The 56,321-nt window shown below is 70.6% G+C and carries 51 protein-coding genes and 1 pseudogene (1 of these 52 running past the window's edge); 35 read left to right on the top strand and 17 right to left on the bottom strand.

Annotation, left to right across the window (positions count from 1 at the left end; translation table 11 throughout):
- Together parC and KV106_RS34105 are read left to right on the top strand one after the other, a co-directional pair.
- Nucleotides 1–378: the final stretch of a DNA topoisomerase IV subunit A gene (gene parC / locus KV106_RS34110; protein WP_261216068.1), read on the top strand. The gene continues 2,022 nt to the left of window position 1, outside the view; 378 of the gene's 2,400 nt are visible here — the last part of the coding sequence; the start codon falls outside the window, past its left edge; its stop codon occupies nt 376–378.
- Entirely contained in the window at nt 378–566 is a 189-nt protein-coding gene (locus KV106_RS34105; protein ID WP_057595386.1) for a hypothetical protein, read from the top strand. The genes parC and KV106_RS34105 overlap by 1 nt, the downstream gene beginning before the upstream one ends.
- A gap of 7 nt (nt 567–573) precedes the next feature.
- Here the strand turns inward: KV106_RS34105 and KV106_RS34100 are convergent, their stop codons facing one another.
- Nucleotides 574–1,689 (bottom strand): MBL fold metallo-hydrolase, encoded by a 1,116-nt coding sequence (locus KV106_RS34100; RefSeq protein ID WP_261216067.1) that lies wholly within the window; start codon nt 1,687–1,689, stop codon nt 574–576.
- Between the two features lie 152 nt (nt 1,690–1,841).
- Between KV106_RS34100 and KV106_RS34095 the strand changes: the two genes are divergently transcribed.
- On the top strand, nt 1,842–2,378 hold the full coding sequence (locus KV106_RS34095) for a cysteine hydrolase family protein (RefSeq protein WP_261216065.1): 537 nt from the start codon (nt 1,842–1,844) through the stop codon (nt 2,376–2,378).
- Nucleotides 2,379–2,514: 136 nt separating this feature from the next.
- On the opposite strand, the gene KV106_RS34090 is transcribed toward KV106_RS34095, so the two are convergent.
- Nucleotides 2,515–4,131 (bottom strand): hypothetical protein, encoded by a 1,617-nt coding sequence (locus tag KV106_RS34090; protein WP_409976588.1) that lies wholly within the window; start codon nt 4,129–4,131, stop codon nt 2,515–2,517.
- Between the two features lie 273 nt (nt 4,132–4,404).
- Between KV106_RS34090 and KV106_RS34085 the strand changes: the two genes are divergently transcribed.
- From KV106_RS34085 to KV106_RS34050, 8 genes are all read left to right on the top strand, one after another.
- The gene (locus tag KV106_RS34085) at nt 4,405–5,076 is read left to right on the top strand and encodes an amino acid ABC transporter permease (RefSeq protein ID WP_057595383.1); all 672 of its coding nucleotides are present in this window, start codon (nt 4,405–4,407) and stop codon (nt 5,074–5,076) included.
- A 27-nt stretch (nt 5,077–5,103) separates the two neighbouring features.
- Complete coding sequence (locus tag KV106_RS34080) at nt 5,104–5,757, top strand: amino acid ABC transporter permease (RefSeq protein WP_209543327.1); 654 nt, start codon at nt 5,104–5,106, stop codon at nt 5,755–5,757.
- A 74-nt stretch (nt 5,758–5,831) separates the two neighbouring features.
- On the top strand, nt 5,832–6,629 hold the full coding sequence (locus KV106_RS34075; protein WP_057595381.1) for a transporter substrate-binding domain-containing protein: 798 nt from the start codon (nt 5,832–5,834) through the stop codon (nt 6,627–6,629).
- A gap of 19 nt (nt 6,630–6,648) precedes the next feature.
- Entirely contained in the window at nt 6,649–7,401 is a 753-nt protein-coding gene (locus KV106_RS34070; RefSeq protein ID WP_057595380.1) for an amino acid ABC transporter ATP-binding protein, read from the top strand.
- The gene (locus KV106_RS34065) at nt 7,401–8,144 is read left to right on the top strand and encodes a sugar phosphate isomerase/epimerase family protein (protein WP_261216057.1); all 744 of its coding nucleotides are present in this window, start codon (nt 7,401–7,403) and stop codon (nt 8,142–8,144) included. Before KV106_RS34070 ends, KV106_RS34065 begins: the two co-directional genes overlap by 1 nt.
- A 17-nt stretch (nt 8,145–8,161) precedes the next feature.
- Nucleotides 8,162–9,115, top strand: coding sequence for a sugar kinase (locus KV106_RS34060; protein ID WP_261216055.1), 954 nt, complete (start codon nt 8,162–8,164; stop codon nt 9,113–9,115).
- A 5-nt stretch (nt 9,116–9,120) separates the two neighbouring features.
- Complete coding sequence (locus tag KV106_RS34055) at nt 9,121–10,119, top strand: 2-hydroxyacid dehydrogenase (RefSeq protein WP_261216053.1); 999 nt, start codon at nt 9,121–9,123, stop codon at nt 10,117–10,119.
- The gene (locus tag KV106_RS34050; protein ID WP_057595376.1) at nt 10,116–11,150 is read left to right on the top strand and encodes a LacI family DNA-binding transcriptional regulator; all 1,035 of its coding nucleotides are present in this window, start codon (nt 10,116–10,118) and stop codon (nt 11,148–11,150) included. Before KV106_RS34055 ends, KV106_RS34050 begins: the two co-directional genes overlap by 4 nt.
- Here the strand turns inward: KV106_RS34050 and KV106_RS34045 are convergent.
- The gene (locus tag KV106_RS34045; RefSeq protein WP_261216051.1) at nt 11,041–12,786 is read right to left on the bottom strand and encodes a GMC family oxidoreductase; all 1,746 of its coding nucleotides are present in this window, start codon (nt 12,784–12,786) and stop codon (nt 11,041–11,043) included. The genes KV106_RS34050 and KV106_RS34045 overlap by 110 nt on opposite strands.
- A gap of 238 nt (nt 12,787–13,024) precedes the next feature.
- Between KV106_RS34045 and KV106_RS34040 the strand changes: the two genes are divergently transcribed.
- Both KV106_RS34040 and KV106_RS34035 read left to right on the top strand, forming a co-directional pair.
- On the top strand, nt 13,025–14,596 hold the full coding sequence (locus KV106_RS34040; protein ID WP_261216043.1) for a serine hydrolase domain-containing protein: 1,572 nt from the start codon (nt 13,025–13,027) through the stop codon (nt 14,594–14,596).
- Between the two features lie 150 nt (nt 14,597–14,746).
- Nucleotides 14,747–14,929, top strand: coding sequence for a hypothetical protein (locus KV106_RS34035; RefSeq protein WP_057595373.1), 183 nt, complete (start codon nt 14,747–14,749; stop codon nt 14,927–14,929).
- Between the two features lie 29 nt (nt 14,930–14,958).
- Here the strand turns inward: KV106_RS34035 and KV106_RS34030 are convergent, their stop codons facing one another.
- From KV106_RS34030 to KV106_RS34000, 7 genes are all read right to left on the bottom strand, one after another.
- Complete coding sequence (locus KV106_RS34030; protein WP_057595372.1) at nt 14,959–15,288, bottom strand: Rieske (2Fe-2S) protein; 330 nt, start codon at nt 15,286–15,288, stop codon at nt 14,959–14,961.
- 14 nt (nt 15,289–15,302) lie between these two features.
- Nucleotides 15,303–15,512: a c-type cytochrome gene (locus tag KV106_RS34025; RefSeq protein ID WP_261216040.1), complete on the bottom strand. Its 210-nt coding sequence runs from the start codon at nt 15,510–15,512 to the stop codon at nt 15,303–15,305.
- A 131-nt stretch (nt 15,513–15,643) separates the two neighbouring features.
- The gene (locus tag KV106_RS34020) at nt 15,644–16,102 is read right to left on the bottom strand and encodes a RidA family protein (protein WP_261216038.1); all 459 of its coding nucleotides are present in this window, start codon (nt 16,100–16,102) and stop codon (nt 15,644–15,646) included.
- Nucleotides 16,099–17,154: a transglutaminase family protein gene (locus KV106_RS34015; RefSeq protein WP_261216036.1), complete on the bottom strand. Its 1,056-nt coding sequence runs from the start codon at nt 17,152–17,154 to the stop codon at nt 16,099–16,101. The genes KV106_RS34020 and KV106_RS34015 overlap by 4 nt, the downstream gene beginning before the upstream one ends.
- Before the next feature lie 15 nt (nt 17,155–17,169).
- Nucleotides 17,170–17,982 carry a basic amino acid ABC transporter substrate-binding protein gene (locus KV106_RS34010; protein ID WP_057595369.1) on the bottom strand — a complete coding sequence of 271 codons (813 nt, stop codon included), beginning with the start codon at nt 17,980–17,982 and terminating at the stop codon, nt 17,170–17,172.
- A gap of 68 nt (nt 17,983–18,050) precedes the next feature.
- Complete coding sequence (locus KV106_RS34005; RefSeq protein WP_261216033.1) at nt 18,051–20,828, bottom strand: circularly permuted type 2 ATP-grasp protein; 2,778 nt, start codon at nt 20,826–20,828, stop codon at nt 18,051–18,053.
- 145 nt (nt 20,829–20,973) lie between these two features.
- Nucleotides 20,974–24,495, bottom strand: coding sequence for a transglutaminase family protein (locus KV106_RS34000; RefSeq protein ID WP_261216031.1), 3,522 nt, complete (start codon nt 24,493–24,495; stop codon nt 20,974–20,976).
- 121 nt (nt 24,496–24,616) lie between these two features.
- On the opposite strand from KV106_RS34000, the gene KV106_RS33995 reads away from it, so the two are divergent.
- From KV106_RS33995 to KV106_RS33975, 5 genes are all read left to right on the top strand, one after another.
- Nucleotides 24,617–27,094, top strand: coding sequence for a DNA internalization-related competence protein ComEC/Rec2 (locus KV106_RS33995; protein WP_261216029.1), 2,478 nt, complete (start codon nt 24,617–24,619; stop codon nt 27,092–27,094).
- Between the two features lie 145 nt (nt 27,095–27,239).
- Nucleotides 27,240–28,097 carry an oxepin-CoA hydrolase, alternative type gene (locus KV106_RS33990; protein ID WP_261216027.1) on the top strand — a complete coding sequence of 286 codons (858 nt, stop codon included), beginning with the start codon at nt 27,240–27,242 and terminating at the stop codon, nt 28,095–28,097.
- A gap of 90 nt (nt 28,098–28,187) precedes the next feature.
- Nucleotides 28,188–29,684 carry a circularly permuted type 2 ATP-grasp protein gene (locus KV106_RS33985; protein ID WP_057592261.1) on the top strand — a complete coding sequence of 499 codons (1,497 nt, stop codon included), beginning with the start codon at nt 28,188–28,190 and terminating at the stop codon, nt 29,682–29,684.
- Between the two features lie 23 nt (nt 29,685–29,707).
- Nucleotides 29,708–30,664: an alpha-E domain-containing protein gene (locus KV106_RS33980; RefSeq protein ID WP_057592260.1), complete on the top strand. Its 957-nt coding sequence runs from the start codon at nt 29,708–29,710 to the stop codon at nt 30,662–30,664.
- A 29-nt stretch (nt 30,665–30,693) separates the two neighbouring features.
- Nucleotides 30,694–31,236: a prolyl hydroxylase family protein gene (locus KV106_RS33975; RefSeq protein ID WP_261216025.1), complete on the top strand. Its 543-nt coding sequence runs from the start codon at nt 30,694–30,696 to the stop codon at nt 31,234–31,236.
- A 13-nt stretch (nt 31,237–31,249) separates the two neighbouring features.
- Here the strand turns inward: KV106_RS33975 and KV106_RS33970 are convergent, their stop codons facing one another.
- Nucleotides 31,250–32,938 (bottom strand): phosphoethanolamine transferase, encoded by a 1,689-nt coding sequence (locus KV106_RS33970; protein WP_462982922.1) that lies wholly within the window; start codon nt 32,936–32,938, stop codon nt 31,250–31,252.
- Between the two features lie 107 nt (nt 32,939–33,045).
- Nucleotides 33,046–33,567 carry a hypothetical protein gene (locus KV106_RS33965; RefSeq protein ID WP_261216024.1) on the bottom strand — a complete coding sequence of 174 codons (522 nt, stop codon included), beginning with the start codon at nt 33,565–33,567 and terminating at the stop codon, nt 33,046–33,048.
- Nucleotides 33,568–33,695: 128 nt separating this feature from the next.
- Here KV106_RS33965 and KV106_RS33960 point away from each other — a divergent pair, with 128 nt between their 5' ends.
- Nucleotides 33,696–34,151 (top strand): SH3 domain-containing protein, encoded by a 456-nt coding sequence (locus KV106_RS33960; RefSeq protein WP_057592258.1) that lies wholly within the window; start codon nt 33,696–33,698, stop codon nt 34,149–34,151.
- A gap of 15 nt (nt 34,152–34,166) precedes the next feature.
- Here the strand turns inward: KV106_RS33960 and glpK are convergent, their stop codons facing one another.
- Together glpK and KV106_RS33950 are read right to left on the bottom strand one after the other, a co-directional pair.
- Nucleotides 34,167–35,666 (bottom strand): glycerol kinase GlpK, encoded by a 1,500-nt coding sequence (glpK, locus tag KV106_RS33955; RefSeq protein ID WP_057592257.1) that lies wholly within the window; start codon nt 35,664–35,666, stop codon nt 34,167–34,169.
- Nucleotides 35,667–35,673: 7 nt separating this feature from the next.
- Nucleotides 35,674–36,459 (bottom strand): DeoR/GlpR family DNA-binding transcription regulator, encoded by a 786-nt coding sequence (locus KV106_RS33950; RefSeq protein ID WP_057592256.1) that lies wholly within the window; start codon nt 36,457–36,459, stop codon nt 35,674–35,676.
- A 157-nt stretch (nt 36,460–36,616) separates the two neighbouring features.
- Here KV106_RS33950 and glpD point away from each other — a divergent pair, with 157 nt between their 5' ends.
- From glpD to KV106_RS33870, 16 genes are all read left to right on the top strand, one after another.
- Entirely contained in the window at nt 36,617–38,311 is a 1,695-nt protein-coding gene (gene glpD / locus KV106_RS33945; protein WP_261216021.1) for a glycerol-3-phosphate dehydrogenase, read from the top strand.
- Nucleotides 38,311–39,384, top strand: a complete 1,074-nt coding sequence (locus KV106_RS33940) for an ABC transporter ATP-binding protein (RefSeq protein ID WP_261216019.1) — start codon at nt 38,311–38,313, stop codon at nt 39,382–39,384. The genes glpD and KV106_RS33940 overlap by 1 nt, the downstream gene beginning before the upstream one ends.
- 1 nt (nt 39,385) lies before the next feature.
- On the top strand, nt 39,386–40,456 hold the full coding sequence (locus KV106_RS33935; protein WP_057592253.1) for an ABC transporter ATP-binding protein: 1,071 nt from the start codon (nt 39,386–39,388) through the stop codon (nt 40,454–40,456).
- Nucleotides 40,453–41,343, top strand: coding sequence for a carbohydrate ABC transporter permease (locus KV106_RS33930; RefSeq protein ID WP_057592252.1), 891 nt, complete (start codon nt 40,453–40,455; stop codon nt 41,341–41,343). The genes KV106_RS33935 and KV106_RS33930 overlap by 4 nt, the downstream gene beginning before the upstream one ends.
- On the top strand, nt 41,340–42,152 hold the full coding sequence (locus KV106_RS33925; RefSeq protein ID WP_019656045.1) for a carbohydrate ABC transporter permease: 813 nt from the start codon (nt 41,340–41,342) through the stop codon (nt 42,150–42,152). The genes KV106_RS33930 and KV106_RS33925 overlap by 4 nt, the downstream gene beginning before the upstream one ends.
- A 13-nt stretch (nt 42,153–42,165) precedes the next feature.
- Nucleotides 42,166–42,474, top strand: a complete 309-nt coding sequence (locus tag KV106_RS33920; RefSeq protein WP_057592251.1) for a DUF2160 domain-containing protein — start codon at nt 42,166–42,168, stop codon at nt 42,472–42,474.
- A 101-nt stretch (nt 42,475–42,575) separates the two neighbouring features.
- On the top strand, nt 42,576–44,306 hold the full coding sequence (locus KV106_RS33915; RefSeq protein ID WP_057592250.1) for an ABC transporter substrate-binding protein: 1,731 nt from the start codon (nt 42,576–42,578) through the stop codon (nt 44,304–44,306).
- Nucleotides 44,307–44,560: 254 nt separating this feature from the next.
- Nucleotides 44,561–45,556: a dialkylrecorsinol condensing enzyme gene (locus KV106_RS33910; RefSeq protein WP_261216008.1), complete on the top strand. Its 996-nt coding sequence runs from the start codon at nt 44,561–44,563 to the stop codon at nt 45,554–45,556.
- Nucleotides 45,546–46,688 carry a beta-ketoacyl-ACP synthase III gene (locus tag KV106_RS33905; RefSeq protein WP_261216006.1) on the top strand — a complete coding sequence of 381 codons (1,143 nt, stop codon included), beginning with the start codon at nt 45,546–45,548 and terminating at the stop codon, nt 46,686–46,688. The genes KV106_RS33910 and KV106_RS33905 overlap by 11 nt, the downstream gene beginning before the upstream one ends.
- Nucleotides 46,689–46,720: 32 nt before the next feature.
- Complete coding sequence (locus KV106_RS33900) at nt 46,721–47,116, top strand: DarG family dialkylresorcinol biosynthesis protein (protein ID WP_261216004.1); 396 nt, start codon at nt 46,721–46,723, stop codon at nt 47,114–47,116.
- On the top strand, nt 47,113–48,126 hold the full coding sequence (gene darH, locus KV106_RS33895) for a BtrH-related acyltransferase DarH (RefSeq protein WP_261216002.1): 1,014 nt from the start codon (nt 47,113–47,115) through the stop codon (nt 48,124–48,126). The genes KV106_RS33900 and darH overlap by 4 nt, the downstream gene beginning before the upstream one ends.
- Nucleotides 48,126–49,034, top strand: coding sequence for an ABC transporter ATP-binding protein (locus tag KV106_RS33890; RefSeq protein ID WP_261216000.1), 909 nt, complete (start codon nt 48,126–48,128; stop codon nt 49,032–49,034). The genes darH and KV106_RS33890 overlap by 1 nt, the downstream gene beginning before the upstream one ends.
- Nucleotides 49,035–49,040: 6 nt before the next feature.
- Nucleotides 49,041–50,198: an ABC transporter permease gene (locus tag KV106_RS33885; RefSeq protein ID WP_261215998.1), complete on the top strand. Its 1,158-nt coding sequence runs from the start codon at nt 49,041–49,043 to the stop codon at nt 50,196–50,198.
- Nucleotides 50,195–50,467, top strand: a complete 273-nt coding sequence (locus KV106_RS33880; protein ID WP_057592243.1) for an acyl carrier protein — start codon at nt 50,195–50,197, stop codon at nt 50,465–50,467. Before KV106_RS33885 ends, KV106_RS33880 begins: the two co-directional genes overlap by 4 nt.
- A 7-nt stretch (nt 50,468–50,474) precedes the next feature.
- Nucleotides 50,475–51,563 (top strand): beta-ketoacyl synthase N-terminal-like domain-containing protein, encoded by a 1,089-nt coding sequence (locus KV106_RS33875; RefSeq protein ID WP_261215996.1) that lies wholly within the window; start codon nt 50,475–50,477, stop codon nt 51,561–51,563.
- Nucleotides 51,560–52,051 carry a hypothetical protein gene (locus KV106_RS33870; RefSeq protein ID WP_261215994.1) on the top strand — a complete coding sequence of 164 codons (492 nt, stop codon included), beginning with the start codon at nt 51,560–51,562 and terminating at the stop codon, nt 52,049–52,051. The genes KV106_RS33875 and KV106_RS33870 overlap by 4 nt, the downstream gene beginning before the upstream one ends.
- 16 nt (nt 52,052–52,067) lie before the next feature.
- On the opposite strand, the gene KV106_RS33865 is transcribed toward KV106_RS33870, so the two are convergent.
- From KV106_RS33865 to KV106_RS33855, 3 genes and pseudogenes are all read right to left on the bottom strand, one after another.
- Nucleotides 52,068–52,709: an HD domain-containing protein gene (locus tag KV106_RS33865; RefSeq protein ID WP_261215992.1), complete on the bottom strand. Its 642-nt coding sequence runs from the start codon at nt 52,707–52,709 to the stop codon at nt 52,068–52,070.
- Between the two features lie 191 nt (nt 52,710–52,900).
- Nucleotides 52,901–53,986, bottom strand: a pseudogene (mltB, locus tag KV106_RS33860) (lytic murein transglycosylase B); the annotation flags it as partial.
- A gap of 57 nt (nt 53,987–54,043) precedes the next feature.
- Nucleotides 54,044–56,074, bottom strand: a complete 2,031-nt coding sequence (locus tag KV106_RS33855; protein WP_261215990.1) for a transglutaminase TgpA family protein — start codon at nt 56,072–56,074, stop codon at nt 54,044–54,046.
- Nucleotides 56,075–56,321 lie beyond the last annotated feature (247 nt).

Here is a 56,321-nt window from a genome sequence, read left to right as displayed (position 1 = left end):
GACGTGGGCGAGGGCGAGCAGCTGTGCCGGCCCTCGCTGGTGGGCGGTGCCGGCGGCGCCGAGCCCATGCCCGCGGCCACGCACGTGGCCTGCGCCTCCACGGGCGGGCGCATCCTGACCTTCGAGATCGCCGAGCTCAAGAGCCTGCCCAAAGGCGGCCGCGGCCTCACGCTGATCGACCTCGAACCCAAGGACACCCTCGCGGGTGCCGCGGCCTACACGCGCAGCGTGAGGATCGAAGGCATCGGCCGCGGCGGCAAGGAGCGCGACGAGACGCTCGAGATCCGCACCCTGAACAACGCGCGCGGCACCCGCGCGCGCAAGGGCAAGGCGGCCGACCTGGGCTTCAAGCCGGCCAGCATCGTGCGGGTGCTCTGATGGGCGGCCTCGACATCAGCACCATCGGCTTCGTCATCGCGGTCGTGACCGGCATCGGGAGCTTTCTCGTGGGCCGGCACTTCCGCGGCAAGCGCGCCGAGAAGAAGCGCGCGAAGGACCGCGTGGCGGCGCAGGCGCTCGAGACGCGTCAGCAGCGCCGCGCGCGCGAGCGGCGCGAGCGCGGCTAGGAAGTCGCTACTTCAGGCCTTCCCACCAGCGCACGTTGGTGCGCGCCTGGCCCACCGTCAGCACCTCGCCGATCACCGGCGTGGCCAGCTCGATCTTGCGCTCCCGCGTGAGCTTCGCGATGCGGTCCAGCGGGTCGTGCCAGGTATGGAAGGCGAGGTCGAAGGTGCTGTTGTGCACCGAGTACAGCACCTTGCCGCGCAGGTCCTCGAAGGCCTGCACGCTCTGCTCGGGCGTCATGTGGACCGCGGGCCAGTAGGCGTCGTAGGCGCCGTTCTCCATCAGCGCGAGGTCGAAGCCGCCGAAGCGCTCGCCGATCTGCCTGAAGCCCGGGAAGTAGCCCGAGTCGCCGCTGTAGAAGATGCGCTGCTCGCCGCTTTGCACCACCCACGAGGCCCACAGCGTGCGGCCGCGGTCGGTCAGCGAACGGCCCGAGAAGTGCTGCGCCGGCGTGGCCGTGAGCTTCACGCCGTCGTGCTCGCCGGCCTGCCACCAGTCGAACTCGCTGATGCGCTCGGGCGGCACGCCCATCGCCACCAGCCGCGCCTTCACGCCCAGCGGCACGAAGTAGCGTTGCACCCGTTTCGCGAGGTACTCGATGGTGTAGACGTCGAGGTGGTCGTAGTGGTCGTGCGAGAGGATGAGGCCCTCGATCGGCGGCAGGTCCTGCAGCGCGATCGGCGGCTGATGAAAGCGCTTGGGCCCCGCGAACGAGAACGGCGACACGCGCTCGCCGAACACCGGGTCGATCAGCCAGTACTTGCCGCGCAGCTTCAGCAGGTGCGAGGAATGGCCCAGGCGCACCACGTGGTTGGCCTGGGCGTCGAGCGCTTCGAGCGCGGCCGGCGTCAGCGGCTTCACGGGGATCGCGTCGGTGGGCACCGAGTCGGTCTTGGTCTCGAAGAAGAAGCGGGTCCAGATCTTCCAGCCGCTCTGGTTGGGCAGCACGTCGGGGTTGTCCATGTTCTGGAAGGTGCAGCCCTTGAACTGCGGCGAGGCGTCGTAGCGGGCCTCGCAGCCGCTGTTGCTGCTGCAGCCGGCCAGCAGCGCGCAGGCGGCCGCGAAGGCGGCGGCGGCGCGTCGGCGCAGGCGCTGCGGGAGAGAAGGAGCGATGGCGTCGGTCATGGCGGTGTTGTGTGGTTCTGCGGGCGGCGCGAGCTTAGCGGCGGGTGCGCGGGCAATGGTTTCAACGCCAGAAACATTCGCCGGGCAGGGGCATTGGCGGCGTCCTGTGCGATCCTTCGGCCTCACCGTCCGCGCACCAGAAAGGGTTCCCCATGACTCTCGCCGTCCTCGTCATCGACATGCAGCGCGGCCTCGTCGACGACGCCCCGCGTCCGCACGAAGCCGCCGCGGTGATCGAGCGCATCAACGCGCTCACCGCCCGCGCCCGCGCGGCCGGCGTGCCGGTGGCCTTCATCCAGCACGAGAACGAGATCGACCTCGCGTTCGACTCCGAGCGCTGGCAACTCGCCGGCGCGCTCGACACCGACACGCGCGACGCACGGCTGCGCAAGACCACGCCCGATTCCTTCCTGCGCACGCCGCTCGATGCCTGGCTCTCGGAGCGCGGCGTGAAGCGCGTGGTGGTCTGCGGCTATTCGTCGGAGTTCTGCGTCGACACCACGGTGCGCCGCGCGGCCGGGCTGGGCTACGAGGTGACGCTCGCGGCCGACGCCCACACCTCGCACGACAAGCCGCATGCCACGGGCGCGCGGATCCGCGCGCACCACAACGCCACGCTCGCGGACATCACGAGCTTCGGCGTGCCGATCCGCGCGGTCGACAGCGCCGATGTGTCCTTCGACGGCTGAAAGGAAAGCGGACAGCCGGACGCAGAGGACGCGAAGGGCGCGAAAGAATTCAAAAAGGTCTTCTGGTTTCCTTTCGCGTTCTTCGCGAATTCTTCGCGTCCTCTGCGTCCGGAAGTTCGGCTGTCCGATCCCGCTTTCAATCCGCCCCCGGCCGCCACACCCGCACCAGCGCCCCGAGCTTCTCCCGGAAGCTCATGCGGTCGTTCGACAGCACGTCGATGAAGTCCGACAGCCGCTGCGACTTGACCATGGTGTAGACCGTGAGCCAGGTCGTGAACACCAGCACCACGCCGAACCAGATCGCCTTGCGCCACAGCGGCGCCTCGGCCTCGGCCAGCAGGTTCATGCCGAGGAAGCCGGTGGTGATGGTGCCGATCAGCCCGAACAGCGTCACGACGGTGAGCCGCACCACGGTGTTGGCCTGGCGCCGCAGGCTGTCGGCGTCGAGGTAGGTGTTCATGTCGGCGATGCGCTCCTTGACCTCGTCGTAGAGCGGATCGAGCCCGAGGTGGGTGGCGCACAGGTGCGACAGCGCGCGCACCTGCGCCTGCTCGGAGATCTCGTGGAACCAGTAGCGGTGCGTGAAGCGCAGGAAGCGTTCGAAGCTGGCGCGGATCGCGCGCTTGAAGCGCTTCACGCTCGGCGTGCTGCGGATGTCCAGGCGCTTGAGCGCCTCCACCAGCTGGTCCGAGAACATCAGCAGCGAGGCCTTCTGGAAGTGCGCGATCAGGAACAGCAGGAAGTGCTGGTGGCGGAACTGCGCGAGCACGCCGCGGTCGCGGCAGCAGAAGAACTCGGAGCGCGCATCGCCCACCACGATCAGCGCATGGCCGTTGCACAGGTAGCGCGTGTTGGGGGCCGCGCCGGCATCGACCCAGAAGCGGTCGTAGCAGTAGCGGCTCTCGAAGTCGGCCAGATGGTGGTCGGCATAGGGGAGGTGAGCCTGGCGTCCCGCGAGCGCCGCCTCGGCCTCGCCCGCGCCCGTGACCAGGCCGAGGCGGACGAAGTCGTTGCGCGTGAGCCGCTTCGGATCGTCGAGCGACAGGTAGGCCATCACCGGCATGCGGTAGTACTCGATCTGCCGGTAGCGCAGCGCGCCCTGGTCCTCCGAATGGTCGCTCACCAGCGGCTGCATCAGGTAGGCCCAGTGGGCAGCGATGCGCGGCGCGCGGTGCTGCGCCACGTGCGAGATGAAGGCCTCGCTGTGCTGCGCGTCGGAGCTGGAGAGCACGCGGCCGTCGGCCGCCAGCCATTCGACGCTGGCCATGCAGTGCAGCGCGCCGCCCTCGGCATCCCAGCCCGCGGGATAGGCGCGGCCGAAGCGGTAGAGCAGCTCCTGCGCCTGCGCCAGGCTCAGGTCGTTCACGCCGACCTCGAGGTTCAGCAGCACCACGTCGACGTCGAAGAAGAAGTAGAGGTCGCAGTGCACCACCTCGAGCGTGATCGGTGCCTCGCCGGCGCGCGTGACCACGCGCACCGCGGCGATGTCGTGGCGGCGGAAGATGCGCATCGGCGAATCGCCGTCGCTGCTGGAGTCGGGTCCGCCGGCCTGCGCGCGCGAGCGGCCCTCGCCGTAGAGGAAGCGCTGCACATAGGGCAGGAAGCTCACGAACTCGTTGTAGTGGCGCTGGTGGAAGCGGCTGCTGTCGCCGGTGTATTCGTCGATCTCCTCGCGCCACGGCGAGGCCTCGCCCATCTCGCGCAGCAGGTGCCACGGCGCCTGCTGCGCGGACTTCGCATCGCGCGCCGGCATCAGCCGCACGGGCCACAGCAGGGCCTGGCGCAGGTGCTTCACGGCGGGGGCATGGGCGGAGGTCTCGGCGAGCCTGGCGCCGGGGTCTTCGGCCATGTCGTCCAGCTGCGCGGTCGTGGGGTCGGCCAGGGGTGTGAGCATCGCGGAAGTGTAGGCAGCGGCCCCCCGCAAAGACCGACTAGGGTAATCCCTTGGTCATCGTGAAACCGGTTTCATATAAGCTGCAAGCATTGCTTTTCCACTGTGCGCGTGCACCCGCGCCGCAGCCGGACCATGAACTACCAGTTTCAATTCGACGCCGTCTTCGCCGCCTGGCCGCTGCTGCTCAAGGGCACGTGGATCACCGTCCAGCTGTCGCTGGTCGCCACCGTGCTCGGGCTGGTGGTGGCCATCTTCTGCGCCTGGGGCAAGACCTCGGGGCCGGGCTGGCTGCGCTTCGTGATCAACGCCTACATCGAGGTGATCCGCAACACGCCGTTCCTGGTGCAGCTGTTCTTCTTCTTTTTCGCGCTGCCGGCCATCGGCCTGCGCTGGTCGCCGCAGACGGCCGCGCTGGTGGCGATGGTGGTGAACCTCGGCGCCTACGCCACCGAGATCATCCGCGCCGGCATCGAATCCATTCCCAAGGGCCAGATCGAGGCGGGCCGCGCGCTCAACCTCAAGTCCTGGGAGATCTTCCGCTTCATCATCATCAAGCCCGCGCTCAAGGCCATCTACCCGGCGCTCACCAGCCAGTTCATCCTGCTGATGCTGAGCTCGGCGGTGGTCTCGGTGATCTCGGCCGACGACCTGACCTCGGTGGCCGCCAACCTGCAGTCGCAGACCTTCCGCAGCTTCGAGATCTACATCGTGGTCGCGGCCATCTACCTCGCGCTGGCGCTCGCCTTCTCGGCGATGTTCAAGCTGATCTACAAGCGCACGCTCAACTACCCGGACCGCCGGTAAGCGTCGACCGACGGAGACCACCACACCATGCGCACCTTCGGCTTTCCCGAATTCCTGTTCATCCTCGAAGCGGCCCAATGGACGCTCGCGCTGTCGGCCATCGCCTTCGTGGGCGGCGCGATCCTGGGGCTCGCGATCGCGCTCATGCGCACGTCCGAATCGGCGTGGGCACGCGGCGTCTCGACCACCTTCATCCAGATCTTCCAGGGCACGCCGCTCTTGCTGCAGCTGTTCCTGGTGTTCTTCGGCGCGCCGGTGCTGGGGCTGGACATCAACCCCTGGGTCGCCGCGGGCGTGGCGCTGGTGCTCAACAGCGCGGCCTTCCTCGGCGAGATCTGGCGCGGCTGCATCGAGGCCATTCCGCGCGGCCAGTGGGAGGCGGCGCAGGCGCTGAGCCTGAGCTACAGCGCGCGCATGCGCGACGTGGTGCTGCCGCAGGCCTTCAGGATCGCGCTCGCGCCCACCGTGGGCTACCTGGTGCAGATCATCAAGGGCACGTCGCTTGCGGCCATCATCGGCTTCGTCGAGGTCACGCGCGCCGGCCAGATCGTCAACAACGCCACCTTCCAGCCGCTCATCGTGTTCTCGGTGGTGGCCGCCATCTACTTCGTCATCTGCTGGCCGCTGTCGCTGCTGGCCGCGCGCATGGAACGCAAGCGCGCACGCGCGCTGGCCCGCTGATTTCCCCGTTCGCCATCTTCCCCGTCGCTTTCGTTTTTTCCGTCGCTTCCTTTCTTTTTCAGGAGACACATCCCATGACCCGCACCACCACCCGCCGCGCAGCGATCGCAGCCCTCGGCCTCGGCGCCGCCCTCACCGTGTTCGCCCCCTTCGCCTCGGCGCAGAGCGTGGCCGACATCAAGAAGAAGGGCGAGATCACCATCGGCATGCTGGTCGACTTCCCGCCCTACGGCACCACCGACGCGAAGAACCAACCCGACGGCTACGACGCCGATGTGGCCAAGCTCTTGGCCAAGGACTGGGGCGTGAAGGCCAACATCGTGCCGGTGACCGGCCCGAACCGCATTCCCTTCCTGCTGACCAACAAGGTCGACCTGCTGGTCGCCTCGCTGGCCATCACGCCCGAGCGCGCGAAGCAGGTGCAGTTCTCGCAGCCCTACGCGGCCGCCACCATCGTGCTGTACGGCGCGACCAAGACCCCGATCAAGGCCGCCGGCGACCTCAAGGGCTTGCGCGTGGGCGTGGCCCGTGCCTCGACCCAGGACGTGGCCGTGACCAAGGCCGCGCCCGAAGGCACCGAGATCCGCCGCTTCGACGACGACGCCTCGGCCATGCAGGCGCTGATCTCGGGCCAGGTCGACGCCATCGGCTGCTCGGTGACCGTGGCCGCCCAGATCGCCAAGCGCGTGCCCGCCGGCACCTACGAAAACAAGTTCACGCTGGTGCAGCAGTCGATGGGCATCGCGATGCGCCCGGGCCAGGACGAGCTGACCAAGGCCGTCAACGACTTCGTGGCGAAGAACACCGCCAACGGCGAGCTCAACAAGCTCTACCAGAAGTGGCTGCAGGCCGACCTGCCGAAGATGCAGTAAGCCGGGAGCGGAACACCCCATGACCGACCCCATCATCCGCATGGAAGCCGTCAACAAGTGGTACGGCGACTTCCAGGTGCTGACCGGCATCGACCTCAGCGTGCGCGCGGGCGAGCGCATCGTGATCTGCGGGCCCTCGGGCTCGGGCAAGTCGACGCTGATCCGCTGCATCAACCGGCTCGAGACGGTGCAGAAGGGCCGCATCGAGGTCGACGGCATCGATCTCACGGCCGGCGGCAGGAACGTCGACGCGGTGCGGGCCGAGGTCGGCATGGTGTTCCAGCAGTTCAACCTGTTCCCGCACCTCACGATCCTGCAGAACTGCACGCTGGCGCCGATGCGCTCGCGCGGCATGACGCAGGCGCAGGCCGAGGAGGTGGCGATGAAGTACCTCACGCGCGTGCGCATTCCCGAGCAGGCCAACAAGTACCCGAGCCAGCTCTCGGGCGGCCAGCAGCAGCGCGTGGCGATCGCGCGCGCGCTGTGCATGACGCCCAAGATCATGCTGTTCGACGAGCCCACCTCCGCGCTCGACCCCGAGATGGTCAAGGAAGTGCTCGACACCATGATCGGCCTGGCCGAGGACGGCATGACCATGCTGTGCGTGACGCACGAGATGGGCTTCGCGCGCAGCGTGGCCGACCGCGTGATCTTCATGGCCGAGGGCAGGATCGTGGAGCAGGCGCCGCCCGAGGAATTCTTCGGCAATCCCCAGAACGAGAAGACCCGGCAGTTCCTGGGCCAGATCCTCAGCTCGCACCAGGCCCACTGATGTCCTTCGAGGTCCTGATTTCCCTGTCCTCCTTCGGCGCGGCCGAGGTGGGACGCCATGGCCAGCTCTGGTGCTCGCAGCTGTCGAAGCGCGCGGGCGCCGATTCGGTGGAGGTGCGCGGCGAGATGCTGCGCGACGCCGAGGCCGAACTGCCTGCGCTCAACGGCCTGGCCTCGGTCTACTCCAGTCCCGAGGGCCTGTGGGCCCAGGGCGGCTGGCTCGACAGCGCCGCGCTCAAGCGCGGCATCGCGGCCGCCACGCGCGTGGGTGCGAAGCGGCTGAAGATGTCGATCGGCGACTTCCAGCCGTCCTCGCACGGCTCGCTCTGGGGCCTCAAGGTCGAGCTGGCCGAAACCCGCGTCGAGCTCGTGATCGAGAACGACCAGAGCGTGCGCGCCGGCACCGTGCCCGCGCTGCAGGCCTTCTTCGAAGCCGCCGACCGCGCGGGCGTGTCGCTGGGCATGACCTTCGACATGGGCAACTGGCACTGGGTCGGCGAATGCCCGCTGCAGGCCGCGCAGGCGCTCGGCCAGCGCGTGCGCTACGTGCACTGCAAGGGCGCGCAGCGCCTGCCGCACAAGTGGGTGGCGGTGCCGCTCGGCGACTCGGTGGCACCCTGGCGCGCCGTGCTGCGCGCGCTGCCGGCCGACGTGCCGCATGCCATCGAATACCCGCTCGTGGGCGACGACCTCGAGGCCGTCGTCCGCACGCAGATCGACTTCATCCGCGCCGCGCGCGCGTAGCGAAACCACTCACACCGATGACAGAACCCACCGCCTTCGACGTCGCCCTGTTCGGCGAGGCCATGTTGCTGCTCGTGGCCGATCGGCCGGGGCCGATCGAGGATGCGCAGTCCTTCCACAAGCGCACCGCCGGCGCCGAGACCAACGTGGCCATCGGCCTGTCGCGCCTGGGCCTGAAGGTGGGCTGGGCCAGCCGGCTCGGCACCGACTCGATGGGCCGCGCGCTGCTCAACGCGATGCGCGCCGAGGGCATCGACTGCTCGCACGTGATCGCCGATGCCGCGCAGCGCACCGGCTTCCAGTTCAAGGGCCGCGTCACCGACGGCAGCGACCCGCCGATCGAATACCACCGCAAGGGCTCGGCCGCGAGCCACATGGGCCCGGCCGACATCGACGAGCCCTGGCTGCGCTCGGCGCGCCACCTGCACGCCACCGGCGTGTTCGCGGCCATCTCCGAGACCAGCCTGCAGGCCGCGCTGCGTTCGATGGACGTGATGCGCGCCGCGGGCCGCACCATCTCCTTCGACACCAACCTGCGCCCGACGCTGTGGTCCTCGAAGGAGACCATGCGCCACTGGATCAACGAGCTGGCCGCGCGCGCCGACTGGGTGCTGCCCGGCATCGAGGAGGGCCTGCTGCTCACCGGCCACGACCGGCCCGAGGACGTGGCGCGCTTCTACCGCGAGCGCGGCGCGAAGCTGGTGGTGGTCAAGCTCGGCGCCGAGGGCGCCTACTACGACAGCGACGTGGCCGGCACCGGCCGCGTCGCGGGCTTCCCCGTGAAGGAAGTGATCGACACCGTGGGCGCGGGCGACGGCTTCGCGGCCGGCGTGGTCAGCGCGCTGCTCGAGGGCCGCAGCGTGCCCGAGGCGGTGCGGCGCGGCGCCTGGATCGGCGCGCGCGCGGTGCAGGTGCTCGGCGACACCGAGGGCCTGCCGACGCGGGCCGAACTCGAAGCGGCGGGGCTGTGAACGCCATGGCTTCCTCTTCGTCTTCCACCCGCAAGAACGTCCTCGTCTTCCGCACCCTGCCCGAGGACCAGCTCGCGCGCCTGCAGGCCGCGCACGAGGTCGTCGTGGCCGACGCGCGCCAGTCGCCCGAGGCCTTCGCGGCCGCGCTGCCCGCGGCGCAGGGCCTGATCGGCTCGAGCGTCAACTTCAATGCCTCGATGCTCGACGCGGCGCCCCGGCTCGAGGTGATCTCGAGCGTCTCGGTCGGTGTCGACAACTACCCGCTGACCGAGCTGCGCCGCCGCAACATCGTGCTGTGCCACACGCCCGACGTGCTGACCGAGACCGTGGCCGACACCATGTTCGCGATCCTCATGGCCACGCAGCGCCGCGTGGTCGAGCTCTCGACCCTGGTGCGCGAGGGCCGCTGGACGAAGAACATCGGCGAGGACCTGTTCGGCACCGACGTGCACGGCAAGACGCTCGGCATCCTCGGCTTCGGCCGCATCGGCCAGGCCGTGGCGCGCCGCGCCGCCCTGGGCTTCGGCATGCCGGTGCTCTACCACGCGCGCCGCGCGGTCGACCTGGCCGCGCAGGCGCCCGAGCTGCAGGGCCGCGCCACGCACACGCCGCTCGACGAGCTGCTGGCGCGCGCCGACATCGTGCTCGCGATGCTGCCGCTGACCGAGGCCACGCGCGACATGGCCGACGCCGCCTTCTTCGCGCGCATGAAGCCCGGCGCCGCCTTCATCAACGGCGGCCGCGGCGCGACCGTGAACGAGCAGGCGCTGCTCGACGCGCTCGACAAGGGCACGCTGCGCGCGGCCGGCCTCGACGTGTTCGCCAAGGAGCCGCTGCCGGCCGATTCGCCGCTGCGCACCCATCCGCGCGTGACGCCGCTGCCGCACATCGGCTCGGCCACGCACGAGACCCGGCATGCGATGGCCGAGCTCGCGACCACCAACTTGCTGCAGGTGCTGGCCGGGGAGAGGCCGACCGCGCCCTACGACACGGCCAGCGCATGAAACCCACGGGCCGCGCCACCATCGCCGACGTGGCGCAGGCCGCGGGCGTCTCCAAGGCCACGGTCTCGCGCTTTCTCAACCACCGCGAGCGGCTGCTGAGCCCCGACATCGCCGCGCGCGTCGAGGCCGCGATCGCCCAGCTCGCCTATTCGCCGAGCCCGATGGCGCAGGCGCTGAGCCACGGCCGCTCGCGCCTCATCGGCCTGATCGTGGCCGACATCACCAACCCCTATTCGGTGGCGGTGCTGCGCGGCGCCGAGAAAGCCTGCCAGGACGCCGGCTACCTCGTGATGCTGTTCAACCTCGGCAACGAGAGCGAACGCGAGCGCGAGGCCATCGACGCGCTCGCGGGCTACCAGGTCGACGGCTTCATCCTCAACACCCTGGGCCGCGGCAGCGGCGTGTTCGACGCGGTCGCGCTGCACGGCAAGCCAGCGGTGCTGGTCGACCGGCGCCACGCGGGCATGCACACCGACTTCGTCTCGCTCGACAACGAGGCCGCGATGAAGGCCACCTGCGACCATCTGGTCGAAGGCGGCTTTCGCGAGCTGCTCTACGTGACCGAGCCGCTCGCGGGCGTGAGCTCGCGGCGCGAGCGGACCGCGGCCTTCGGCGCCTGCGTGACCGCGAACGGCCCGCGCATGGCCGGCGAGGTGTTCGAGAGCGTGGAGGGCGAACAGCAGGCGCTCGACGATGCGCTCGCGGCGCTGCGCAAGCGCGCCAGGCGCGGCCGGCGCGCCGCCGTGGTGGCGGGCAACGCGGTCGTCACCCTGCGCGTGGCGCAGGCGATGGCGCGGCTGGGCTGGCAGTTCGGCGCCGACCTCGGCTTCGTCGGCTTCGACGATCCCGAATGGGCCTCGCTGATCGGCCCGGGCCTCAGCACCGTCGCCCAGCCCACCGACGACATCGGCCGCGCCGCCGCTAGCTGCCTGATCGACCGGCTGCGGGGGCTCGAAAGCCCGCCGCGGCAGTTGCTGCTGCCGGGGCAGTTGCAGGTGCGGGGTTCGTCGAAGGCGCCTGTCCCCGCGTAGCCGGGTCGGCTTCAGCGGCGAAGCGCGCAGGCCCGCGCATCCAGTCGGCCGCGCGCTCGGCGATCATCACCGTGGGCGCGTTGGTGTTGCCGCCGATCAAGGTCGGCATCACCGAGGCATCGACCACGCGCAGGCCCTCGATGCCGCGCACGCGCAGCCGCGGATCGACCACCGCCCCCGCATCGTTGGGCGCGCCCATGCGGCAGGTGCCGACCGGGTGGTAGATGGTGTCGGCGCGCGCTCGGATCTGGCGCACCAGGTCCTCGTCGCCGCGCGCATCGGCCGTGTAGAGCTCGCGCTGGCGGTACTTCGCGAGCGGTGCCGCCGCCATGATCTCGCGCGTTTTCTTCACGCCCTGCAGCAGCAGCGCGAGGTCCTCGGGGTCGGACAGGAAGCGCGGGTCGATCAGTGGCGCCGAGGCCGGGTTGGCGTCGGCCAGCCGGACCTCGCCGCGGCTCTTCGGCCGCAGCACGCAGACATGGCACGAGAAGCCGTAGCCCGCATGCAGCTTGCGCGCATGGTCGTCGGTGATGGCGATCACGAAGTGCAGTTGCAGGTCGGGCCGACGCAGCTCGGGCGAGGACTTGACGAAGGCGCCGCCCTCGGCGAAGGGCGTGGCGACCAGGCCGGTGCCGGTCCTGCGCCACAGGAGCGCCTGGCGCAGCAGGGTCCAGCTCGCGCCGAGGCCGATGCCGAACAGGTCGCGGTGCTTCGAGCGGTAGGCGAGGATGAAGTCGAGGTGGTCCTGCAGGTTGCGCCCCACGCCGGGCAGCGCCTGCTGCACCGCGATGCCGTGCTGCTGCAGCTGCGCGGGATCGCCGATGCCCGAGAGCATCAGCAGCTGCGGCGAATGGAAGGCGCCGCCGCACAGCGCCACCTCGCGCCGCGCATGGATGCGCTCGACGTTGCCGCCGCGGCGCACCTCCACGCCCACGGCGCGGCCATGCTCGATCACCACGCGCAGCGCCTGCGTGTGCGTGAGCACCGCGAGGTTGGGGCGCGTCATCGCCGGATGCAGGTAGGCGGCCGCGGCCGAGCAGCGCTCGCCGTTCCTCGCGCCGCCATGGAACTGCGTGACCTGGTAGAGGCCCGCGCCTTCCTGCTCGATGCCGTTGAAGTCGTCGTTGAAGGGCACGCCCGACTGCACCGCGGCGCGCACGAAGTCCTCGCTGATGGCGCGCGGCGTCTGCTGGTCGGCCACCTGCAGCGGACCGTCGGCGCCGTGCAGCGGGCTCGCGCCGCGCTGGTTGCCCTCGGCGCGGCGGAACCAGGGCAGCACGTCGCCGAAGGACCAGCCGCCGCAGCCGGCGCGCTCCCAGTCGTCGTAGTCCTCGCGGTGGCCGCGCACGTAGAGCATGGCGTTGATCGCGCTCGAACCGCCGAGGCAGCGCCCGCGCGGCTGGTAGCCGCGGCGGCCGTCCAGGCCCGGCTGCGGCTCGGTGCGCAGCGCGTAGTTGTTGATCGGCGGGCGGCCCGGCAGCATCGCCACCGTGGCGGCCGGCGCGCGCACCAGGATGCCGCGGCCGTCGCCGCCGGCCTCGATCAGGCACACGCGCACGCGCGCATCCTCGCTGAGCCGCGCGGCGAGCGTGGCGCCTCCGGAGCCGCCTCCGACGATCACGTAGTCGAACTCCATCGCCCCGCGTCCTTTCCTGCTTCTTCTTCGATTGCGCCGATGCCGGCCCGTGGACTGTAGGAACGAAACGGGGCAGGGCGCCTAGCGTTTTCCCGTCGGACCAAAGTGGCACTGTCGCGTGCGCGACGCGTGTAATAGGAACCTCCGACGGGTTTCCCCTGGCGGAGCCGACAGGCGAATGACAGTTGCGCGGACCACACTCGGAAGAAGAACAACGACAGCATCCGAGACCACCGCCATGCCCGCACTTTCTTCCTCTTCTTCTCTCCCCGCGCTCTCGCGCCGCGGCGCGCTGCGCCTGTCGCTCGGCGGCATGGCGATGGGTTCGGTGCCCGGCCTCGGCTGGGCCGCCACCGGGCTGGCCGCGCCCGTGCCCGCCGATGGCCTGCCGCGCGGCGTGCCCGAGGCGCAGGGCGTGTCGTCGGCGGCGATCCTGGCCTTCCTCGACGAGGCCGAGCGCGGCGCCTTCGAGCTGCACGGTTTCATGCTGTGGCGCCGCGGCCAGGTGCTGGCCGAGGGCTGGTGGGAGCCCTACGGCCCGCAGCGGCGCCACATGACGCATTCGCTGACCAAGAGCGTGACCGTCTGCGCGGTCGGCATGGCGGTGGCCGAGGGGCGCTTCGGGCTCGACGACAAGGTGGTGTCCTTCTTCCCCGAGCACCTGCCGCCGGTGGTGAGCCCGAACCTCGCGGCGATGACGGTGCGCGACCTGCTGACCATGCGCACCGGCCACGCCGCCATGACCTCGGGCTCGGTGTGGCGGCAGATCCGCACCAGCTGGATCGCCGAGTTCTTCAAGATCCCGGTGGTGAATCCGCCCGGCACGCAGTTCGTCTACACCAGTGCCGCCACCTACATGCTGTCGGCCATCGTCACCAAGACCACGGGCCAGCCGGTGGCCGACTACCTGAAGCCGCGCTTCTTCGATCCGCTGGGCATCACGGGCTACGAATGGGAGGTCGGGCCCGAGGGCATCTCGCCGGGCGCCAACGGCCTGAGCTGGAAGACCGTCGATTCGCTCAAGCTCGGCATCCTGCATGCGCAGAACGGCCTGTGGAACGGCAGGCAGGTGCTCACGAAGGAATGGGTCGACGCGGTGCACCAGCCGCACACCAAGGACAAGTACGGCTACCAGTGGTGGCTGGGCCCGAACGGCGCCTACAACGCCGACGGGCTGTTCGGCCAGTACGCGGTGGTGTTTCCCGCGCACGACGCGGTGCTCGCGATCAACGCGGCGCTGCCGCCGAAGGCCGGCTTCAACGCGGGGCTGCTCTACAAGCACTTCCCGGCCGCGTTCGAGAGCGCGCCCGCCGATGGCGGCCAGGCCAGCGCCGCGCTGCGCCGGCGCATGGCGGGCCTGCGCCTGCTGCCGCCGGTGCGGCCGACCTCGTCGCCGGTGGCCGCGGCCGTGTCGGGCCAGCGCTACGAGTTTCCCGACAACCCCGACAGGATCAAGGCCGCGCGCCTGGACTTCGGCGCCGAGGCCTGCAGCTTCACGCTCGAGGACGAACGCGGCACGCACACGGTGCAGGTGGGATTGAAGAGGCCGATCGAGGGCGACACCACCATGACCGGCAACCGCCTGCACCACGAGTACCAGCCCGCGGTGATGCGCGTGGTGGCCAGCGGCGAATGGCTCGACGAGCGCACCTTCGTCATGAGCTGGACCTTCGTCGAGTCGGCCTTCCGCGACACGGTGACCTGCCGCTTCGCCTCGCGCTACCTGCGGCTCGACCGCAGCGTGAACGTGAACTCGAGCGCGACCGAGATGCCGACGCTGACCGGCGCGCGCGCGGTGAAGGCGGCCTGACAACTACGGAAGGTCGTAGGCCTTGCCAGCGCGGCACGGCGGCGGCGATGGCCTCTTGTCCTGCACGCGGCGGCGGCATCCGCAACCTTTGGCGACACGCTGCGACGGATTAAAACCTCCGGTATCGAAAACCAGATGGAGGCCCGATCCGTGAATGAAGAACATCACTACCTCGACCAGTTCGAAAGCTTTCTGAAGCGCCGCGAACAGGCGGCCGACATCTCGGTCAGCGTCACGGTCGAGATCGAGGAGCGGCAGCCGCGCGGCGTCCCGGACAACTTCTGGGCCGGCGCCGACGGGTCGGGGGGCGAACGCGGCGTGGCCGCGCATTAGATCCTCGATGCCGGGGCGCCCGCTCCGGCTCAGGCCGCGCGCAGCCAGACCTTGCCGTCGGCCGACTCTTCCACCGCCAGGGGAACCAGGCGCGCACCCTTGCAGGGGCCGCCCACGCACAAGCCCGTGTCGGGCTCGTAGATCGCGCCGTGCCGCGCGCACATCAGGTAGCGGCCCGAGCGCTCGAGCACCTGGCCCTCGAAATCGATCGGGCCGCCCACGTGCGCGCACTGGTTGAGGTAGCCATGGACCCGGCCCTGCCAGCGCACGACGAAGGCAGGCCCGCGGCCCGGCGCCTCGAACTTCACCGCGTCGCGGGATTCGGGCAGCGCGTCGCAGATCAGCAGTGCATCGGTCATGGTGGTGCGGACATTCAGGGCGGGGAGGGCTGTGACAGCACCCACTGCGCGAGCCGGCGCGATTCGTCGAGGCTCATGTGGGGCTGGCGCGGCATGATGACGCGGCCCCAGGCGCCGACGCTGCCGTCGCGCAGCTTGTCGGCCAGCCGGGCCGGTGCCTCGGGGTCGTGGCGGTAGCGCGCCGCGATCTGCGCGAAGCCCGGGCCCACCTGCTTGCGCACCATGCCGTGGCAACTGAGGCAGGCATAGCGCGCGACCGGCTCGCGCAGCGGCGCCGGTATCTCGTCGGCCGCGGCCGCCAGCGGCGCGATGGCCGCGAGCGGCAGTGCCAGACACAGGGACCGCGGCAGGCGAATCAGCCGATCTCCGCGATCAGCTCGATCTCGACGCAGGCGCCCATCGGGATCTGCGCCACGCCGAAGGCGCTGCGCGCATGCGCGCCCTTCTCGGGGCCGAACACTTCGGCGAACAGTTCGCTCGCGCCGTTGGTCACGAGGTGCTGCTCGGTGAAGCTGCCGACCGAGTTGACCAGGCTCATCACCTTGACGATGCGCTTGACCTTGTTCAGGTCGCCCACGGCCGCATGCAGCGTGCCCAGCAGGTCGACCGCGACCGCGCGCGCGGCCTGCTTGCCCTGCTCGGTGCTGACGTCGGCGCCGAGCTGGCCGGTCCAGACCTTGCCGTCCTTCTTGGCGATGTGGCCCGACAGGAACACGAGGTTGCCGGTCTGCACGAAAGGCACGTAGGCGGCGGCCGGAACCGAGACCGGCGGGAGGGTGATGCCGAGGCTGGAAAGCTTGTCGTAGACGCTCATGAAGAAGGCTCCTGGTGAGACGGTGGTGAAGGCGGCCGCGCGGAGGGCGGCTGCGGGGAATCGACCGGCGTTTGTACCGGCGAAGCCGCGATCGTAGGCGACGCCGCGGTCGAAGGCCCTGCGCCGCCGGGGGCTTGCGGCGGCTCGAGCTCGTCGACCGGCTGTACCGTCACGCCCACGTGCAGCGTGTGGCGCGCGCCGCCGTGCAGCACGCCGCGCATCGGCGAGACGTCGGAGTAATCGCGGCCGATCGCCAGCGTCACGTAGTCCTCGCCGGGCTGGCGGCCATTGGTGGGATCGAAGTCGGCCCAGTCGCCGGCGCTGCCGGGGCCGTCGCCTTCGCCGGGCAGGTAGACCGAGACCCAGGCGTGCGAGGCATCGGCGCCGATCAGCCGCGGCTGGCCCGGCGCCGGCTGCGTCAGCAGGTAGCCGCTGACGTAGCGCGCCGGCAGGCCCATCCCGCGGAAGCACGCGATCATGATGTGCGCGAAGTCCTGGCACACGCCCTTGCGCTGGGCCAGCGCCTCGGCCGCGGGCGTGTTGATCTCGGTGCTGTCGGCGTCGTAGTCGAAGTCGCGGTGGATGCGCTCGGTGAGGTCCATCGCCACGTCGAAGGCCGGGCGGCCCGGCGCGAAGCTCGCGCGCGCATAGGCGACGAAGTCGTCGTGGCGCGGCACGTAGGGCGAGGGGAAGACGAACTCCGAGGCCGGGTCGAACAGCGCGTCCTTGCGGAAGCGGAAGCGCTCGCGCACCGACTCCCACGGCAGCTCGCGCGCCACCGCGCTCGAGAGCACGGGCGCCGAGGTCTCGACCACGCTCTCGGCCGTGACCACCAGGCTGTCGTGCGTGGTGTCGAGCGCGAAGAAGGCGCGCACGTTGCCGTAGAGGTCGGCCTGCTCGACGCGCTGCGCGGGCGCGGGCTCGATCGCGAGCCGGTGGCTCAGCAGGCGCTGCGAGGGCGTGACCAGCGGCCGCAGGTGCGCGAGGTGCTGCGCGGTCTCGACCGGCGGCGAGTACTCGTAGCGGGTTTCGTGGGTGACGTGGAGTCGCATGGCGCGCGCCGTGGGTTACTTCGACGCGGCGCCGAAGTGCGAGGCGTAGATCCTGTCGTAGCTGCCGTCGGCCTTGATCTCGGCCAGGCCCTTGTCGAGCCTGGCGAGCAGCTCGGCATTACCTTTCTTGACGGCGAGGCCGTACTGCTCGGTCGCGAAGCCGGCATCGCTCACGGTCTTGAAGCCCGCGCCCGCGTTGTTCGCGAGATAGTGCGCCACCACGCCGTTGTCGGCAACCACCGCCTGCACGCCGCCGGCCTCGAGCTCCTTGAGTGCGAGCGGCGTCGATTCGAAGCGCTTGATGTTCGCGCTCGATTTGCCCAGCAGCTTGCCGACCACTTCGTCGCCCGTGGTGCCGTTCTGCACGCCGACCTTGAGCGTCTTCAGGTCCTCGAAGCGGGTCACGCTCGCGTCGCTCCTGACCGCGATCAGCTGGCGCGCGTCGAAGTAGGGCTGCGAGAAGTCCATGGTCTGGCGGCGCTCGGGCGTGATGGTGATGGCCGACACCAGGAAGTCGCGGTCGCCCTGGTCGAGCGTGTTGAAGATGCCTTCCCACGGCGTGTTGACGAACTTCACCTCGATGCCGGCCTTCTTCGCGACGGCATTCACGATGTCGATGTCGAAGCCCACGATCTCGCCCTTCTCGTTCTGCGATTCGAAGGGCGTGTAGGCGGCATCGGTGCCCACGACCAGCACGCGCGCGGCGGACGGTGCGGGCGGGGCCGATGCGGCGGCGGGCGCGGCGGTCTCCTGCTTGCCGCAGCCGGCAAGCGCGAGGACCGCGGCGAGGCCGGCGGCCAGGGCGAAGCGGCGATGGATCGTGGTCATGGGAAGCCCTCCTTGGTCTGTCGTTGCTTGTAGGGGTGGTCTGGTCGCGCGGCGCGCGCAGCGAGGGCTCAGGCGCCCACGGAGCGCAGCGATTCCGAGGTCAGCGTGAAGTAGCGGATGCCGATGGCATCGGACACATGGTAGGCGGCGGCCTCGCAGTGCGCGAGCAGCGCGGCCAGCGCCGCATAGGGGCCGTCCTCGCCGTCGGCGGGGCCGGGGTCGCACAGGTGCTCGAGCGTCCAGGTGGCCGGGTCGGGCAGCTCGTACGACAGCGCCGTGAGCTTGCCGGGCGCGCTGCCTGCGAGCCGCGCGATGCGCCCGCGCAGGGTCTGCGTGACCCAGGCCAGCGAGCGCGGGTTCTCGGCGTCGAGCACCAGCAGGTCGACCAGCGTGGCGACGTCGCGGCGCTGCTGGTAGCGCGCATGGAAGGTGATGGTGCTGTCGAACAGCGCGACCATCGCCTCGAAGCCGCTGACCTCGTGCACCGCGTGGTTCTGGAAACCCGCGAGCAGGGCGTTGGCGAGGAAGCTCAGGCGCTCGATGTGGCGGCCGATCGACAGCAGCCGCCAGGCATCGTCGCGCGTCATGCGGTCGGTCTGCGCGCCGGTCATGGCCGCGAGCGCCGAACTGGCCGACTCGAGCGAGCGCAGCGCCGCGCCGGTGGCGAAGCTGCCTTCGCCGGCCTGCTCGGCGGCGCGGCGCAGGAAGTCGGCCTCGGCGCGCACGATCTGGTTCCAGTGGTCGGGCGAGAGCCGCTCGCGCACCGCGGCCGCGGCCTGGCGGATGCTGCGCAGGCTGTAGCCCACGCTGCCGCCCTGCGCCACGTCGCCGAGCTCGGCGATCAGCGCGCGCTCGAACACGCGGCGCGACTGAGGCGCGCTCGGCACGCCGGCCGGCACCAGCGCGTTGCGCACCGCCATGCGGTGCAGCCATTCGAGCAGCGGGCGCGAGGACTGGTCCTCGCCGCCGAGGATGTTGAGCGTGAGGCGCGCCAGCCGCACCGCGTTCTCGGCGCGCTCGGTGTAGCGGCCGAGCCAGAACATGTTCTCGGCCGCGCGGCTGGTGACCGGCGCGCGGTGCCGCGCCAGCGAGGCCGGCGTGGCCTGCGGCTGCAGCAGCGTGGTGCGGTCGACCTCGCCATGGGTCTGCACCCAGACGTCGGCGCTGCTGCCGCCGCGCTGCATCGAGGCGATCTGCGCATCGGGCCCCGCGAGCCGCGCCAGCCCGCCGGGCAGCACGCGCCACGACTGCGCGCCGTCGCTGACCGCGAACACGCGCAGCAGCACCGCGCGCGGCGCGATGTGGCCGGGCCCGAGGTCGCTGGCCCAGGTCGGCATCTGCGACAGCGGCAGGTAGCTTTGCACCGTGTGGGCCTCGCCCTCGCGCACGATGCGCCCGGCCCATTCGTCGAGCTCGCGGCGGCCGAGCTGGCGGCCCAGCACCGCGTCGAAGCTCTCGCGCCCGTCGATGCCCGGGTAGGTGGGCTTGATGAAGCAGTCGCCGAGCTGCGGCAGCACCGCCTCGAGCGCCGCGCGCTCGCCGCACCACCAGGTGGGCAGCGCGGGCAGCAGCAGCTTCTCGTCGAGCAGGTGGCGCGCCAGGCCGGGCAGGAAGCCCAGCAGCGCCGGCGACTCGAGGAAGGCCGAGCCCGGCATGTTGGCCACCAGCACGTTGCCGGCGCGGATCGCCTGCAGCAGGCCCGGCACGCCGAGCGTGGAGTCGGGGCGCAGCTCGAGCGGGTCGAGGAACTGGTCGTCGAGCCGCTTGATGAGCCCGTGCACGGGGCGCAGGCCCTGCAGCGTCTTGAGGTACAGGCGCTGGTCGCGCACCGTGAGGTCGTTGCCCTCGACCAGCGTGACGCCGAGGTAGCGCGCGAGATAGGCGTGCTCGAAGTAGGTCTCGTTGTAGGGACCGGGCGTGAGCAGCGCGATGTGCGGCGGCACGCCGGCCGGGCACATGCGCTGCAGGCCGTCCATCATGGCGCTGTAGGTGGCGGCCAGCCGCTGTACGTGCAGCGCCTCGAAGGCCTGCGGGAATTGGCGCGTGATCGCGAGCCGGTTTTCGAGCAGGTAGCCCAGGCCCGAGGGCGCCTGGGTGCGCTGCGACACCACCCACCAGTTGCCGTCGGGGCCGCGCGCGAGGTCGAAGGCCGCGATGTGCAGCCAGGTGTCGCCCGGCGGCTTCACGCCGTGCAGCGCGCGCAGGTAGCCCGGATGGCCGCGCACCAGCGCGGGCGGCAGCAGGCCTTCGGCCAGGAGGCGCTGCGGGCCGTAGACGTCGGCCATCACGCGGTCGAGCACGCGCACGCGCTGCAGCACGCCGGTCTCGATCTGCGCCCAGCTCTCGGGCGAGACGATCAGCGGGAACAGGTCGAGCGACCAGGGCCGCTGCGGGCCGTGAGTGGCGTCGGCGTAGACGTTGTAGGTGACGCCGTTGTCGCGGATCTGGCGCTCCAGGCTGACCGCGCGCCGCGGCAGGTCGCCGAAGCCGTCGGGGCCGAGCTGCTCGAAGAAGGCATGCCAGGGCGGCAGCAGCGGGGGCTTGTCGCCGGCGGCGGGGGCCGGCGCGGCGGTGTCGGCGGAGGGCGCGCGCTGGGCCGCGGATTGCGTCTGGGTCTGGCCGCCCTGTGTCTGGGATTGGCTTGGGCTGCCCGCCGTCGCATCGTGCAGGTGCGGCCCCGTGGGCGCTGCCGGCCCGGCGGCGGGCCGTGCGGGCGCCTCGGGCGTCGCGATGCCGCGCAGCTCGTCGAAGTGGCCGGGCAGGGCGGGCGGGGCGAGCGCCGACGCCAGGGCGGCCGGAAAATCCAGTGCCTGGGCGTCGAACAGGGATTCGTTGAGGGGTTCCACAGGGTTGGGATTGTCACATCGCTGTCACCGGGCCCGCCGGCGATGGCGTGCGGAATGCCCGCTGCAGCCATCCGTGTGGGCGGGACGACACACCCGGCGGCCCGGCCCGCGCCCCGTTTGCCGAGGGACGGGCCGTGGACGCCGCTCAGCGCCGCAGGTCGAGCGTGAACGGGAATTCGCGGCTGCCGGGCACCTCGATGGTGGCGGCCGGCGTGCGCATCAGCCCCGGCGTGTGGCCGGTGCGCGTGAAGCGCGACAGGCGCCGGCTCTCGGCCTCGTAGGCATTGACCGGGAAGGTCTCGTAGTTGCGGCCGCCCGGATGGGCCACGAAGTACTGGCAGCCGCCGAGCGAGCGCTTCATCCAGGTGTCGACCAGGTCGACCGTCAGCGGCGCATGGGCCTTGATGCTCGGATGCAGCGCCGAGGGCGGGTTCCAGGCCTTGTAGCGCACGCCGGCGACGAACTCGCCGGCCACGCCCGTGGGCTGCAGCGGCAGCACGCGGCCGTTGACGGTGACCACGTGGCGGCTCTCGTTGAGGCCGGTCACGCGCACCTCGATGCGCTCGAGCGAGGAGTCGACGTAGCGCACCGTGCCGCCGGCCGAGCCTTCCTCGCCCATCACGTGCCAGGGCTCGAGCGCGTTGCGCAGCGAGAGTTCGACGCCCATCGCCTGCACCTGGCCCACGAGCGGGAAGCGGAACTCGAAGTGCGGCGCGAACCAGTCGGGATCGAAGGCGAAGCCGGCCTGGCGCATCTCGCTGATGACGTCGTCGAAGTCCATCTTGACGAAGGTCGGCAGCAGGAAGCGGTCGTGCAGCTCGGTGCCCCAGCGCGTGACGGGCGCCTTGTAGGGTTCGTCCCAGAAGCGCGCCACCAGCGCGCGGATCAGCAGCTGCTGCGCGATGCTCATGCGCGCATGCGGCGGCATCTCGAAGGCACGCAGCTCGAGCAGGCCGAGGCGCCCGGTGCTGGAGTCGGGCGAGTAGAGCTTGTCGATGCAGAACTCGCTGCGGTGCGTGTTGCCCGAGACGTCGATCAGGATGTTGCGCAGCGTGCGGTCGACCAGCCAGGCCGGCATGTGCTGGCCGTACAGCTCGCGGTTCTTCGCGATCTCCCTGAGCGCGATCTCGAGCTCGTAGACCTGGTCGTTGCGCGCTTCGTCCACGCGCGGCGCCTGGCTGGTCGGGCCGATGAACATGCCCGAGAACAGGTAGCTCAGCGAGGGATGGTTGTGCCAGTACAGCAGCAGGCTGGCCAGCAGCTCGGGCCGGCGCAGGAAGGGGCTGTCGGCCGGCGTGGCGCCGCCCATCACGAAGTGGTTGCCGCCGCCGGTGCCGGTGTGGCGGCCGTCGGTCATGAACTTCTCGGCCGACAGCCGGGTCTCGAACGCGGCCTGGTAGAGGAATTCGGTGTGGTCGACCAGTTCCTTCCAGTTGTGGGCCGGATGGATGTTGACCTCGATCACGCCGGGGTCGGGCGTGACCTGCAGCATCTTCAGGCGCGGATCGCGCGGCGGCGGATAGCCTTCCATCACGATGCGCACGCCGAGCTCGCGTGCGGTGGCTTCCACGGCGGCGACCAGGTCGAGGTAGTCCTCGAGGCGTGCCAGCGGCGGCATGAAGACGTAGAGCACGCCCGAGGCGCTGCCCTTCTTCTCGGCCGCCGGGCCGTTGGCGCGACGCGGGTCGCGCACCTCGACGCACAGCGCGGTGCGCGTGACCCAGTGGGCCGATTCGCCGCGCAGCGGCTGGCGCGTGGCGGCGCTGTCGAGGGCGGCGTCGGCATCGGCCGCGCTGCCGTCGCCCGTGCCTTCGCCGATGCCGGTACCGGGCCCCTGCATGCGCAGCGCCGCGGGCACGGCCGCGGGCGTGCCGAAGGCATAGGGCACGGCGCCGAGGTCGGCACCGGTACCGCCGGCCGTGCCCACGGTGTAGCGCGCGCGGTAGTCGGCCGCGCTCGGCAGCGCGTCGCGCGCCGCGGTCGGGTCGCGCTCGATCAGGTAGGGGTAGTCGCCCTTGCTGGCCCAGGGCTGCGAGTCGAGCGGCAGGCGGTAGCCCATCGGCGAATCGCCGGGGATCAGGTAGAGCCGGTCGTCGCGCAGGAACCAGGGACCGGTCTTCCAGGCCGGGCCCTCGAGCGCGGGCGCATCGCGGTTCGCGTTGCCGGGCTCGATCGGCAGCATGTAGCCGATCACCGCGTCGAGCTTCTGCGTGAACACGCGGCGCAGGCGCACGCGTTCGAGTTCGTCGTCGAGCTTGGAGTCGAAGGGGTCGACGTTGACCGGCAGGCGGCGTTCGCGCCAGAGGTAGTAGTAGATGTCCTCGAAGCCCGGCTGCACGTAGCGGTCGGTCAGGCCGAGCTTGCGCGCCAGCAGGCTGGTGAAGCGGCGCGCGTCCTCGCTGGTGTAGTGCGTGGGGAAGCGCTCGTCGGCGAACAGCTCGGGGTCGTGCCACAGCGTCTGGCCGTCGGCGCGCCAGAAGATCGACAGCGCCCAGCGCGGCAGCTGCTCGCCCGGGTACCACTTGCCCTGGCCGAAGTGCAGGAAGCCGCCCTGGCCGTACTCGGCGCGCAGCCGGTGGACCAGCTCGGTGGCATAGCCGCGCTTGGTGGGGCCGAGCGCGTCGGTGTTCCACTCGGGCGCGTCGCGGTCGCTGGTGGCCACGTAGGTGGGCTCGCCGCCCATCGTGAGGCGCACGTCGCCGGCCTGCAGCCGCTTGTCGACCGCCTCGCCCAGCGCCAGCACCTCGGTCCATTGCTCCTCGGTGTAGGGCTTGGTCACGCGCGGCGATTCGTAGATGCGCGTGACCTTCATGTCATGGCCGAACTCGACCTTCGACTCGTCGACGCCGCCCTCGATGGGCGCGGCGCTCGAGGGCGTGGGCGTGCAGGCCAGCGGGATGTGGCCCTCGCCGGCCAGCAGGCCGGAGGTGGCATCGAGGCCGATCCATCCGGCGCCCGGCAGGAACACCTCGCACCAGGCATGCAGGTCGGTGAAGTCGACCGTGGTGCCGCTCGGGCCGTCGAGCGCCTTCACGTCGGGCGTGAGCTGGATCAGGTAGCCCGAGACGAAGCGCGCGGCCAGGCCGCAGTGGCGCAGCAGCTGCACCAGCAGCCAGCCCGAGTCGCGGCAGGAGCCGCTGCCGTTGGCGAGCGTTTCTTCCGGCGTCTGAACGCCGGGCTCCATGCGGATCAGGTAGTTGACGTCCTGCTGCACCTGCTGGTTGATGCCGACCAGGAAGTCGATGGTGCGCTGTTCCTTGCGGTCGATCTTGTCGAGGTAGGCCGCGAGCAGCGGCGTGGGCTCCTCGGTGACCAGATAGGGCGCGAGTTCCTCGGCCTGCGAGGGCGTGTACTTGAAAGGGAAGTTCTCGGCCTGCGGCTCGAGAAAGAAGTCGAAGGGGTTGTAGACCGCCATCTCGACCACGAGGTCGACCGTGACCTTGAACTCGCGCGTCTTCTCGGGGAACACGAGCCGCGCCTGGTAGTTGGCGAACGGGTCCTGCATCCAGTTGACGAAGTGCTCGGCCGGTTCGACGCGCAGCGAGTACGAGATGACGTTGCTGCGGCAATGCGGCGCCGGACGCAGCCGGACGACCTGCGGGCCGAGTTGCACCAGGCGGTCGTATTTGTAGTGGGTGACGTGGTGGAGCGCGGCGTGGATGGACATGCGTTTTTGTGTGCAGTACTGGCAGATTGCATCGAAAAGATGTCTCTGGTGAGACGCATACTAGCCCAGAAGACAAAGCAATTAGCGCGCCACGAAGCGTCGTTGGGGGAGGGTTTGCATCATGGTCGCCAAGGGTGTGCGAGACGCATCCGATGCCGTCGTGCGCGCGCGCTGCGCCTTCGTCGCGCTCGCGGCAGCGCTCGCGGGCGTGGCGCTGCAGCTGCGCCAGCCGGTGCTGTGGGACGGCATGGCTTACGCAGGCGGACTGCTCGCGGGCATCGCAGGTCTCATCGGGGTTTGGCGCCTGCCGCGGCATGCGCGCACCGCCTGGGTCTGCGCCGCGCTGGCCGGTGCGGCGATCGGCGCGGGGCTCGCGGGCGCACGGGCCACGGTCTATGCAGCCGGCGCGCTCGATCCCGCGCTCGAGGGGCGCGACCTGCAGCTCGTGGGCGTGGTCTCGCAGATGCCGCAGCGCGGCGATGCCGGCACGCGTTTTCGCTTCGCTGTCGAGTCCGCGCGCTGGGCCGACCCTGTTGTGGCCGGATCGCCCGCGGTGCCCGACCGCATCGCGCTCGGCTGGTATGCCGAGGGCAGCAGCCTTTGGAACGGCGCGGCCGATGCGTCGGCGCCGGACCTCCTGCCCGAGAGCCCGGTGCATGCGGGCGAGCGCTGGCGCCTGACCGTGCGCCTCAAGGCGCCTCACGGCCATCGCAACCCGCATGGCTTCGACAGCGAGCTGTGGATGTGGGAGCAGGGCCTGCGCGCCAGCGGCCATGTGCGCATCGGCGCGCGCGACGAGGCGCCCGCGCGGCTGGGCCTCACGGGGCGGCATCCGGTCGAACGCGCGCGCGAGGCGGTGCGCGATGCCATCTTCGCGCGCGTGCCCGAGCGCTTTGCCGCGGGCGTGATCGCCGCGCTGGTCACGGGCGACCAGGGCGCGATCGACCGCGAGGGCTGGGACGTCTTCCGTGCCACCGGCGTGGCCCACCTGATGTCGATCTCGGGCCTGCACGTGACCTTGTTCGCGTGGCTCGCCGCGCATGTCGTCGGCGCGCTCTGGCGCCGCGGCCCGCGGCTGATGCTGTGCCTGCCGGCGCAGCGCGCGGCGCTCGTGGGCGGCGTGCTGCTGGCCACGCTCTATGCGCTGTTCAGCGGCTGGGGCGTGCCTGCGCAGCGCACGGTCTGGATGCTTGCGACCGTCGCGCTGCTGCGCCTCACGGGGCGGCGCTGGCCCTGGCCGCACGGCTGGCTGCTGACCGCGGCGGTGGTGGTCGCGCTCGATCCCTGGGCCCTGACGCAGGCCGGCTTCTGGCTCAGCTTCGTGGCGGTGGGCGTGCTGTTCGCCACCGATGCGGGGCTGCCTGGCGACACCCGCCCGGGCCTGCGCGCGCGGCTGTGGCGACTGCTGCGCGAGCAATGGACGATCACGCTGGCGCTCACGCCCTTGAGCCTGCTGCTGTTCCAGCAGGTGTCGCTGGTCGGGCTGGTGGCCAACCTGGTCGCGATTCCCTGGGTCACGCTGGTGATCACGCCGCTCGCGATGCTCGGCACCGTCGCCGCGCCGCTGTGGGACCTCGCGGCGCGCGCGGTGCAGGTGTTGGGATTGCTGCTGTCGTGGCTCGCGGCGTTGCCGTTCGCCAGCCTCTCGATGGCTGCGCCGCCGGCGTGGCTGGCGGCCTGCGGCGTGGCGGGCGGCGTGCTCGCCGCGATGCGGCTGCCATGGTCGCTGCGCGCGCTCGGCCTGCCATTGCTGCTGCCGGTGCTGCTGTGGCAGCCGGCGCGTCCCGCCCTCGGCGAGTTCGAACTGCTCGCGGCCGACGTCGGCCAGGGCAACGCGGTGCTGGTGCGCACCGCGAACCACAGCCTGCTCTACGACAGCGGCCCGCGCTACAGCCTCGAGAGCGATGCCGGCCAGCGCGTGCTGGTGCCGCTGCTGCGCGCCCTGGGCGAGCGGCTCGACCTGCTGGTGCTGAGCCACCGCGACAGCGACCACACCGGCGGCGCGAGCGCCGTGCTCGCGATGCATCCGCGCGCCGGACTGCTGAGCTCGATCGAGGCCGAACACCCGCTGCAGTCGCAACGCCGCGCGCGGCGCTGCGAGGCGGGCCAGCGCTGGACCTGGGACGGCGTGGACTTCGAGCTGCTGCACCCGCGCTCCGGCGACTACCTGTTCCTCACGCGGCCCAATGCCATCTCGTGCGTGCTGCGCATCGGCAACGGCCGCGCGACCGCGCTGCTGGCCGGCGACATCGAGCGGCTGCAGGAGGCCGCGCTGCTCGAGCGCGTGCCCGAGCGGCTGCGCGCCGATGTGCTGCTGGTACCGCACCACGGCAGCAGGACCTCGTCGAGTGCCGCCTTCCTCGATGCGGTGCGCCCGCGCATCGGCCTGGTCCAGGCCGGCTACCGCAACCGCTTCGGCCATCCCGTGCCCGAGGTGACGGCGCGCCATGCCGAGCGCGGCGTGCGCCTGGTCGAGAACGTGCGCTGCGGTGCCGCGCACTGGCGCAGCGCCCGCCCGGTCGAGGTGGGCTGCGAGCGCGAACGCGCGCCGCGCTACTGGCAGCACCGGCCGGTCACTGAGGTTGAAACTGTGAACTAGTTGTTAAAAACCCGCCGGACGAACCCTTGCCAGGTCGGGCGCGGCGGCGTCCCATGCGTTGTAGCGAAAACCAACGACGCAGGGGACCCATGACATCGCATCACCGCCAGGCCTTCTTCCCGCGCCCGCTCGCGGGCATCGCGCCATGACCGCCGCCGTTCCCGCCATCACCAGCAGCCATGTCGGCGGCGGCTCCACAGCGCGGCTCAAGACCCATCGCGAGGGCCCGGTGCTGGTGCTGACGCTCAGCAACCCCGGCGCCCGCAACGCGCTCAGTCCCCCGGTCTACCGCGCCGCGGCCAAGGCCATGCGCGATGCCGCGGGCTTTCGCACCGTGCGCGCCATCGTGCTGTGCGGCGAGGGCGCGCATTTCAGCGGTGGCGGCGACCTGCGCCGGCTGGCCCGGCAGCGCCGGCTGCCGGCCGCCGAGCAGCACGAGCACCTGGCGGCGCTGCACGACTGGATCCTCGCGATCGAGGCGGCGCCGCAGCCGGTCATCGCCGCGGTCGAGGGCGCGGCGGCCGGCGGCGGCTTCTCGCTGGCCCTGGCCTGCGACCTGGTCGTGGCGGCCGAGGACGCGAAGTTCTTCACCTCCTTCGTCAGCATGGGCCTGACGCCCGATGGCGGGGCCACCGATTCGCTGGCCCGCGCGCTGCCGCCGCAGGCCGCGCTCGAACTGCTGCTCGACGGCGAGCCCTGCACGGCGCAGCGGCTGCACGGCTGGGGCGTGGTCAACAAGGTGGTGCCGTCCGGCGAAGCCTGCGCGGTGGCGATCGAGTGGGCCCAGCGGCTCGCGCGCGGGCCCTTCGAGGCGCAGGCGCGCACCAAGCAACTGGTGCACGCGGCGCGCGGGCGCAGCCGGCGCGAGCAGCTCGATGCCGAGCGCGAATCCTCGGTCGCGAGCCTCTATGGCGACGAGAGCGCCGAGCGCATCAAGGCCTTCCTGTCGCCGCGCAAGAAGCGCGCGGCCGACGCGGCCGCCGTTCCCGAAACGCGCGAATAAAAATCCGACCGTCGCCCGGCCGGGCTTGGCATCAGGGGTTCTACTGGCCTCGAACTTGCTAAGCTATGGCTCAAGGAGATTGGTCGTTCCATGCACAAATTCGACGAGATGTATGAGCAGCTCCCCTATGCGGGAGCCGCGATCCGGCAGCACTACAAGCGATACGACCAATGGCTCGCGAAGCAACCCGGCGAGGTGATGCGTTCGCGGCGCGAAGAGGCGGAAATGATCTTCCGCCGGGTCGGTATCACCTTCGCCGTGTACGGCGCCAAGGACGAGGACGGCTCGGGCACCGAGCGGCTGATCCCGTTCGACCTGCTGCCCCGGATCATTCCGGCGCACGAGTGGGACAGCATGGAGAAGGGGCTGGTGCAGCGCGTCACGGCGCTCAACCGCTTCCTGCATGACGTCTACCACGACCAGGAAATCATCAAGGCCGGCATCATCCCGGCCGAGCAGATCCTCAACAACGCGCAGTTCCGCCCCGAAATGATGGGCGTGACGGTGCCGCACAACGTCTACTCGAACATCTCGGGCATCGACATCGTGCGTGCCCCCGATGCCCACGGCAACGGCGAGTACTACGTGCTCGAGGACAACCTGCGCGTGCCCAGCGGCGTGAGCTACATGCTCGAGAACCGCAAGATGATGATGCGGCTGTTCCCCGAGCTGTTCAACCAGAACCGCATCGCGCCCGTGGCGCACTATCCCGACCTGCTGCTCGAGACGCTGCGCGCCAGCGCGCCGGCCGCGACGGCCGAGCCCACGGTGGTGGTGCTCACGCCCGGCATGTACAACAGCGCCTACTTCGAGCACGCCTTCCTCGCGCAGCAGATGGGCGTCGAGCTGGTCGAGGGCCAGGACCTGTTCGTCAAGGACAACTTCGTCTATATGCGCACCACGCGCGGGCCGAAGCGCGTCGACGTGATCTACCGCCGCGTCGACGACGACTTCCTCGACCCCGAGGTGTTCCGCCCGAGCTCCACGCTGGGCTGCGCGGGCCTGATGCGCGCCTACCGCGACGGCAACGTCGTGATCTGCAATGCCGTGGGCACCGGCGTGGCCGACGACAAGTCGATCTACCCGTACGTGCCGAAGATGATCGAGTTCTACCTCGGCGAGCAGCCGATCCTCAAGAACGTGCCGACCTACATGTGCCGCAACAAGGACGAGCTGCAGTACACGCTCGACAACATGAAGGACCTCGTGGTCAAGGAAGTGCACGGCGCCGGCGGCTACGGCATGCTGATCGGCCCGGCCGCCACGCAGGCCGAGATCGAGGACTTCAAGAAGGCCGTGATCGCCAAGCCCGACGGCTACATCGCCCAGCCCACGCTGAGCCTGTCGACCTCGCCGACCTTCGTCGACGCCGGCATCGCGCCGCGCCACATCGACCTGCGGCCCTTCGTGCTCTCGGGCAGCGAGGTGCAGATGGTGCCCGGCGGCCTCACGCGCGTGGCGCTCAAGGAAGGCTCGCTGGTGGTCAATTCCTCGCAGGGCGGCGGCACCAAGGACACCTGGATCCTCGAGGCCGACCGCACGGCCAAGCCGAAGACGCAGTCCCAGTCGCAGAGCCAGTCGGCCTGAGTGCAAGAAGCCCGGAGAACCACATGCTGTCCCGCACCGCAGACCACCTCTACTGGATGTCCCGCTACACCGAGCGCGCCGAGAACACCGCGCGCATGCTCGACGTCAACTACCAGACCTCGCTGCTGCCGCAGTCGGCCGAGGTCGCCAAGTACGGCTGGCAGGGCGTGCTCTCGATCAGCGAGCTGCTGCCCTCGTACAACCAGAAGTACGACCAGATCGCGCCCAACGAGGTGATGGAGTTCATGGTCAAGGACGAGAGCAATCCGTCCTCGATCCTCTCCTGCCTCAAGGCCGCGCGCGAGAACGCGCGCGCGGTGCGCGGCGCGCTGACCACCGAGGCCTGGGAAACGCAGAACACCACCTGGCTCGAGGTCAACCGCATGCTGCGCGCGGGCGACTTCGAGCGCGATCCCGGCCAGTTCTTCGAATGGGTCAAGTTCCGCTCGCACCTCTCGCGCGGCGTCACGCTGGGCACGATGCTGCAGGACGAGGCCTTCTACTTCTCGCGCCTGGGCACCTTCCTCGAACGCGCCGACAACACGGCGCGGCTGGTCGACGTGAAGTTCCACGCGCTCAACAGCGAGTTCTTCGGTGCCGCCACCGAGGAGGACCAGGAGTACGACTTCTATCACTGGAGCGCGATCCTGCGCAGCGTCTCGGCCTTCGAGGTCTACCGCAAGGTCTACCGCGACGTGATCAAGCCCGAGCGCGTGGCCGAGCTGCTGATCCTGCGCGCCGACATGCCGCGCTCGCTGCATGCGAGCCTGGCCGAGGTGGTGGCCAACCTCGCGAAGGTGCAGAACGAGCAGAGCGCCGAAACCCAGCGCCGCGCCGGCAAGCTGCTGGCCGACCTGCAGTACGCGCGCGTCGACGAGATCCTCGCGACCGGCCTGCATGCCTACCTCACGCAGTTCCTCGACCGCGTGAACGAACTCGGCGTGCGCATCAGCCAGGACTTCCTGGTACCGGCCCACTGAACGGCGACCTCCCGGAGCGAAAGCGGCGAATGCACCTCGTGGTCCATTCGCCGCGCGCGTTTTCGGTCGGGCAGTTCCTGTCGGCCGACGAATGCGAGGCGCTGATCGCGCTGGCCGAGCGCGAGGGCTTCGCGGCGGCCGGCGTGCGCACCGCCGAGGGCCCGAAGGCCATGCCCGCGATCCGCAACAACGAGCGCGCGATGCTCGCGGCGCCCGAATGGGTGGCGCTGCTCTGGCAGCGCCTGGGCCAAGTCGAACTGCCGGTGCTCGAGGGCGAGGCCGCGCTCGGGTTGCCGCGCGAGCTGCGCTTCTACAAGTACCTGCCGGGCCAGCGCTTCAAGATGCACAAGGACGGCCCCTGGCGCGAGGACGGCTTCACGAGCCGGCTCACGCTGCTGGTCTATCTCAACGACGGCTTCACGGGCGGCGACACCGATTTCCGCGAGTTCCGCGTGAAGCCCGAGGCCGGCGCCGCGCTGCTGTTCGTGCACGACACCTGGCACGAGGGCGCGGCGATCGAGGCCGGCACGAAGTACGTGCTGCGCTCCGACGTGATGTACGGCGCGGCCTGAACGCGCCGCTACCTCAGCGCTCGAACGATTCCACCGCCACCGGCAGCGTGGGCGCTTCCCAGCGGTAGGTCGCACCGAGCACGTCGCGCTCGGGCCGCTGGCCGTTCCAGTGGATGTCGAGCAGGTTCATCAGCGTCCAGCCGGCCCAGTCCGCGCGAAACGGTTGCTGCGGCTGCTGCGGCGCATGGTCCGCGAACGGCGTCTGCGGACGGCGCCAGATCACGGTAGGGATGCGGTAGCCCGAGGCGGTCGCGGGGCTGTGGCCCGCGCGGTCGCTGCCGTGGCCCACTTCCTGCCCATGGTCCGACAGGTACATCCAGGCGCGGGGCTCCTGCGGCGGGCCGGCGCTGCGCGTCTGCTGCAGCAGTTCGGACACCACGAAGTCGTGATAGAGCAGGGCGGCGTCGTACTCGTGGCGGTAGTGGCGCACCCAGGCCGAGCGGCCGTTCTTCATCAGCCCGGTCTCGACCGCGTCGACGCTGTCGTCGAAGGGGTTGGCATCGGGCGGAAAGCGCAGGCTGTAGTGCGGATGGGCGCCCATCAGGTGCACCACGATCAGCTTGCGCTCGGCGCTGGTGTCGTCCAGCGCCTCCTGCATGCAGTCGAGGATCTCGCCGTCGAGCGAGGCGCTCGCGCGGCCCGGCGTGCGGTTGACCATGTCGACCACGTCGGCGTAGCGCGCATGCTGCTGCTCGATCGCGAGGTCGTCGTGGTTGCTGATCCACCAGACCTTGTAGCCGGCCGCGCGCGCGAGCGCGAGCAGGTGCGGCGGGTTCTCGCTCTCGGGCAGGCCGAAATGGAACATGTTGCGCAGCGCGGGCACGGTGGTGGCATCGACCGACCAGGCATTGGGCAGCACCTCCATGTGCGCGCCCGCCTGCGCCTTGTGGGCCAGCAGGCGCGGCGTGGTCGGGCGGCCGTAGCCGTAGAGCCCCATGTTGTCGCGGTTGATGCTGTCGGTGATGACCAGCACCACGGTCGACGGACCGGCGTGCTCGATCACCGGCGCCATGGCCTTGGCGCGCGCGAGCATCCGTTCGCGCATCCGCTCCTGGTCGGCCCAGAGGCCGCGCAGCGCATGGATCGACTGGCCCCACTGCGACCAGAAGAGCACCGGATGCAGCCGCCGCCAGGGCTTGCTCGCATAGCCCACGCAGGCCACCAGCAGCAGCAGCGCGAGCAGTGCCGTGGCCCAGCCCGGCGGCCGCGCGCGCGCCCCGGCCGGCGCGCTGGCTCCGCGCCGCGCGAAGGCCGCCACCAGCAGGGCCGCGGCGGCGGCCGCGCCGCTCCACAGCAGCGCCGAGCGCCAGTGCATCTGCAGGTACTCGCCGCTCTCGCGTGCGTTGGTGTTGGCCGCGGCGCTCAGCACCATGGCGCCGTCGGGCGCGGCCTGGTAGGTGTCGAGCAGGTAGGCGCGCAAGGCGCCGTCGAAGGCGAAGGCCAGGGTCCAGGCACAGGCCAGCACGGTGCGCCAGCGGCGCACGCGCGCGCTGCGCACCGGCCAGGCCAGCCACAGCACCATCGGCAGCGCCAGCACCGCGAGCTGCGCGATGCGGCGCCCGTCGTGGCCGAGCACGATCACGGCGAGCAGGGTGGCGGCCACCACGCCGCAGGCGAGCAGGCCGGTGCTGCGCGCGGTGTCGGGGGAGGGAATGGCCGGCGCCTGGAGCAGGTCGGGGGCTTGGGCGGGCGGCTGTGTCAAGCGGAGCGGGCGGAGGGGTGGATCGCGGGCGCGATTCTGCCGCCGTGGACGGGTGTTCCGCGCAGTGCCCCCGTCGCGAGGGAGGGCTTCGCCGGCGCACGGGGGCGCTACGCGGCGTCGGCGCCTTCGCTGATCTCGCGGCAGTTCATCTGCAGCTGCTGGAAGTGCGAGCGCCATGCGACCGCGTCGATCCAGCGGTCCAGGTCGAGCTTGAGCCGGACCTCCCGCTCGCCGTCTTCCAGGTGCTGCGCGAGCTTCACGCGCAGGCCGCTGCCGCCGGGCTGGGTGGCGATCTCCACGCTCGACTCGAGCAGCGGGATCACGATGCGCTGGGTCTGGCCGGCCTCGCGGCGCTTCTTGAGCACCACGTGGCAGTCATCCTGGCTCACGAGCTTGCGGTGCATGGTGCCGCTCGCGGTCGCGCCGAGCGCGAGGTAGTGGTTGAGGGCGCGCAGGTGCTGGTCGTCCGTCATGTGCCGCACGTTGGGCGCGTCTTCGCTCGGATAGCCGTCGGTGCAGCCCGACACGAGCAGGCCGAGGGCGAGCAGCGCGACGGTGGCGGCCCATGGGATGGCGCGCGACAGCGTCCGCGCGCGGCTGTTTCGATGATTCCTGGGAGACGGGGACATCGCGCAAGTATCGATCAGCCATCGATCGGCCGCGGAACTTCTGCGGCGCATGCGGCCCAGAAGGGCTCGCGCCGGCCTCGCCGGCCCTCTGGAAAACCCTTGCTTCTCGAGAAAGGAAACCCTCCTCCATGAACGGATTCAGCCGACTGCCCGCGCTCCTGCTCGTCATGACCCTGCTGCTCGTCTCGGCCCCGGCCGCCTGGGCGCGCGAGATGGTCAGTTCCGCGGTCAGGACGCTCAACCTGCGCAGCGGCCCCGGCGTGGGCAACCCCGCGCACTGGACCGTGACGCGCGGCTATCCGTTCCAGGTGCTCCAGCGCAAGGGCGACTGGCTGCAGGTGCGCGACTTCGAGGGCGACCGCGCCTGGGTCTACCGCTCGATGACGAACAAGGTGCCGCACCGCGTGGTGAAGGCGCAGGTGGCGAACCTGCGGCGCGCGCCGGGCGCGCGCGGTCCGATCGTGAAGAAGGCCGGCTACGGCGACGTGCTGCGCACGCTCGAGAAGCGCGGCAAGTGGACCAAGGTGCGCCACGAGGGCGGCGCGGTGGGCTGGGTGGCGACCAGCCTCACCTGGGGCTGGTAGGCCCGGGCCAGGCGCTCAGGCCTGCGTGGCCTGGCGCACCGCGCGCTCCCAGCGCGCCATCGATTCCTCGGCCTGCGCGCGGCCCATCGTGGGCATGAAGCGGCGCTCCACCTTCCACTGTTTCGAGAGCTGGCCGACGTCGCCGTAGACGCCGCTCGACAGCCCCGCGAGGTAGGCCGCGCCCAGCGCGGTGGTCTCGACCACCTCGGGCCGCACCACCGGGATGCCCAGCAGGTCGGCCTGGAACTGCATCAGCAGGTCGTTCACGCTGGCGCCGCCGTCGACGCGCAGCTCGGCCACCGGCTTGCCGCCCGCGGCCACCGCGTCGCGGCTCATGGCCTGCAGCAGCGCGGCGCTCTGGTATGCGATGCTCTCGAGCGCGGCGCGCGCGATGTGGGCCACGGTGGTGCCGCGCGTGAGGCCGGTGATGGTGCCGCGCGCGTCGGCGTTCCAGTAGGGCGCGCCCAGGCCGGTGAAGGCCGGCACCATCATCACGCCGCCCGCGTCGGGCACGCTCTCGGCCAGCGACTGCACCTCGGCGCTGCCCTTGATCGCCTTGAGGCCGTCGCGCAGCCACTGCACCACGGCGCCGCCCACGAACACGCTGCCTTCCATCGCGTACTGCGGCTGCGTGCTTGTCTGCGCCGCGCTGGTCACGAGCAGGCCGTTGCTCGAGGGCTGGAAGGCCTCGCCCGTGTGCATCAGCAGGAAGCAGCCGGTGCCGTAGGTGTTCTTGGCCATGCCGGCCTCGAAGCAGGCCTGGCCGAAGAGGGCGCTCTGCTGGTCGCCGGCCACGCCGCCCACCGGCAGCGAGCGGCCCAGCAGCGCGGCGTCGGTGTCGACGAAGTGCGAGGCCGAGGGCTGCACCGCCGGCATCAGCGCGGCGGGGATGCGCAGCGCCGCCAGCAGCTCGGCATCCCATTCGTTGCGATGCACGTTGAACAGCATGGTGCGCGAGGCATTGCTCACGTCGGTCACGTGCTTGCGCCCGCCCGTGAGCTGCCACATCAGCCAGCTGTCGACGGTGCCGAAGGCGAGCTCGCCGCGCTCGGCCTGTTCGCGCGCGCCGGGCACGTTGTCGAGCAGCCAGCGCAGCTTGGTGCCCGAGAAGTAGGCATCGATCACGAGGCCGGTCTTCTCGCGGATGGTGTCGGCCAGGCCCTCCTCGCGCAGCCGCGCGCACAGCGGCTCGGCGCGCCGGTCCTGCCACACGATCGCGTGGTGCACCGGCTTGCCCGTCTCGCGGTGCCACAGCACGGTGGTCTCGCGCTGGTTGGTGATGCCTATCGCGTGGATGTCCTCGGGCCGCAGCTTCGCCTTGGCGATGACCTCGCGCGCGGTCGCGAGCTGGCTGTCCCAGATCTCGAGCGGGTCGTGCTCGACCCAGCCCGGCTGCGGGTAGATCTGCGTGAGCTCCTTCTGCGCGATGGCCACCACGTGGCCGCCGCGGTCGAACACGATGCTGCGCGAGCTGGAAGTGCCCTGGTCGAGGGCCAGCAGGTAGGTGGTCGTCATGCGGGAGTCATTCCTTCGGGGTCTGATGGGGCCGGGCGATCTCGAGCCGCACCTGCGCGTCGCGCAGCAGCGTCGGGAAGGGATCGGGCGGTTCCGCATCGGTGAAGAGGCGGTCGATCTGGGACAGGGTTCCGAGCTGGATCATGGCGGGGCGGTTGAACTTGCTCGCGTCGGCCGCGAGCCAGACCTCGCGCGCCTGCGCGATGATGGTCTGCGCCACCTTCACCTCGCGCAGGTCGAAGTCGCGCAGCGAGCCGTCGGACTCGATGCTCGACACGCCGATCAGCGCGATGTCCACCTTGAACTGCCGGATGAAATCGATCGTGGCCTCGCCCACGACCGCGCGGTCGCGCGCGCGCACCGAACCGCCCGCCACGATCACCTCGCACTGGCTGTTGCCGCTCAGGATGGTCGCCACGTTCAGGTTGTTGGTGATCACGCGCAGGCCGGTGTGGCGCATCAGCGCCTTCGCGATCGCCTCGGTGGTGGTGCCGATGTTGAGGATCAGCGAGCAGTCGTTCGGCACCAGTTCGGCCACGCGCCGCGCGATGCGCGCCTTGCCGTCGGCATGCAGCGTCTCGCGCTGCTGGTAGCCGATGTTCTCGGTGGTCGAGCTCGGCACGCGCACGCCGCCATGGAAGCGGGTCAAAAGGCCTTCGTCGGCCAGCCGCTGCACGTCGCGCCGCACCGTCTGCAGGGTCACGCCGAGCATGTCGGCGAGCTGCTCGACCGTGACCGAACCGCGGGCGCGCACGGTGTCGAGGAGATTGATCTGGCGGGGGTTGGAATTCACTGAGTGGGGGCGAAAACGAATGGAAGTAAGCCGAGAGTACGCAAAAAAACGCGCCGGGGCCGTTGCCGGAGCGCCCGATGCGTCACTTTATAGAACGAAAAAAAACGAACATTCATCAGGGAAAACTCGGGGGAAAATCGCGCCATAAGGAACTCAAGTGAAAAAAACCGAAAATACAATGGCCGCCTTCGGTGACTTCGGTCATGCATCGCAACAACAAAAGACGGGCGAAAGGACGGGTGGCATTCCAGTGAGCGATCTCTCCCAGAATCCGCCGGCACCGGCCACCGACTGCGATGTGCTGATCGTCGGCGGCGGCATCAACGGCTGCGGCATCGCGCGCGATCTCGCGGGCCGCGGCTGGCGCGTGGTGCTGTGCGAGAAGGACGACCTCGCCTCCCACACCTCCTCGTCGTCGACCAAGCTGATCCACGGCGGGCTGCGCTACCTCGAGTACTACGAGTTCTCGCTGGTGCGCAAGGCGCTGCAGGAGCGCGAGGTGCTGCTCAAGAGCGCGCCGCACATCATGTGGCCGCTGCGCTTCGTGATGCCGCACGACCCCTCGATGCGCCCGGCCTGGATGATCCGCATCGGCCTGTTCCTCTACGACCACCTCGCCAAACGCGAGGTGCTGCCGGCCTCGCGCGGCGTGGACCTGCGCACCCATGCCGCGGGCGCGCCGCTCAAGCCGCAGTTCAAGCGCGGCTTCGTCTATTCGGACGGCTGGGTCGACGACGCTCGGCTGGTGGTGCTCAATGCGCTCGATGCGCGCGCGCGCGGCGCCGAGGTGCTCACGCGCACCCGCTGCGTGCATGCGCGGCGCGAGGCCGACGGCTGGACCGCGGTGCTCGAGGGCCCCGACGGCACGCACCGCACGGTGCGCGCCCGCGCGGTCGTGAACGCCGCCGGGCCCTGGGCCGAATCCTTCCTGCGCGGCGTGGCGAAGCCCGCCCACGGCGAGGCGCTGGCCACCAAGAGCCTGCGCCTCGTGAAGGGCAGCCACATCGTGGTGCCGCGCGTGTTCGCGCACGACCACGCCTACATCTTCCAGAACCCCGACAAGCGGATCATCTTCGCGATCCCCTACCAGGACGACTTCACGCTGATCGGCACCACCGACATCGAGCTGCACGGCGACGACCCGGGCGCGGCGCGCATCGCCGACGAGGAGGTCGAGTACCTCTGCACCCAGGCCAGCCGCTATTTCGAGAAGCCGATCGCGCCGAGCGACGTGGTGTGGACCTACTCGGGCGTGCGCCCGCTGCTCGACGATGCCTCGGGCGATCCGTCGGCGGTCACGCGCGACTACATGCTCGAGTCGAACACCGCCGCCGCGCCGCTGCTGTCGGTGTGGGGCGGAAAGATCACCACCTTCCGCAAGCTGGCCGAGGACGCCGCCGACGAGGTCGGCCGCATGCTGGGCCAGCCGAACAGCCAGCGCCCGGCCTGGACCGAGGGCGCCTTCCTCGCGGGCGGCGACCTGTCGGCCTGGATCGGCGCGGCGCAGCGGCCCGACGGCGATTTCGAACGTTTCCTGGCCGCCGTGCAGCAACGCCACGGCTGGCTCGACGCGAAGCTCGCGCGGCGCCTCGCGCGTGCCTACGGCGCGCGCATCGGCGAGCTGCTCGGCGATGCCGCATCGATGGCCGACCTCGGCGCCGAGGTGGCGCCCGGCCTGCACGAGCGCGAGCTGCGCTTCCTGCAACGCGACGAATGGGTGGTGAGCGCCGACGACGTGCTGTGGCGCCGTTCCAAGCTCGGGCTGCGCTACACGCCGCAGCAACGTCGGCAGGTGGCCGACTGGCTGGATGCGCATCGCGGAAGGGTGGACATGCAAGGGAGGGAAGGCTGATGCAGCTGTCACTGGAGCGCGTGACCAAGAAGGTCGGCGCGCAAACCTGGCTCTACGAGCAGAGCATCGCGCCGAAGAGCGGCGCGGTGACCGTGCTGCTCGGCGCCACGCAGGCCGGCAAGACCAGCCTGATGCGGCTGATGGCCGGCCTCGACACGCCCACCGAGGGCCGCGTGCTGGTCGACGGCCAGGACGTCACCGGCATGCTGGTGCGCGAACGCAACGTGGCGATGGTCTATCAGCAGTTCATCAACTATCCCTCGCTGAAGGTGGCCGACAACATCGCCTCGCCGCTCAAGCTGCGCGGCGAATCGAACATCGACGCCCGCGTGCGCGCGCTGGCCGACAAGCTGCATATCGGCATGTTCCTCGACCGCTATCCGCAGGAGCTCTCGGGCGGCCAGCAGCAGCGCGTGGCGCTGGCGCGCGCGCTGGCCAAGAACGCGCCGCTGATGCTGCTCGACGAGCCGCTGGTGAACCTCGACTACAAGCTGCGCGAAGGCCTGCGCGAGGAACTCACGCAGCTGTTCGCGGCCGGCGACTCGACCGTGATCTACGCCACCACCGAGCCCGGCGAGGCGCTGCTGCTCGGCGGCCACACCGCGGTGATGGATGCCGGCGAGCTGCTGCAGTACGGCCCGACCGCCGAGGTGTTCCATGCGCCGCGGTCGCTGCGCGTGGCGCGCGCCTTCAGCGATCCGCCGATGAACCTGCTGGCCGGCACCGCCGCCGCGGGCAGCGTGCAACTGGCCGGCGGGCCGGCGCTGGCGCTCGCGCTGCCCGAGTCGGTGGCGGGCGCGGTCACCATCGGGCTGCGCGCGAGCGCGCTCGACGTGGAAGCGGGCGAGGGCGACATCGCGCTGCCCGGCACCGTGGAGCTGGCCGAGATCTCGGGCTCCGACACCTTCGTGCACGTGGAGACCGCGGTCGGCGAACTGGTGGCGCAGCTCACCGGCGTGCACCGCTTCGAGCTGGGGGCCTCGATCACGCTGTACTTCAGCGCGGCGCGGGCCTATGTGTTCGATGCCGGCGAGAAGCTGGCGCGCGCGCCGGCATGGCGCAAAGGAAACTGAGATGGCCCGCATCGACCTCGACCTGGCCCACGCCTACCGCCCGAACCCGACGCAGGACAGCGACTATGCGCTGCTGCCGCTCACGATGAGCTTTCGCGACGGCGGCGCCTACGCCTTGCTCGGCCCCTCGGGCTGCGGCAAGACCACCATGCTCAACATCGTCTCGGGCCTGCTCGTGCCTTCGCAGGGCACGGTCAGGTTCGACGGCCGCGACGTGACGCAGGCCACGCCGCAGGAACGCAACATCGCGCAGGTGTTCCAGTTCCCGGTGATCTACGACACGATGACCGTGGCCGAGAACCTCGCGTTCCCGCTGCGCAACCGCAAGATGCCGGCCGACCAGATCAGGAAGCGCGTCGGCGAGATCGCCGAGATGCTCGACATGAGCGGCCAGCTCGACCAGCGCGCCGCGGGCCTCGCGGCCGACGCCAAGCAGAAGATCTCGCTGGGCCGCGGCCTGGTGCGCAGCGACGTGTCGGCGGTGCTGTTCGACGAGCCGCTGACCGTGATCGATCCGCACCTCAAGTGGCAGCTGCGGCGCAAGCTCAAGCAGATCCACCGCGAGCTCAAGCTCACGCTGATCTACGTCACGCACGACCAGGTGGAGGCGCTGACCTTCGCCGAGGAGGTGGTGGTGATGACGCGCGGCAAGGCAGTGCAGGTGGGCAGCGCCGACGCGCTGTTCGAGCGCCCGGCCCACACCTTCGTCGGCCACTTCATCGGTTCGCCGGGCATGAACTTCCTGGCCGCGAAGAGCGCTCACGGCACCATCGAGGTGGCGGGCACGCCGCTGGTGCCCACGCGCGAACTGCCGGCGGGCGAACTCAAGATCGGCATCCGCCCCGAGTACCTGCGGCTGGCCCCGGCCGGTGCCGGCGGCGCCGTGCCCGCGACGGTGGCGCAGGTGCAGGACGTGGGCACCTACACGATGGTGAGCGCCCATGCGGACGGCAGCCCGCTCAAGGTGCGCCTGCATCCCGACGAGCAGCCGCCCGCGGTGGGCGACACGGTGTGGCTGCGCGTGCTGGACGCGCACACCTGCTACTACAAGGACGAGGAGCTGGTGGCATGAGCACCATCAACAAGCCCATTAACCAGAAGGCCTGGTGGCTCGTGCTGCCGGTGCTGGTCTGCGTGGCCTTCTCGGCCATCGTGCCGCTGATGACGGTGGTGAACTACTCGGTGCAGGACATCATCTCGCCCGAGCGCCGCGTCTTCGTCGGCACCGAGTGGTTCGCCGCCGTGATGCGCGACGACGAGCTGCATCAGGCGCTGTGGCGCCAGCTCGGCTTCTCGCTCGCGGTGCTGCTGGTCGAGATCCCGCTGGGCATCGCGCTCGCGCTGTCGATGCCGGCCAAGGGCTGGAAGTCCTCGGCCGTGCTGGTGGTGGTCGCGCTCTCGCTGCTGATTCCCTGGAACGTGGTCGGCACCATCTGGCAGATCTACGGCCGCGCCGACATCGGCCTGCTGGGCCACGCGCTGCAGAAGCTCGGCGTGGACTACAACTACACCGGCAGCGCCACCGACGCCTGGCTCACGGTGCTGGTGATGGACGTGTGGCACTGGACGCCGCTGGTGGCGCTGCTGTGCTATGCCGGCCTGCGCTCGATCCCCGATGCCTACTACCAGGCCGCGCGCATCGACGGCGCCAGCAAGTTCGCGGTGTTCCGCTACATCCAGCTGCCCAAGATGCGCGGCGTGCTGATGATCGCGGTGCTGCTGCGCTTCATGGACAGCTTCATGATCTACACCGAGCCCTTCGTGCTGACGGGCGGCGGGCCGGGCAATGCCACCACCTTCCTGAGCCAGTACCTGACGCAGAAGGCCGTGGGCCAGTTCGACCTGGGGCCGGCGGCGGCGTTCTCGCTGATCTATTTCCTCATCATCCTGCTGCTGTGCTTCGTGCTCTACAACTGGATGCAGCGGGTGGGTACGCAGGAAGCGGAGGTCGAGCGATGAACGAGAAACGGTTCCACAAGCGCAGCATCTTCCTGGTGCTGTACATCCTGTTCGCGCTGTTGCCCATCTACTGGATGATCAACATGAGCTTCAAGACGAACGAGGAGATCCTCTCGAGCTTCTCGTTCTTCCCGCAGCAGCTCACCTGGGCCAACTACGCGCGCATCTTCACCGACGAGTCGTGGTACTCGGGCTACATCAACAGCCTGATCTACGTGGCGATCAACACGGTGATCTCGCTGACGGTGGCGCTGCCGGCGGCCTATGCCTTCTCGCGCTATTCCTTCCTCGGCGACAAGCACGTGTTCTTCTGGCTGCTCACGAACCGCATGACGCCGCCCGCGGTGTTCCTGCTGCCGTTCTTCCAGCTCTACAGCACGGTCGGCCTGATGGACACGCACCTGGGCGTGGCGCTCGCGCACCTGCTGTTCAACGTGCCGCTCGCGGTCTGGATCCTCGAGGGCTTCATGAGCGGCATCCCGCGCGAGATCGACGAGACCGCCTACATCGACGGCTACTCGTTCCCGCGCTTCTTCCTCACCATCTTCCTGCCGCTGATCAAGGCTGGCGTGGGCGTGGCCGCCTTCTTCTGCTTCATGTTCAGCTGGGTCGAGCTGCTGCTGGCGCGCACGCTCACGAGCGTGAATGCCAAGCCGATCGTGGCGACGATGACGCGCACCGTGAGCGCCTCGGGCATGGACTGGGCGACCCTGGCGGCGGCCGGCGTGCTGACCATCGTGCCGGGCGCGATCGTGATCTGGTTCGTGCGTCACTACATCGCAAAAGGCTTTGCGATGGGTCGCGTCTGAGGAGACAACAGAGATGTTCGACTGGATGGTCTGGACCACCCCGGTGGCCGTGTTCTTCATCTGCATCGTGCTCATGCTGGCCGGCATGACGCTGTGGGAGCTCAAGTCGCCGACCACGCTGCGCCGCGGCTGGCTGCCGATCGCCACCACGCGCGGCGACCGGCTGTTCATCGGCCTGCTGTCGGCGGCCTACGTCAACCTGGCCTTCGTCGGCCTGGCCGACAAGTTCCAGGCCTGGTTCAGCCTCGAGGCCGAGCCCTCGGTCTGGATCAGCTTCGTGCTGTCGATGCTGCTGCTCGCGCTGATCCTGCGCAAGGGCTGAACGCGGCACGCTCTCTTCTTTCCACAACGAATCCGGCTCTCCGCCTCCCCGGAGCCGCGATCGACAAAACCGGGGAAGCAATCAACCGAGGAGACACGTTCATGAAGATGCGCTACACAGCGTTGGCGTTGGCGGCTGCGATGTTCGCCGCGCACGGTGCGTCGGCCGGGGAGGCCGAGGCCAAGAAATGGATCGACAGCGAGTTCCAGCCCTCGACCTTGTCCAAGGACAAGCAGATGGACGAGATGAAGTGGTTCATCGAGGCCGCGAAGAAGCTGCAGGCCAAGGGCGTGAAGGAGATCTCGGTGGTCTCCGAGACCCTGACCACCCATGAATACGAGTCGAAGACGCTGGCCAAGGCCTTCGAGGAGATCACCGGCATCAAGGTCAAGCACGACCTGATCCAGGAAGGCGACGTGGTCGAGAAGCTGCAGACCTCGATGCAGTCGGGCAAGTCGATCTACGACGGCTGGGTCTCCGACTCCGACCTGATCGGCACCCACTACCGCTACGGCAAGATCATGTCGCTGACCGAGTACATGGGCGGCGCGGGCAAGGAGTTCACCAACCCCGGCCTCGACCTCAAGGACTTCATCGGCACCAGCTTCACGACCGCGCCCGACGGCCAGCTCTATCAGCTGCCCGACCAGCAGTTCGCCAACCTCTACTGGTTCCGCGCCGACCTGTTCGCGCGCAAGGACCTGCAGGACAAGTTCAAGGCCAAGTACGGCTACGACCTGGGCGTGCCGCTGAACTGGAGCGCCTATGAAGACATCGCCGAGTTCTTCAGCACCGACGTGAAGACCATCGACGGCAAGCCGATCTACGGCCACATGGACTACGGCAAGAAGGACCCGTCGCTCGGCTGGCGCTTCACCGATGCCTGGCTGTCGATGGCCGGCGCGGCCGACAAGGGCATTCCGAACGGCATGCCGATCGACGAATGGGGCATCCGCGTGGCGGCCGACAAGTGCACGCCGACCGGCGCCTCCGTGGCGCGCGGCGGCGCCACCAATTCGCCGGCCGCCGTGTACGCGCTCACCAAGTACATCGACTGGATGAAGAAGTACGCGCCCAAGGAGGCCATGGGCATGACCTTCGGCGAATCGGGCCCGGTGCCCGCGCAGGGCCAGATCGCGCAGCAGATCTTCTGGTACACGGCCTTCACCGCCGACATGACCAAGAAGGGCCTGCCGGTCGTCAACGACGACGGTTCGCCCAAGTGGCGCATGGCCCCCGGCCCGAACGGCCCGTACTGGAAGCAGGGCATGCAGAACGGCTATCAGGACGTGGGCTCGTGGACCTTCTTCAAGGGCCACGACGCCAACAAGACGGCAGCGGCCTGGCTCTACGCGCAGTTCATCACCGCCAAGACCACCTCGCTGAAGAAGTCGATCACCGGCCTGACCTTCATCCGCGACAGCGACATCCGCTCGGACTACTTCACGCAGAACGCCAACAAGTACGGTGGCCTGATCGAGTTCTACCGCAGCCCGGCGCGCGTGGCCTGGACCCCGACCGGCACCAACGTGCCCGACTATCCGAAGCTCGCGCAGCTGTGGTGGAAGAACGTGGCCGAGGCCGTGACGGGCGAGAAGACGCCGCAGAAGGCGATGGACAACCTGGCCGACGAGATGGACAACGTGATGGCCCGCCTCGAGCGCGCCGGCATGGCCAAGTGCGCGCCCAAGCTCAATCCCAAGGGCGACCCGGCCAAGTACCTGAGCGACGACCACGCGCCGTGGAAGAAGCTGGCCAACGAGAAGCCCAAGGGCGAGACCATCGACTACAACAAGCTGCTGACGGCCTGGAAGGAAGGCAAGGTTCGCTGATCCCGCAGGGAGGCATCCCGACCGCCGCCGACGCGACCGGCCGGACGGTCGTGGGGATGCCGGGACGGCACATGCAGGGCCGCGCCGCGAGGTGCGGCCCTTTTTTTGCGTGCATGCACCCGGGCGTGGCCCTGGCTACGAGATCTCGTAACCGCGCGTTGCCCGTTCGCCGCATCCTTTCGATGCATGACCTATGGCAGATGCGCGATGCCGGGGCTTCGCGTACATTCGACGGCCCTTCGAACCGCCCACCCGTGAATTCCAGCTTGTCCAGCCCTTTCGAGGCCGTCGCGCCGACCATCGCCAAGCGCGTGCTCGTGATCCACTATTCGCAGACCGGCCAGCTCGGCAGCGTCGCCGAGCGGATCGTGGCGCCGCTGCGCGACGACCCCGCGATCGCGGTGCACGTGGAGACGCTGCGGCCGGTGCGGCCCTTTCCGTTCCCCTGGGGCTTCATCCGCTTCTTCGACGCCTTCCCCGAGACCGCGCACATGAAGCCGCCCGCGCTGCAGCCGCTGGCGCTCACGGGCGAGGAGGACTTCGACCTCGTGATCCTGCCCTACCAGGTGTGGTTCCTCGCGCCCTCGCAGCCGATCACGGCCTTCCTCAAGCACCCGGTGGCGGCGCGCCTGCTCCAGGGCAAGCCCGTGGTCACGGTGATCGCCTGCCGCAACATGTGGCACCTCGCGCACCAGAAGCTCGAGGGCCTGCTGGCCGCCATCGACGCGCGGCTGATCGACAACGTGGTGCTGACCGATCCGGGCCCCACGCTCGCCACCTTCTTCACCACCCCGGCCTGGCTGGTCTGGGGCCGCAAGCGCGGCTTCTGGGGCATGCCCGATGCGGGCCTCGAGCCGGGCCAGATCGCGCGCACCGTGCGCTTCGGCCGCGCGCTGCGCGATGCGCTGCACCAGGGGCTCGAGCGCGGCACCGCGCCGCTGCTCGCGGGGCTGGGCGCGGTCAACGCCAATGCGCGGCTCCTGGTCAGCGAGAAGGCCGGCACGCGCAGCTTCTTCCTCTGGGGCAAGCTCTTGATGGCCGCCGGCGGCCCCGGGGCCTGGCAGCGCAAGCCGCTGCTGGTGCTCTACGTGCTGTTCCTGCTCGCGCTGATCGTCACCGTGGTCCCGGTGAGCCTCACGCTGCAGGCGCTGCTGCGCCCTCTGCTGCGTGGGTGGCTGACTAGAATGACCGCCCATTTCGAGCGGCCCTCCGGCTCGGCCACGGACCGTTCCCATCTCTATGACGACTGATGTCTTCCTGACCCGTACCGCCGCCTTCCTGCCTTTTGCTCCGGTCAGCAACGAAGACATCGAAGAAGTCCTGGGCCGCGTCGGCGACCGGGTGTCGCGTGCGCGACGCCTGATCCTGCGCAGCAACGGCATCCAGTCGCGCCACTACGCGATCGACCGCGCGACCGGCCTGCAGGCCATGAGCAATGCCGAGCTCACCGCCGCGGCGATCCGCGGGCTCGGCACGCCCGAGGAACTGGGGCGCATCGACTGCCTCGTCACCGGCACCTCGATGCCCGACCAGCTGATGCCCAACCACGCGGTGATGGTGCACGGCGAGCTCGGCTGGCCGCGGCTCGAGGTGGTGGCCTGCGCTGGCATCTGCCTGGCCGGCGCCACCGCGCTCAAGCACGCCTGGCTCTCGGTGCGCGCGGGCGATGCCGAGCGCGCCGTGGCCACCGGCTCGGAACTGGCCTCGCCGCTGATGCGCGGCTCGCGCTTCGAAGCCGAGATCGCGCACCGCGTCGACCTGCTCGAGACGAATCCCGAGATCGCGTTCGAGAAGGACTTCCTGCGCTGGATGCTGTCGGACGGCGCGGGCGCGGTGCTGCTGGAGCGCGCGCCGCGCGGGCCGCTGTCGCTCAAGGTCGAATGGATCGATCTCTCCTCGGCCGCGCACGAGCTGCCGGTGTGCATGTATGCCGGCGCCGACCGCACCGCCGACGGCAGCCTCACCGGCTGGGCCCGCACCGCGCCGAGCGACTGGCACCGCGACTCCACCTTCGCGATCAAGCAGGACGTGCGGCTGCTCAACGAGAACATCGTGCGCGCCACGCTCGGCGAGCCGCTCGCGGCCATCGTCGAGAAGCGCGGCCTGCGGCCCGATGACGTCGACTGGTTCCTGCCGCATCTGTCGTCGAGCTACTTCATGGAACCGGTGGCGCGCTGCCTCGAGCAGATGGGCTTCGCGATTCCGCGCGAGCGCTGGTTCAGCAACCTGGTGCGCAAGGGCAACACCGGTTCCGCCTCGCCCTACATCATGCTCGACGAGCTGTTCCGCTCGGGCCGCATCCGGCTCGGCCACAAGCTGCTGATGTTCGTGCCCGAGAGCGGCCGCTTCTCGAGCGGCTTCATCTACCTCGAGGCCGTCTGACACGAAGCCGATGGCGAAGGAGAGACGCTGACATGGACCTCGACGCAGTTCCCCAGGAAGGCAACGCCACGCTCGCGGGCCACGCCAAGCTGATGTACGCGCGCGATGCGCAGGGCCGCGTGGTCACGACCACCTCGCGCGGCTGGGAGGCCGAGGAGATCGTCACCACCCATGCGGTCGACGCGCTGGTGGCGCAGGCCGCGACCGCGCGCGAGCGCGTGGCGGCCGGCCTGGCCTCGCCGCTCGAATACTGGATGTACGACCGCCGCATGGACGTGGCGCTGCTGTCGCAGACCAGCGGCTTCTGGCAATGGCGCGTGCGGCGCCACCTGCGGCCGCGGCACTTCGCGGCGCTCTCCGGGGACCAGCTCGCGCGCTATGCGCAGGCGCTGGGCCTGTCCGTCGCCGCGCTCAAGGAACTGCCATGAATGCCATCGCCGCACCGGTCGCCGAAGCCGGCTTTCGCCACAGCCAGGCCGCCCATTGCGAGAGCGGCGTGATCTCGAGCCTGATGCGCCACCACGGCGTGCCCGCGATGACCGAGAGCATGGCGCTGGGCCTGTCCTCGGGCCTGTCGTTCGCCTACCTGCCGTTCATCAAGCTCTCGGGCCTGCCGCTGATCTCCTACCGCATGCCGCCGCGCGCGATGATCAAGGGCCTGCTCGCGCCGATGGCCGCGCGCTTTTGCTTCGAGACCTTCAGAAGCCCCGAGGACGGCCAGCGCCGGCTCGACGCGCTGCTCGCCGACGGCCACCTCGTGGGCCTGCAGACCTCGGTCTACTGGCTGCCGTACTTCCCGCCCAACATGCGCTTCCACTTCAATGCGCACAACCTGCTGGTCTACGGCAAGGAGGGCGACGAGTACCTGATCAGCGACCCGGTGTTCGAGGAGCCGGTGCGCTGCGCCAGCGCCGACCTGGCGCGCGCGCGCTTCGCCAAGGGCGTGCTCGCGCCCAAGGGACTCATGTACTACCCGCAGGCGATCGAGCGCAAGGCGGTCGACGCGGGCGCGGTGCGCAAGGCGATCCTGAAGACGGTGCGCAACATGCTCGCGCCGGTGCCCATCGTCGGCGTGCGCGGCATGCGCACCCTGGCCGGCCGCATCGCGAAGCTCGCGCCCGCCGATCCGCGCACCGTGGCCTTCATCGGCCACCTGGTGCGCATGCAGGAGGAGATCGGCACCGGCGGTGCCGGCTTCCGCTTCATCTACGCGGCCTTCCTGCAGGAGGCCGCGGCACTGCTCGGCAAGCCGCAGTTGCTGCAGTTGTCCGACCGCCTCACGGCCATCGGCGACGACTGGCGCGCCTTCGCGCTCAAGGCCGCGCGCATGGTCAAGGGGCGCGAGGAGGTCGATCCGGCGAAGCTCGCGGCGCTGCTGCGCGAGCAGGCGCAGCGCGAGCAAAGCTTCTTCCGCGACCTCAAGGCCGCCGTGTCCTGATGCTCGAACTGCAGGGGCTGAGCCACCGCTACCCGCACGCCCAGGCGAACGCGCTCGACGCGGTGTCGCTGGCCGTGCCGCGCGGCTGCGTGCTCGGCCTGCTCGGGCCCAACGGCGCGGGCAAGACCACGCTGATCTCGCACCTGTCGGGCGCGCTCGCGGTGCAGTTGGGCCAGATCCGCATCGATGGCGTGCCGCTCGCGCAGGTGCGCGCGCAGGCGCCCACGCGCATCGCGGTGGCACCGCAGGACCATGCCTTCTATCCGATGCTCACCGTGGCCGAGAACCTGGCCTGCTTCGCCGCCGCGGGCCGGCTCGCGGGCGCGCGCAAGCGCGAGCGCATCGCGGCCTGCCTGGCGTTCGCGCAGCTCGAGGCCTTCGCGGGCACGCGCGCCGAGCGGCTCTCGGGCGGCCTCAAGCGCCGGCTCAACCTCGCGATCGCTCTCTTGCCCGAGCCCGAGCTGATGCTGTTCGACGAGCCCACCGTCGGCGTCGATCCGCAGTCGCGCGCCTTCGTGCTCGACGCCATCAAGGGCCTGGCGCGCGCGGGCGCGGCGGTGATCTATGCCTCGCACTACATGGAGGAGATCGAGGCCATCGCCGACCGCGTGGCGATCCTCGACCACGGCCGGGTGCTGCGCGAGGGCTCGCTCGAGGAACTGCTGTCGAAGAACGCGATGCTGCTCACGCTGGCGGCCGACGGGCTCGATGCGCAAATGCTCTCGCGCTTCGGCACGGTGGAGCAGGGTGGCGTGCACTGGCGCATCCACCTGCATCCGGGCACCGGCCCGGCCCCGGTGCTGGCCGCGCTCGAGGTCGCGGGCATCGAGGTGCGCCATGCCGAGTTCGGCCGCCACGACCTCGAGCAGCTGTTCATGGCGCTCACCCACCGTTCGCTGCGGGACTGAGGACCGATGCTCGGGGCCCTGATCAAGAAGGAACTGCTCGCGCTGCGGCGCGACATGCACGGCCTGGCCGCGCTGTTCCTGATGCCGATGATCTTCATCGTGCTGATGTCGCTCACGCTCAAGGACATCTACCGACCGCCGCTGGCCGCGCTGAACTACGCGGTCGACGTGCGCGACGACGGCACGCCCGCGCAGTGGCTGCTGCAGCTGTGGCGCAAGGCGCATGGCGCGCCCGAGCCGCTGGGCGCCGACTGGCAGGCGCGGCTGCGCCGCGGCGAGCTCAAGTACGTGATCGTGCTGCAGCCGGGGCTGTCGGACGAGCTCGAGTCGGTGGCGCTCTCGACGCGCCCCTACGTCCAGCTGCTGACCGAGCCCGGCATCGACAGCAACCTGCACAACGCGCTGCGCGCCGAGCTGGTCGGCGCCTCGGGCGAGCTCAAGGCGCGGCTCGCGCTGCAGGTGCCGGGCACCGCGGGGCCGGCGCAGGGTGCGTCGATCCAGGCGCTGGTGCAGGCCGAGCGCTTCGCGAGCAGCGGGCCGCGGCCGACCTCGGTGCAGCAGAACGTGCCGGCCTGGCTGGTGTTCGGCATGTTCTTCGTGGTGGCCTCGCTCTCGAGCCTGCTGGTGCAGGAGCGCGGCTCGGGCGCGCTGGGCCGGCTGCAGAGCCTGGGCGTGTCGCGCGCCATGCTGCTGGCCTCGAAGGCCTTGCCCTATCTCGCGGTGAACGCGGTGCAGGCCGCGCTGATGCTGGCCGCGGGCATCTGGCTGATGCCGCTGATCGGCGGCGATGCGCTCTCGCTCGCGGGCATCGACTGGGGCGCGTTGCTGGTCGCGCTCGGCGCGGTGAGCCTCGCGGCCGTGAGCCTCTCGCTGGCGTTGGCCTGCGCGGTGCGCAGCCATGCGCAGGCCGCCACCATCGGGCCGATGGTCAACGTGCTGATGGCGGCCGCGGGCGGGATCATGGTGCCCAAGTTCGTGATGCCGGGCTTCATGCAGCGGCTGGTCGAGCTCTCGCCGATGAACTGGGGCCTCGAGGCCCTGCTGACCGTGCTGCTGCGCGGCGGCGGCATGGCCGACACGCTGCCGCAGGTCGGGCGGCTGGTGGTGTTCGCGGCCGCCATGTTCGCACTCGCGGTCTTTCTCTTTCGCAGGCGCACGCCATGAACCCCGTCACTCCCGAATTCATCGCCCGGCTCAAGACGCTGGTGCTCGAAGCCGTCGAGAAGGAGCCGCCGCCCGGCGGCCTGTCGGACGACGAGGCCCTGTTCGGCCCCGAGGCGCGGCTGGACCTCGACTCGCTCGATGCGCTGCAGGTGTCGATGGCGATCCAGCAGGCCTTCGGCGTGCGCATGCCCGACAGCAAGGAGACGCGCCGCGCGCTGAGCTCGGTCGCGCACCTGGCCGAGCACCTGCTGCGCGAGCAGAAGGCATGACCGCGCGATGAGGGCGGTGTACCTCGGCGGCGTGGGGCTGGCCTGCGTGCTGGGCGACGATCTGGACGCGGCGCTCGCCACCCTGCGCGCGGGCGGCGTGCGGCCCGTGCCGGTGGCCGTGTCGGCGCAGGCGCGGTGGCCCGTCTACAAGCTGTCGCCCACCGACGGTGGCTGGGACGAACGCGTGCGCCGGCGCGTGCGCGCGGTGGTGGCGCAGGCCGATCGCGCGGGCGGCGCGGTGTCGCGCGACGCGCCGCTGTTCGTCGCCTCGTCCTCGCTCGACATCGGCCACATGGAGCACGAGAAGGACGACCGCCGGCTCGGCGGCGACCTGCTCGACTTCGCCGAGATCGTGGCCGGCGCGCTCGCCTGGCGCGGCCCCGTCTTCACCGTGTCGACGGCCTGCACCTCGGCGCTCAACGCGATCCTCGCGGCCTCGGAGCTGCTGCGCGGCGGCGGGGCCGAGGAGGCGCTGGTGCTCGGCGCCGAGCCCGACAACCGCTTCACCGTGGCGGGCTTCGGCGCGATGCAGCTGCTGTCGCCCGAGGGCGCGCGGCCCTTCGGCGCCGGCCGCGACGGGCTGGTGCTCGGCGAGGCCTTCGCGGCGCTGCAGCTGCGCACGCGGCCCGCGCGCTGGCGCATCGCGGGCGGCGCGAACATCGTCGACGGCAGCAATCCCGCGGGCAACGAGGCGGGCGCGGTGCGCGCCGTGTGCGGGGCCGCGCTCGCGCAGGCCGGGCTGCGGCCGCGCGACATCGGCCTGGTCAAGGTGCAGGCCGCGGGCAGCCCCGGCAACGACGCGGTGGAGGCGCAGGCGCTGCGCGCGCTGTTCGATCCGCTGCCGCCGCTGGTGTCGTTCAAGACCGCGATCGGCCACACGCTCGGCGCCTCGGGCGCGGCCGAGCTGGCCTTGCTGACCGGCTGCATCGCGCACGGCGCCTGGCCGGTGGCGACGCATGCGCCCGACGCGGCGCTGGGCCTGGCGCTGAGTGCCTCGGCGCCGCGCGGACTGCGGCATGTGCTGTTCAACGTGCTGGGCTTCGGCGGCGGCCATGCGGCGCTGGTGCTCGAGGATGCGGGGGAGGGCGCGCCATGATCGAGGGCTGGCGCGTCGTCGCGCATGTCGGTGCCGACCCCTTGGCCGAAGACTGGCACGCGCAACTGGTGCAGCGGCTCGGCTACCGGCCGCGCCGCGTCGGCGCCTGGACCGAGCTCGCGATGCATGGCGCGCTGCGCTGCATCGACGCCGCCGGCGAGGCCGCGCTGCCGGCCGGTGCGCGCCTGCGCGTCGGCAGCCGGCGCGGACCCTGGGCCGCGACCTGCACCGGGCTCGAGCAGCTCGATGCGGGGCTCACCATGCCCTTCACCTTCATGCAGAGCCAGCCCGCGCTGGCGCTGGCCGAGGTCGGCCGCTGCCTGGGCTGGCGCGGCGACGGCAGCTTCGTGCTGAACCGCGATGCGGCGCAACTGCTGCGGCTGGTGGTGCACGGCGCGGGGGCTGACGGCCTGCTGCTGGGCCAGGTCGAGGAGGCCGGCGGCGCCTTGCCGATGCGCTCGGAATGGTGGCGGCTGCTGCCGGCCTGAGAGACCGGCGGCGCGCTCAGTCCGCGATCGACCGGCGCAGGTTCTCGCGCGCGCGGACCTCGAGCAGGGCGTGCATGCGCGGCGTGGCGTAGATCGCCTCGCGGTCGAGGAAGCGTTGCAGGATCGCGCGCCGGCGCGGCAGGCGGATCTCGAGCGGCACGAAGGCGTATTCACGCCCGACCTGCTCTTCGTACTCGTCGAAGCGCGCGCGCTCGGCGCCGAGGATCGAGAGGTCGATGTCGATCAGCAGCTCGGCATCGCGGCCTTCGGGCACGGCATCGTGGCGCGTGGCCATCACGAGGTCGTGCACGCGCTGCGCCACGTCCTCGCCGGCCTCGAAGCTGCGCAGCGCCTCGAGCGCCCAGGCGGCGCTGCGTGCCTCGTTGTCGTGCGCATGCACGTCGTAGATCGCGTCGTGGAACCACAGCGCCAGCGCCACCTCGCCGGGCCGTTGCGCGGCGGCCTGCTCGCGCTCGAACCAGGCCAGGCATTCGCCGAGGTGCTGCAGCGTGTGGTAGTGGCGCTGCGGCTCGGCGTAGCGGCGCTGCAGCGCGTCGCACAGCGCATCGCGCTCGGGCGTGCCGGGTTGCGCGATGCCGAGCGCGCGCCAGGCGGCGTGCCAATTGGCCCGCAGGGCCGCGCTCGACAGGGGCGTCATTGCGGCAGCGGCATCGGCTGCCGCGGCGAGGAAGCGGGCGGCAACGGTTGCGGGACCGTCGGCTCGGTCGGCGTCGATTGCAGGGGCAGCGGCATCGGTTGCGCATCGAGCCTCGGCTGCGAGCGCAGCGGCGGCTGGTACTGCGGCGCGGGGGGCGGCGCCAGCACCGGCTGCGGCGCCGGCGCATAGCCCATCGCCGCCTTGACCTCGTTGCCGAGGTCGAGCACCGACATCGCGTAGTAGCTGCTCCAGTTGTAGCGCGTGATCACGTAGAAGTTGCGCGTGCCTGCCACGTAGGTCGGCGCGGCACCCGCGCCGTTCTGCAGTTCGATCAGCGCGAGCAGGCCGCGATGGCGCTGGCCCTCGCCATCGAGCACCGCGCCCGCGGCCACGAAGCTGTCGGCGCTGAAGCTCGGCAGGATGTCGGGTGCCAGCAGGATGTCCTTGCGCAGCCGCGACTCGTCGAAGCGCACCGGGTAGATCGCGGGCATGCCCGGCTGCCAGCCGAAGGCCTTGAAATAGCTGGCCACCGAGCCGATCACGTCGGCCGTGTTGTTGACCAGGTCGATGCGGCCGTCGCCGTCGAAGTCGACCGCGTACTTGGCGATGCTGCTCGGCATGAACTGCGGCATGCCCATCGCGCCCGCGTAGCTGCCCAGCGGCACCATCGGATCGTCGGCGGTGCGGCTCTCGGTGCTCAGGAAGCTCTCGAGTTCGCCGCGGAAGAAGGCCTGCCGTTCGGCCGCGCGAGGATGGCCCTGCGGGAAGTCGAAGGCCAGGGTGGCGAGCGCATCGATGACGCGGAAGTTGCCCATGTTGCGGCCGTAGATGGTCTCCACGCCCACGATGCCCACGACGATCTCGGGCGGCACGCCGTAGGTGGCCTCGGCGCGCGCCAGCAGGTCGGCATTGGCGCGCCAGAAGCGCACGCCCGCGGCGATGCGCGTGGCATCGATGAACCGGCTGCGGTAGACCTGCCAGTTCTTCACCGTGCCCACCGGTCCCGGCAGCATCAGCCGCGGCACGTTGGGCAGGAAGCGCGCGCCGCCGATGGTGGCGCGCACCCATTGGCGGTCCAGGCCCCGGCGCGCCGCGACCTCGTCGGCGAAGCGCATCGCGTCGTCGCGCGTGGCGTAGGGCGTGCTGCCGACCACGGCCTTGACTGCCGGGCGGGGCTGGGCCGCGGCCTGCGTGGCGAGGCCGGCGGCGCAGGCAGCGAAGAGGGCGAGGGCGGCGGCGCGGACCGGCTGGCGCCGCGGGGAGAGGGAGGATCGCATCGGCCGATTGTGCCGCCCGGCCACGCGCGGGCCGGCGGGCGACACATGTGGTTGCGTTCAGCCGGGCTGCAGCAGTGCGGGCCCGGCCTTGCGCGCGGGCCATGGCAGGCGGCGGAACTCGGCGCGCAGCGCGGCCAGCGTCCCGGGGCCGGCCGGTGCATAGCGCTGGGCTTCGAGCTTCAGCAGCCAGTCGCGCAGCGGCGCGCTTTCATCGGTGCCGAAGAAGGCCTCGGCCAGCGCCGCCATCTGGCGCGGCGGCGCGGTGTCGGGCACGGCGAGGCCGGCTTTCGCGAGCCGCGCGCGCGCTCGGCCGAGCAGGCGCAGCCAGGGATCGTGCTGGCTGCGTTCCCACAGCGTCCAGAGCGCGCCGGCCAGGCTCGCGCCCACCAGCAGGTAGAGCAGCACGTAGGCCAGGTCCTCGAGGCTCGGCGCCTCGAAGCCGATGTTCTTCAACAGGTCGAGCTGGCGGCTCTGCGTGTAGTTGAGCACCCACTGGTTCCAGCCGTTGTTGACGGCCTCCCAGGCCGCGCGCAGGTTCTGCGCGAAGGTCGGGCTCATCGCGATGACCGCGCCCGCGAACAGGCCCGGCGGCTGCACGAGCCGCATCGACTGGCCGACCCGTCCCGGCGCCACCGCGCCCGTGGGGTCGACGCGCACCCAGCCCTTGCCGGCTTCCCAGACCTCGGCCCAGGCGTGGGCATCGCTCTGGCGCAGCACCCAGTAGTTGTCGATGCCGTTGAGTTCGCCGCCCTGGTAGCCCGTGACGATGCGCGCCGGCACGTTCATGCCGCGCATCAGCACCACGAAGGCCGAGGCGATGTGCTCGCAGAAGCCTTCCTTGCGGTCGAACCAGAACTCGTCGGCGGTGTCGTTGCCGTAGACGCCGGGCTCGAGCGTGTAGCTGTAGCCGCCGGTGCGCAGCCGCCGCAGCACCGCCTGCACCAGCGCGGGCGTGGCGGCGCCGGCCAGCGCCGGGTCGGCGAGCATCTCGCGCGCGAGCGCCGCGGTGCGCGGGTTCGACGCGGGCGGCAGCGCGAGGTAGGCGCGCAGGCTGTTGGCGCTGGCGACCGGGCCGCTCTCGAAGCGCGTGTAGCTCTGGGCGCGGTAGCGCACAAGGTCCGACAGAGGCCGGTTCACGAACCATTGCAGGTCCGAACTGCCCGTGACCTCGTAGCCCGGCAGCGCGGGCGCGCGCGGCGCGGCGTCGAGCGTGAGCAGCCACGGGCGGTTGCTGGGCTCGAGCGTGACCTCGTAGCCCAGCGGCTCGCCGCTGGTGCGCAGCTCGGAGCCGCCCGCGCCGCGGCGCCAGGATGGCAGCGCGGTCCACTCGCGGCCATCGAACTGCGCGAGCACCGGGCCGCGGAAATAGAGCTGGCTCTGCGGCGGCGCGCGGTCGCCGTCGAACTTGATGCGTGCCGCCACGCGGCCGTCGAGCGCGAGCTCGGCGATGGTGCCCACGCGCATCGTGTTCGACAGCCCGCTGCGCCCGGCCATCGCGTCCGTCGGCGTGCCCCACAGCGGCGCGAAGCGCGGGAACAGCAGGAACAGCGCGAACATGATCGGCGCGCCCGCGAGCGCCATCCAGCCCGCGGTGCGCGCGGCCTGTGCGAGCGGCGGCCGGCCCACCGGCATGTGGGCATTGACCAGCGCGGTCAAGAGGCCCAGCAGCGCGAGCAGCATCATGGCCGCGGTGGCGAGCGACTGCGAGTAGAAGAAGTTCGTGAGCATCGCGAAGAAGCCCAGGAAGAAGACGACGAAGGCGTCGCGGCGCGCGCGCAGTTCGAGCGTCTTGAGCGCGAGCAGGATCACGACCAGGGTGACGCCGGCGTCGCGGCCGAGCAGGGTGCGGTGGGTGGCGAAGGTGGCGGCGACTGTCACCACGAGCAGGGCGATGCGCCACCAGCGGGAGGGGAGGGGGCGGGATTGGACGGCGAGGGTGCCGCGCCAGATCAGGACTGCTGTGGTGAGGGTGGTGCACCACCAGGGGAGGGTGTCTGCCTGGGGGAGGATGATGAGGGCTATGACTGCCAGGAGAAAGAGGGTGTCTCTTGCGTCTCTTGGCAATGTGGCCATCGTGAGCTTCTTCATTGGGAGCTCTTCTTTTTTAGGCTGTTGGCCGGGACTCGCCCCGGCGGGCGAGTCACTTTCTTTTGCTTCGCCAAAAGAAAGTAACCAAAGAAAAGGCGACCCACTGTCTGCGACCCCTTCGCTTCGCTACGGGGCAACCTGCGGTGCTCGCGTTTCGCGGGGTCTCGCAGAACTCGCTCCGCTGCGCTGCGCTCAGACAGCTGCGAGCCCTTATCCGCGAAACGCTGCGCTCCTCGGCGCAGCCAGA

Source organism: Variovorax endophyticus (assembly GCF_025376855.1).
Lineage (GTDB): Bacteria > Pseudomonadota > Gammaproteobacteria > Burkholderiales > Burkholderiaceae_C > Variovorax.
The sequence above is the reverse complement of the archived record's forward strand: the minus strand, read 5'-3'. Positions and strand labels throughout refer to the sequence as shown.

Coding starts and splice junctions, on each gene's coding strand:
- KV106_RS34105 (WP_057595386.1), top strand. CDS start 378: ATGGGCGGCCTCGACATCAGCACCATCGGCTTCGTCATCGCGGTCGTG.
- KV106_RS34100 (WP_261216067.1), bottom strand. CDS start 1,689: ATGACCGACGCCATCGCTCCTTCTCTCCCGCAGCGCCTGCGCCGACGC.
- KV106_RS34095 (WP_261216065.1), top strand. CDS start 1,842: ATGACTCTCGCCGTCCTCGTCATCGACATGCAGCGCGGCCTCGTCGAC.
- KV106_RS34090 (WP_409976588.1), bottom strand. CDS start 4,131: ATGCCGGCGCGCGATGCGAAGTCCGCGCAGCAGGCGCCGTGGCACCTG.
- KV106_RS34085 (WP_057595383.1), top strand. CDS start 4,405: ATGAACTACCAGTTTCAATTCGACGCCGTCTTCGCCGCCTGGCCGCTG.
- KV106_RS34080 (WP_209543327.1), top strand. CDS start 5,104: ATGCGCACCTTCGGCTTTCCCGAATTCCTGTTCATCCTCGAAGCGGCC.
- KV106_RS34075 (WP_057595381.1), top strand. CDS start 5,832: ATGACCCGCACCACCACCCGCCGCGCAGCGATCGCAGCCCTCGGCCTC.
- KV106_RS34070 (WP_057595380.1), top strand. CDS start 6,649: ATGACCGACCCCATCATCCGCATGGAAGCCGTCAACAAGTGGTACGGC.
- KV106_RS34065 (WP_261216057.1), top strand. CDS start 7,401: ATGTCCTTCGAGGTCCTGATTTCCCTGTCCTCCTTCGGCGCGGCCGAG.
- KV106_RS34060 (WP_261216055.1), top strand. CDS start 8,162: ATGACAGAACCCACCGCCTTCGACGTCGCCCTGTTCGGCGAGGCCATG.
- KV106_RS34055 (WP_261216053.1), top strand. CDS start 9,121: ATGGCTTCCTCTTCGTCTTCCACCCGCAAGAACGTCCTCGTCTTCCGC.
- KV106_RS34050 (WP_057595376.1), top strand. CDS start 10,116: ATGAAACCCACGGGCCGCGCCACCATCGCCGACGTGGCGCAGGCCGCG.
- KV106_RS34045 (WP_261216051.1), bottom strand. CDS start 12,786: ATGGAGTTCGACTACGTGATCGTCGGAGGCGGCTCCGGAGGCGCCACG.
- KV106_RS34040 (WP_261216043.1), top strand. CDS start 13,025: ATGCCCGCACTTTCTTCCTCTTCTTCTCTCCCCGCGCTCTCGCGCCGC.
- KV106_RS34030 (WP_057595372.1), bottom strand. CDS start 15,288: ATGACCGATGCACTGCTGATCTGCGACGCGCTGCCCGAATCCCGCGAC.
- KV106_RS34025 (WP_261216040.1), bottom strand. CDS start 15,512: ATGGTGCGCAAGCAGGTGGGCCCGGGCTTCGCGCAGATCGCGGCGCGC.
- KV106_RS34020 (WP_261216038.1), bottom strand. CDS start 16,102: ATGAGCGTCTACGACAAGCTTTCCAGCCTCGGCATCACCCTCCCGCCG.
- KV106_RS34015 (WP_261216036.1), bottom strand. CDS start 17,154: ATGCGACTCCACGTCACCCACGAAACCCGCTACGAGTACTCGCCGCCG.
- KV106_RS34010 (WP_057595369.1), bottom strand. CDS start 17,982: ATGACCACGATCCATCGCCGCTTCGCCCTGGCCGCCGGCCTCGCCGCG.
- KV106_RS34000 (WP_261216031.1), bottom strand. CDS start 24,495: ATGTCCATCCACGCCGCGCTCCACCACGTCACCCACTACAAATACGAC.
- KV106_RS33995 (WP_261216029.1), top strand. CDS start 24,617: ATGGTCGCCAAGGGTGTGCGAGACGCATCCGATGCCGTCGTGCGCGCG.
- KV106_RS33990 (WP_261216027.1), top strand. CDS start 27,240: ATGACCGCCGCCGTTCCCGCCATCACCAGCAGCCATGTCGGCGGCGGC.
- KV106_RS33985 (WP_057592261.1), top strand. CDS start 28,188: ATGCACAAATTCGACGAGATGTATGAGCAGCTCCCCTATGCGGGAGCC.
- KV106_RS33980 (WP_057592260.1), top strand. CDS start 29,708: ATGCTGTCCCGCACCGCAGACCACCTCTACTGGATGTCCCGCTACACC.
- KV106_RS33975 (WP_261216025.1), top strand. CDS start 30,694: ATGCACCTCGTGGTCCATTCGCCGCGCGCGTTTTCGGTCGGGCAGTTC.
- KV106_RS33965 (WP_261216024.1), bottom strand. CDS start 33,567: ATGTCCCCGTCTCCCAGGAATCATCGAAACAGCCGCGCGCGGACGCTG.
- KV106_RS33960 (WP_057592258.1), top strand. CDS start 33,696: ATGAACGGATTCAGCCGACTGCCCGCGCTCCTGCTCGTCATGACCCTG.
- glpK (WP_057592257.1), bottom strand. CDS start 35,666: ATGACGACCACCTACCTGCTGGCCCTCGACCAGGGCACTTCCAGCTCG.
- KV106_RS33940 (WP_261216019.1), top strand. CDS start 38,311: ATGCAGCTGTCACTGGAGCGCGTGACCAAGAAGGTCGGCGCGCAAACC.
- KV106_RS33935 (WP_057592253.1), top strand. CDS start 39,386: ATGGCCCGCATCGACCTCGACCTGGCCCACGCCTACCGCCCGAACCCG.
- KV106_RS33930 (WP_057592252.1), top strand. CDS start 40,453: ATGAGCACCATCAACAAGCCCATTAACCAGAAGGCCTGGTGGCTCGTG.
- KV106_RS33925 (WP_019656045.1), top strand. CDS start 41,340: ATGAACGAGAAACGGTTCCACAAGCGCAGCATCTTCCTGGTGCTGTAC.
- KV106_RS33920 (WP_057592251.1), top strand. CDS start 42,166: ATGTTCGACTGGATGGTCTGGACCACCCCGGTGGCCGTGTTCTTCATC.
- KV106_RS33915 (WP_057592250.1), top strand. CDS start 42,576: ATGAAGATGCGCTACACAGCGTTGGCGTTGGCGGCTGCGATGTTCGCC.
- KV106_RS33905 (WP_261216006.1), top strand. CDS start 45,546: ATGACGACTGATGTCTTCCTGACCCGTACCGCCGCCTTCCTGCCTTTT.
- KV106_RS33900 (WP_261216004.1), top strand. CDS start 46,721: ATGGACCTCGACGCAGTTCCCCAGGAAGGCAACGCCACGCTCGCGGGC.
- darH (WP_261216002.1), top strand. CDS start 47,113: ATGAATGCCATCGCCGCACCGGTCGCCGAAGCCGGCTTTCGCCACAGC.
- KV106_RS33890 (WP_261216000.1), top strand. CDS start 48,126: ATGCTCGAACTGCAGGGGCTGAGCCACCGCTACCCGCACGCCCAGGCG.
- KV106_RS33885 (WP_261215998.1), top strand. CDS start 49,041: ATGCTCGGGGCCCTGATCAAGAAGGAACTGCTCGCGCTGCGGCGCGAC.
- KV106_RS33880 (WP_057592243.1), top strand. CDS start 50,195: ATGAACCCCGTCACTCCCGAATTCATCGCCCGGCTCAAGACGCTGGTG.
- KV106_RS33875 (WP_261215996.1), top strand. CDS start 50,475: ATGAGGGCGGTGTACCTCGGCGGCGTGGGGCTGGCCTGCGTGCTGGGC.
- KV106_RS33870 (WP_261215994.1), top strand. CDS start 51,560: ATGATCGAGGGCTGGCGCGTCGTCGCGCATGTCGGTGCCGACCCCTTG.
- KV106_RS33865 (WP_261215992.1), bottom strand. CDS start 52,709: ATGACGCCCCTGTCGAGCGCGGCCCTGCGGGCCAATTGGCACGCCGCC.
- KV106_RS33855 (WP_261215990.1), bottom strand. CDS start 56,074: ATGAAGAAGCTCACGATGGCCACATTGCCAAGAGACGCAAGAGACACC.